52 protein-coding genes and 2 pseudogenes (1 of these 54 cut by a window edge) are annotated in these 55,969 nt (G+C 63.6%); 14 read left to right on the forward strand and 40 right to left on the reverse strand.

Annotated features, from left to right (window positions below):
- Positions 1–182, forward strand: a pseudogene (locus ABMA59_RS25385) (hypothetical protein); the annotation flags it as partial.
- 549 nt (positions 183–731) lie between these two features.
- Here the strand turns inward: ABMA59_RS25385 and ABMA59_RS25390 are convergent.
- The 6 genes from ABMA59_RS25390 to ABMA59_RS25415 are packed head-to-tail and all read right to left on the reverse strand — an operon-like array spanning position 732 to position 5,867.
- A complete protein-coding gene (locus tag ABMA59_RS25390) occupies positions 732–1,160 on the reverse strand; it encodes a hypothetical protein (RefSeq protein ID WP_349008175.1) in 429 nt (142 codons plus the stop codon).
- A 47-nt stretch (positions 1,161–1,207) separates the two neighbouring features.
- Positions 1,208–2,251, reverse strand: a complete 1,044-nt coding sequence (locus ABMA59_RS25395) for a branched-chain amino acid ABC transporter permease (RefSeq protein WP_349008176.1) — start codon at positions 2,249–2,251, stop codon at positions 1,208–1,210.
- Positions 2,248–3,123, reverse strand: coding sequence for a branched-chain amino acid ABC transporter permease (locus ABMA59_RS25400; protein WP_349008177.1), 876 nt, complete (start codon positions 3,121–3,123; stop codon positions 2,248–2,250). The genes ABMA59_RS25395 and ABMA59_RS25400 overlap by 4 nt, the downstream gene beginning before the upstream one ends.
- Before the next feature lie 33 nt (positions 3,124–3,156).
- On the reverse strand, positions 3,157–3,873 hold the full coding sequence (locus ABMA59_RS25405; RefSeq protein WP_349008178.1) for an ABC transporter ATP-binding protein: 717 nt from the start codon (positions 3,871–3,873) through the stop codon (positions 3,157–3,159).
- Positions 3,870–4,607, reverse strand: coding sequence for an ABC transporter ATP-binding protein (locus ABMA59_RS25410; protein WP_349008179.1), 738 nt, complete (start codon positions 4,605–4,607; stop codon positions 3,870–3,872). The genes ABMA59_RS25405 and ABMA59_RS25410 overlap by 4 nt, the downstream gene beginning before the upstream one ends.
- Positions 4,608–4,610: 3 nt before the next feature.
- Positions 4,611–5,867, reverse strand: coding sequence for an ABC transporter substrate-binding protein (locus ABMA59_RS25415; RefSeq protein WP_349008180.1), 1,257 nt, complete (start codon positions 5,865–5,867; stop codon positions 4,611–4,613).
- Between the two features lie 173 nt (positions 5,868–6,040).
- Between ABMA59_RS25415 and ABMA59_RS25420 the strand changes: the two genes are divergently transcribed.
- The gene (locus ABMA59_RS25420) at positions 6,041–6,868 is read left to right on the forward strand and encodes an alpha/beta fold hydrolase (protein ID WP_349008181.1); all 828 of its coding nucleotides are present in this window, start codon (positions 6,041–6,043) and stop codon (positions 6,866–6,868) included.
- Positions 6,869–7,098: 230 nt separating this feature from the next.
- Here ABMA59_RS25420 and ABMA59_RS25425 read toward each other — a convergent pair whose 3' ends face one another.
- The 5 genes from ABMA59_RS25425 to ABMA59_RS25445 form a co-directional block, all read right to left on the reverse strand.
- Complete coding sequence (locus ABMA59_RS25425; RefSeq protein WP_349008182.1) at positions 7,099–8,625, reverse strand: sugar ABC transporter ATP-binding protein; 1,527 nt, start codon at positions 8,623–8,625, stop codon at positions 7,099–7,101.
- Between the two features lies 1 nt (position 8,626).
- Positions 8,627–9,676, reverse strand: a complete 1,050-nt coding sequence (locus ABMA59_RS25430) for an SMP-30/gluconolactonase/LRE family protein (RefSeq protein WP_349008183.1) — start codon at positions 9,674–9,676, stop codon at positions 8,627–8,629.
- Positions 9,673–11,796 (reverse strand): ABC transporter permease, encoded by a 2,124-nt coding sequence (locus ABMA59_RS25435; protein WP_349008184.1) that lies wholly within the window; start codon positions 11,794–11,796, stop codon positions 9,673–9,675. Before ABMA59_RS25435 ends, ABMA59_RS25430 begins: the two co-directional genes overlap by 4 nt.
- A 74-nt stretch (positions 11,797–11,870) precedes the next feature.
- The gene (locus ABMA59_RS25440) at positions 11,871–12,890 is read right to left on the reverse strand and encodes a sugar ABC transporter substrate-binding protein (protein WP_349008185.1); all 1,020 of its coding nucleotides are present in this window, start codon (positions 12,888–12,890) and stop codon (positions 11,871–11,873) included.
- Positions 12,891–12,958: 68 nt separating this feature from the next.
- Positions 12,959–13,930, reverse strand: a complete 972-nt coding sequence (locus ABMA59_RS25445; protein WP_349008186.1) for an ABC transporter permease — start codon at positions 13,928–13,930, stop codon at positions 12,959–12,961.
- A gap of 242 nt (positions 13,931–14,172) precedes the next feature.
- Between ABMA59_RS25445 and ABMA59_RS25450 the strand changes: the two genes are divergently transcribed.
- Both ABMA59_RS25450 and ABMA59_RS25455 read left to right on the forward strand, forming a co-directional pair.
- Positions 14,173–14,625 (forward strand): MaoC family dehydratase, encoded by a 453-nt coding sequence (locus ABMA59_RS25450; RefSeq protein WP_349008187.1) that lies wholly within the window; start codon positions 14,173–14,175, stop codon positions 14,623–14,625.
- Positions 14,625–15,506 (forward strand): HpcH/HpaI aldolase/citrate lyase family protein, encoded by an 882-nt coding sequence (locus ABMA59_RS25455; protein ID WP_349008188.1) that lies wholly within the window; start codon positions 14,625–14,627, stop codon positions 15,504–15,506. The genes ABMA59_RS25450 and ABMA59_RS25455 overlap by 1 nt, the downstream gene beginning before the upstream one ends.
- Positions 15,507–15,525: 19 nt before the next feature.
- On the opposite strand, the gene ABMA59_RS25460 is transcribed toward ABMA59_RS25455, so the two are convergent.
- From ABMA59_RS25460 to ABMA59_RS25470, 3 genes are read right to left on the reverse strand one after another with little or no spacing between them, the layout of a single operon-like run.
- Positions 15,526–15,873 carry a hypothetical protein gene (locus tag ABMA59_RS25460; RefSeq protein ID WP_349008189.1) on the reverse strand — a complete coding sequence of 116 codons (348 nt, stop codon included), beginning with the start codon at positions 15,871–15,873 and terminating at the stop codon, positions 15,526–15,528.
- A gap of 18 nt (positions 15,874–15,891) precedes the next feature.
- The gene (locus ABMA59_RS25465) at positions 15,892–16,494 is read right to left on the reverse strand and encodes a flavin reductase family protein (protein ID WP_349008190.1); all 603 of its coding nucleotides are present in this window, start codon (positions 16,492–16,494) and stop codon (positions 15,892–15,894) included.
- Positions 16,495–16,497: 3 nt separating this feature from the next.
- Positions 16,498–17,082 (reverse strand): nitroreductase family protein, encoded by a 585-nt coding sequence (locus ABMA59_RS25470; protein ID WP_349008191.1) that lies wholly within the window; start codon positions 17,080–17,082, stop codon positions 16,498–16,500.
- A gap of 248 nt (positions 17,083–17,330) precedes the next feature.
- On the opposite strand from ABMA59_RS25470, the gene ABMA59_RS25475 reads away from it, so the two are divergent.
- The gene (locus ABMA59_RS25475; protein WP_349008192.1) at positions 17,331–18,299 is read left to right on the forward strand and encodes a hypothetical protein; all 969 of its coding nucleotides are present in this window, start codon (positions 17,331–17,333) and stop codon (positions 18,297–18,299) included.
- A gap of 191 nt (positions 18,300–18,490) precedes the next feature.
- On the opposite strand, the gene tatC is transcribed toward ABMA59_RS25475, so the two are convergent.
- From tatC to ABMA59_RS25525, 10 genes are all read right to left on the reverse strand, one after another.
- Complete coding sequence (gene tatC, locus ABMA59_RS25480; RefSeq protein WP_425475984.1) at positions 18,491–19,327, reverse strand: twin-arginine translocase subunit TatC; 837 nt, start codon at positions 19,325–19,327, stop codon at positions 18,491–18,493.
- Positions 19,324–20,085 (reverse strand): Sec-independent protein translocase protein TatB, encoded by a 762-nt coding sequence (tatB, locus tag ABMA59_RS25485; protein WP_349008193.1) that lies wholly within the window; start codon positions 20,083–20,085, stop codon positions 19,324–19,326. Before tatB ends, tatC begins: the two co-directional genes overlap by 4 nt.
- A gap of 32 nt (positions 20,086–20,117) precedes the next feature.
- Positions 20,118–20,351: a twin-arginine translocase TatA/TatE family subunit gene (locus tag ABMA59_RS25490; protein WP_349008194.1), complete on the reverse strand. Its 234-nt coding sequence runs from the start codon at positions 20,349–20,351 to the stop codon at positions 20,118–20,120.
- A gap of 35 nt (positions 20,352–20,386) precedes the next feature.
- Positions 20,387–21,493, reverse strand: a complete 1,107-nt coding sequence (locus ABMA59_RS25495) for an ABC transporter ATP-binding protein (protein ID WP_349008195.1) — start codon at positions 21,491–21,493, stop codon at positions 20,387–20,389.
- A 30-nt stretch (positions 21,494–21,523) separates the two neighbouring features.
- The gene (scpB, locus tag ABMA59_RS25500; protein ID WP_349008196.1) at positions 21,524–22,252 is read right to left on the reverse strand and encodes an SMC-Scp complex subunit ScpB; all 729 of its coding nucleotides are present in this window, start codon (positions 22,250–22,252) and stop codon (positions 21,524–21,526) included.
- Positions 22,249–23,049, reverse strand: a complete 801-nt coding sequence (locus ABMA59_RS25505) for a segregation and condensation protein A (protein WP_349008284.1) — start codon at positions 23,047–23,049, stop codon at positions 22,249–22,251. The genes scpB and ABMA59_RS25505 overlap by 4 nt, the downstream gene beginning before the upstream one ends.
- Positions 23,050–23,110: 61 nt before the next feature.
- Complete coding sequence (gene nagZ / locus ABMA59_RS25510; protein WP_349008197.1) at positions 23,111–24,130, reverse strand: beta-N-acetylhexosaminidase; 1,020 nt, start codon at positions 24,128–24,130, stop codon at positions 23,111–23,113.
- 103 nt (positions 24,131–24,233) lie between these two features.
- Positions 24,234–27,527, reverse strand: a complete 3,294-nt coding sequence (locus ABMA59_RS25515) for an SPOR domain-containing protein (RefSeq protein WP_349008198.1) — start codon at positions 27,525–27,527, stop codon at positions 24,234–24,236.
- Between the two features lie 106 nt (positions 27,528–27,633).
- Entirely contained in the window at positions 27,634–29,391 is a 1,758-nt protein-coding gene (argS, locus tag ABMA59_RS25520) for an arginine--tRNA ligase (RefSeq protein WP_349008199.1), read from the reverse strand.
- Positions 29,392–29,453: 62 nt separating this feature from the next.
- Positions 29,454–30,671, reverse strand: coding sequence for a deoxyguanosinetriphosphate triphosphohydrolase (locus tag ABMA59_RS25525; protein WP_349008200.1), 1,218 nt, complete (start codon positions 30,669–30,671; stop codon positions 29,454–29,456).
- Between the two features lie 71 nt (positions 30,672–30,742).
- On the opposite strand from ABMA59_RS25525, the gene erpA reads away from it, so the two are divergent.
- Positions 30,743–31,090 (forward strand): iron-sulfur cluster insertion protein ErpA, encoded by a 348-nt coding sequence (gene erpA, locus ABMA59_RS25530; protein ID WP_349008201.1) that lies wholly within the window; start codon positions 30,743–30,745, stop codon positions 31,088–31,090.
- A gap of 4 nt (positions 31,091–31,094) precedes the next feature.
- On the opposite strand, the gene ABMA59_RS25535 is transcribed toward erpA, so the two are convergent.
- Together ABMA59_RS25535 and ABMA59_RS25540 are read right to left on the reverse strand one after the other, a co-directional pair.
- Positions 31,095–31,394, reverse strand: a complete 300-nt coding sequence (locus ABMA59_RS25535; RefSeq protein ID WP_425475985.1) for an immunity 53 family protein — start codon at positions 31,392–31,394, stop codon at positions 31,095–31,097.
- 58 nt (positions 31,395–31,452) lie between these two features.
- A complete protein-coding gene (locus tag ABMA59_RS25540; protein ID WP_349008203.1) occupies positions 31,453–33,060 on the reverse strand; it encodes an adenylate/guanylate cyclase domain-containing protein in 1,608 nt (535 codons plus the stop codon).
- Between the two features lie 231 nt (positions 33,061–33,291).
- Here ABMA59_RS25540 and ABMA59_RS25545 point away from each other — a divergent pair, with 231 nt between their 5' ends.
- Positions 33,292–34,200: a DMT family transporter gene (locus ABMA59_RS25545; RefSeq protein WP_349008204.1), complete on the forward strand. Its 909-nt coding sequence runs from the start codon at positions 33,292–33,294 to the stop codon at positions 34,198–34,200.
- A gap of 83 nt (positions 34,201–34,283) precedes the next feature.
- On the opposite strand, the gene ABMA59_RS25550 is transcribed toward ABMA59_RS25545, so the two are convergent.
- Positions 34,284–35,771 (reverse strand): nucleobase:cation symporter-2 family protein, encoded by a 1,488-nt coding sequence (locus tag ABMA59_RS25550; protein WP_349008205.1) that lies wholly within the window; start codon positions 35,769–35,771, stop codon positions 34,284–34,286.
- Between the two features lie 142 nt (positions 35,772–35,913).
- Here ABMA59_RS25550 and xth point away from each other — a divergent pair, with 142 nt between their 5' ends.
- Positions 35,914–36,696, forward strand: a complete 783-nt coding sequence (gene xth / locus ABMA59_RS25555) for an exodeoxyribonuclease III (RefSeq protein ID WP_349008206.1) — start codon at positions 35,914–35,916, stop codon at positions 36,694–36,696.
- Positions 36,697–36,705: 9 nt separating this feature from the next.
- Here the strand turns inward: xth and ABMA59_RS25560 are convergent, their stop codons facing one another.
- The 4 genes from ABMA59_RS25560 to lon all read right to left on the reverse strand — a co-directional run bounded on the left by ABMA59_RS25560 (position 36,706) and on the right by lon (position 41,211).
- Positions 36,706–37,518, reverse strand: coding sequence for a tetratricopeptide repeat protein (locus tag ABMA59_RS25560; RefSeq protein WP_349008207.1), 813 nt, complete (start codon positions 37,516–37,518; stop codon positions 36,706–36,708).
- A complete protein-coding gene (locus ABMA59_RS25565) occupies positions 37,511–38,017 on the reverse strand; it encodes a hypothetical protein (RefSeq protein ID WP_349008208.1) in 507 nt (168 codons plus the stop codon). Before ABMA59_RS25565 ends, ABMA59_RS25560 begins: the two co-directional genes overlap by 8 nt.
- A 311-nt stretch (positions 38,018–38,328) precedes the next feature.
- On the reverse strand, positions 38,329–38,601 hold the full coding sequence (hupB, locus tag ABMA59_RS25570) for a DNA-binding protein HupB (protein ID WP_349008209.1): 273 nt from the start codon (positions 38,599–38,601) through the stop codon (positions 38,329–38,331).
- A 195-nt stretch (positions 38,602–38,796) separates the two neighbouring features.
- Complete coding sequence (lon, locus tag ABMA59_RS25575) at positions 38,797–41,211, reverse strand: endopeptidase La (protein WP_349008210.1); 2,415 nt, start codon at positions 41,209–41,211, stop codon at positions 38,797–38,799.
- A gap of 327 nt (positions 41,212–41,538) precedes the next feature.
- Here lon and ABMA59_RS25580 point away from each other — a divergent pair, with 327 nt between their 5' ends.
- Entirely contained in the window at positions 41,539–42,852 is a 1,314-nt protein-coding gene (locus ABMA59_RS25580; RefSeq protein WP_349008211.1) for a YncE family protein, read from the forward strand.
- A 7-nt stretch (positions 42,853–42,859) separates the two neighbouring features.
- Here ABMA59_RS25580 and ABMA59_RS25585 read toward each other — a convergent pair whose 3' ends face one another.
- From ABMA59_RS25585 to clpP, 3 genes are all read right to left on the reverse strand, one after another.
- On the reverse strand, positions 42,860–44,323 hold the full coding sequence (locus ABMA59_RS25585; RefSeq protein ID WP_349008212.1) for a calcium-binding protein: 1,464 nt from the start codon (positions 44,321–44,323) through the stop codon (positions 42,860–42,862).
- Between the two features lie 391 nt (positions 44,324–44,714).
- On the reverse strand, positions 44,715–45,986 hold the full coding sequence (gene clpX / locus ABMA59_RS25590) for an ATP-dependent Clp protease ATP-binding subunit ClpX (RefSeq protein WP_349008213.1): 1,272 nt from the start codon (positions 45,984–45,986) through the stop codon (positions 44,715–44,717).
- Between the two features lie 298 nt (positions 45,987–46,284).
- Positions 46,285–46,917 carry an ATP-dependent Clp endopeptidase proteolytic subunit ClpP gene (clpP, locus tag ABMA59_RS25595; RefSeq protein WP_349008214.1) on the reverse strand — a complete coding sequence of 211 codons (633 nt, stop codon included), beginning with the start codon at positions 46,915–46,917 and terminating at the stop codon, positions 46,285–46,287.
- A gap of 257 nt (positions 46,918–47,174) precedes the next feature.
- On the opposite strand from clpP, the gene ABMA59_RS25600 reads away from it, so the two are divergent.
- Positions 47,175–47,720: a hypothetical protein gene (locus ABMA59_RS25600; protein ID WP_349008215.1), complete on the forward strand. Its 546-nt coding sequence runs from the start codon at positions 47,175–47,177 to the stop codon at positions 47,718–47,720.
- Between the two features lie 19 nt (positions 47,721–47,739).
- On the opposite strand, the gene ABMA59_RS25605 is transcribed toward ABMA59_RS25600, so the two are convergent.
- The gene (locus tag ABMA59_RS25605) at positions 47,740–48,840 is read right to left on the reverse strand and encodes an NAD(P)/FAD-dependent oxidoreductase (RefSeq protein ID WP_349008216.1); all 1,101 of its coding nucleotides are present in this window, start codon (positions 48,838–48,840) and stop codon (positions 47,740–47,742) included.
- Between the two features lie 103 nt (positions 48,841–48,943).
- Here ABMA59_RS25605 and ABMA59_RS25610 point away from each other — a divergent pair, with 103 nt between their 5' ends.
- From ABMA59_RS25610 to ABMA59_RS25620, 3 genes and pseudogenes are all read left to right on the forward strand, one after another.
- Entirely contained in the window at positions 48,944–50,215 is a 1,272-nt protein-coding gene (locus tag ABMA59_RS25610; RefSeq protein WP_349008217.1) for a cytochrome P450, read from the forward strand.
- A 14-nt stretch (positions 50,216–50,229) separates the two neighbouring features.
- Positions 50,230–50,847, forward strand: a pseudogene (locus ABMA59_RS25615) (transporter substrate-binding domain-containing protein); the annotation flags it as partial.
- 90 nt (positions 50,848–50,937) lie between these two features.
- Positions 50,938–51,540 carry a class I SAM-dependent methyltransferase gene (locus tag ABMA59_RS25620; protein WP_349008285.1) on the forward strand — a complete coding sequence of 201 codons (603 nt, stop codon included), beginning with the start codon at positions 50,938–50,940 and terminating at the stop codon, positions 51,538–51,540.
- Between the two features lie 44 nt (positions 51,541–51,584).
- Here the strand turns inward: ABMA59_RS25620 and ABMA59_RS25625 are convergent, their stop codons facing one another.
- The 4 genes from ABMA59_RS25625 to ABMA59_RS25640 form a co-directional block, all read right to left on the reverse strand.
- Positions 51,585–51,932 carry a cupin domain-containing protein gene (locus ABMA59_RS25625; protein ID WP_349008218.1) on the reverse strand — a complete coding sequence of 116 codons (348 nt, stop codon included), beginning with the start codon at positions 51,930–51,932 and terminating at the stop codon, positions 51,585–51,587.
- Between the two features lie 168 nt (positions 51,933–52,100).
- Positions 52,101–53,384, reverse strand: a complete 1,284-nt coding sequence (locus ABMA59_RS25630; protein ID WP_349008219.1) for an O-acetylhomoserine aminocarboxypropyltransferase — start codon at positions 53,382–53,384, stop codon at positions 52,101–52,103.
- 150 nt (positions 53,385–53,534) lie between these two features.
- A complete protein-coding gene (locus tag ABMA59_RS25635; protein ID WP_349008220.1) occupies positions 53,535–54,056 on the reverse strand; it encodes a CoA-binding protein in 522 nt (173 codons plus the stop codon).
- Positions 54,053–54,493 (reverse strand): VOC family protein, encoded by a 441-nt coding sequence (locus ABMA59_RS25640; RefSeq protein ID WP_349008221.1) that lies wholly within the window; start codon positions 54,491–54,493, stop codon positions 54,053–54,055. The genes ABMA59_RS25635 and ABMA59_RS25640 overlap by 4 nt, the downstream gene beginning before the upstream one ends.
- Before the next feature lie 108 nt (positions 54,494–54,601).
- On the opposite strand from ABMA59_RS25640, the gene ABMA59_RS25645 reads away from it, so the two are divergent.
- Positions 54,602–55,369 (forward strand): hypothetical protein, encoded by a 768-nt coding sequence (locus ABMA59_RS25645; protein WP_349008222.1) that lies wholly within the window; start codon positions 54,602–54,604, stop codon positions 55,367–55,369.
- A gap of 6 nt (positions 55,370–55,375) precedes the next feature.
- Here the strand turns inward: ABMA59_RS25645 and ABMA59_RS25650 are convergent, their stop codons facing one another.
- Positions 55,376–55,969, reverse strand: the 3' portion of a protein-coding gene (locus ABMA59_RS25650) for an enoyl-CoA hydratase (protein WP_349008286.1). Its footprint extends 228 nt past the window's final position; the window shows 594 of its 822 coding nt (coding positions 229–822); the start codon falls outside the window, past its right edge — the gene reads right to left on this strand; it ends in the stop codon at positions 55,376–55,378.

A 55,969-nucleotide genomic window follows, 5' to 3' on the forward strand; every position in this document is an offset into this window, starting at 1 on the left:
TGTGGGAGGTCTATATCGACATGGAACCGGAGGACGGCTGCCTCTGGGTCTACGGGCCCGACGAACAGCAGATCCCCGCCTTCACAGACTTCGGACTCGAAAGTCTGATCGACTTCATCCGCGAGCACAAAGCCAATCGCGGCGACAGCCAAAACGGCAGCCCACAAGAGCCCGGGTCATAACCGGGCGCTTACCGACGATCCCACGTGCGGCCGCGATGATCAGCCGCCGCGCCGCCGCTTCGGCCGGACGCAGCAGCCGCAGGATGGCGAGATAGAGGTGGCGAGGAAGGGTAAGTGCCGGGGACGGTTTACTTTTTTCCGCTTGAGCCAGCCTTGAAACGGCTGCGCCCTTCTGCGGAAAGAAAGTAAACCGTCCCCCTGCGCCAAGCTCCCCAGCGCCCATCTCGGCCATGGCGAGCAGCATGGCAAGGATGCGCTTCAATGCCTCAAGGTTTCTCTCGATTGCCGCACGTCCGTCCATCGCCGCCCACCTCCGATACAGGCGTCGGCGATAATCTCACCGATTGGCAGCGATGTAAATAATCCTAGGCAAATAATCCTAGACATGATCGTGAAGACAGCTAGGCCGGCCAGTGCCTTGCAATTTCGAAATGGAGCAGGCTTTCGCTTCGTAACAGACGGACATCACGAGATAGCAGGCGAATCGTCGTCAAAGCCGGCCCAGCCTGCTTGGGTCAATGTCGGGTTTCGACCCCAAATCGGACCTCATCAAGAGGGTTTGGAAATCTTCTCCTCATAATCGGTCAGCAACGTCCAGAGCTTGAGACTCTCCGAATCGTCGGGCATGCCCTCTACCGCATTCCTAATTAGGTAATACTCAGCTTCCGAGCGAATAAAGCCGCGCTTGATAACACGTGTTATCTGTTTCATGAAGCGCGGCCGGATCTCCGTCAAAGTTGGAAGCTGTCGTTCCCAGCAGAATGCATCGAATTGCGCCACCTCTTCTCTGTCCCAGTCAGCACTCATTTCAAGACTGTCGCCGATTGCCATTTGTAGTCCTTTGCGAGCATTTGCCGGTGACTTGATCGCCATCGCGTCCAAGGCCGCAATGGCGGCGGAGTAGTCGGGCTTCGCGTGTTCTATGAACGCCACTAACCACGCTCTAAAGGTCTCATATTCTCCTACGGTGATGCCCATCTGCATCCGCTCCAATTAAAGGCCACTAACTTTGCGGACGGCCTGCCTCAGCCCCTCCCCGCCGAACCACGCCGCGAAAACACCGCCATCGCTGCATTCAGCATGCCGACGATACCGCCGGGATAGGCGAGCATCACGACGAGGATCAGCAAGGCGGTGATGATCGGCCGCCAGGCGCCGAAATCGGCCATTGCCTCGGAAAACACCGTCAGCACGAAGGAGGCGATGATGGCGCCGTAGATCGTGCTGGTGCCGCCGAGCAGCACCATCGACAGGATAATGGTGCCAAGGCTCATGCTGAAAACTTCTACCGAAGCGTTCCGTTGGTAGGCGGCGTAGAAGGCGCCGGCCACGCCGGTGAAGAAGGCGCTTGCCGCCAGCGTGATCAGCCGCTGCTTGACCAGCGAGATGCCGCGGCTCACCGCATAGTCCTCGTTGTCGCGCAGCGCCACGATGCTGATGCCGGTGCGCGAGCGCACGAAGGCGCGCAGGAAGACGGTGCTCGCCGCCAGCAGCGCCAGCGCGATGTAAAAATAGGCGAATTTGCCGTCGCGGACCATGTTGTGGTCGAACACGTAGAGCGACGGGATGCGCACGATGCCCTGCGTGCCGCCGGTGTAGTCGGACTGGCTCAGGATCACCTGCATCACCAGTTGTGCGAAACCGAAGGTGACGAGGATGATGTAGATGCCTTTCAGCCTTAGGATCGGGATGGTGACGGCGACCGCCGCGATGACGGCGATGACGCCGCTGGCGACCATCGCCAGCCAAGGGTCCATTGCGGCCAACTTCGTCAGCAGGCTGTAGGCGTAGACGCCGATGCCGAACAGCGCGATGTGGCCGAAATTGAAGACGCCGCCGTAACCCAGGCTGAGGTCCCAGTTCGACGCGACGATGGCGTAGATGAACACCATGATCAGCACGTGGCGGCTGTAGCTGTCGGTGAAGACGAAGGGCAGCAGCGCCAGAACAGCGAAACCGATGACGATGGCGACCGCCTCGCGCTGCCATGGCACGCGGCCGGGGCCGACCGGGATGGCGCTCGCCGCCGGGCGGGAGGGTTTTGCGTCGGCCAGGTTCGCGGCGGTCATGCGAACCCCCGGCCGCTTCGGGTGAACAAGCCTTCGGGCTTGACCATCAGGGTCAGGATCAACGCGGCGAACAGCAGCGCCGGCGTCCAGTAGAGGCCGAAATAATAGCTGCAGATCGCCTCGAAGAAGCCGATCACGTAGGCTGCGAAGATCGGGCCGGAAATGCTTGATATGCCGCCGAAAACGACGACGATGAGGGCTTTCAGCAGCGGGTCGGCGCCCATCACCGGCGTCATGAAGCGGTAGCCGCCGAGAAAGATGCCGGCGAGCGCGGCGAGCGCGGCGGCAATGCCGAAGGCCAGCGCATAGAGCGCGGTGACGTTGAGGCCGACCAGCCGGCTGGCGTCCTCGTTCTGCGCCACGGCGCGCAGCGCGAGGCCGAGCCGGGTGCGGTTGAGGAAGGCCCAGAGCGCGGCGAGAATGATCGGCGTGATCACGATGATGGCAATCTGGTGCAGCGACACGCCGATGCCGCCCAGCGTGATGTTGCCCTCCAGCAGCGGAGGAACCTGTTTTGAGCGCGGCCCCCAGATGACCAATGCGCCGTTCTCGATCAGCGAGCCGGCGGCAAGCGTGGTGATGACGACGACCAGTACCAGGTTGGCACGGCCGATCAGCGGCCTGACCACCGTCGCTTGCAGCAGCCAGCCGACGCCGGCCATCAGCGCGACCGCCAGCGGAAAGGCGACATAGGCGGGGAAACCCAGCGCCACGAACTGCCAGGCGAGATAGGCGCCGAGCATCATGAAGACGCCGTGGGAAAAATTGAAGACGCCGATGGTGGTCCACACCAGGGCCAGGCCGACCGCCATCATGGCGTAGAGCGAACCCTGGAACAGGCCGCCGAAAAGGATGTCCGCGGCGGTGTTCATCCGAGCATGTCCCAAATCCGATCCGGCATTGCGCTAGTGCCCGAAATACATGGCCATGATGTCGGAGTGAGCGAGGTTCTCGCCCGGCTTGATCTCCGTCTCCACCTGGCCATGATTGACGAAATAGAGGTGTTTTGTGAGCTCGAGCAGGAACTCGACGTCCTGTTCGACCACGATAAGCGGCACGCCGCTCTTCGAGATGTCGAGCACGGACTTGCAGAGCTCGTCCTTGATTTTTGGCGCGAGGCCGAGCGTCGGCTCGTCGAGGATGAGAAGTTTCGGGTGGCTCATCAGCGCGGTGCCGATGGAGACCATCTGGCGCTCGCCGCCGGAAAGCGTGCGCACCCGCTGGCGCCAGCGTTCCCTGAGTTTCGGGAACAGCTTCAGCACCTTTTCCCGGTTGGCGGCCTCGTGCGGCCGGGCGCGCGACGAATAAGCGCCGAGCGCCAGGCAGTCGGCAATGGTGAGGTCGGGGAACAGCGTGTTGCCCTGCGGCACGTGGATCAGCCCCTTGCCGACGATGGCGCGCGGCGTGAGACCCGTGATGTCCTCGCCGTCGAACTGCACGGCGCCGCCGCGCGGCTTGAGCAGACCGGAAACAGCACGCAACAGCGTCGTCTTGCCGTGGCCGTTGGGACCGAACAGGCCGACGTTGCCGAAGCGGCCGGCCTCCATCGAGATGCCGTCGAGCACGGTAACGCGGCCATAGCCGACGGTGAGCCGGGCGACGTTGAGCATGGGATCGCTCACGCGGCGGCCCTTCGCGTCCCGAGATAGGCTTCTACGACCCGCTCGTCGGCGATCACTTTTCGCGGCTCACCGAGTGCCAGCATGGTGCCCTGGTTGAGCACCAGCAGATGTTGGGAGAGGCTCATCAGGAAGGTCAGCACGTGCTCGATCAAGAGGATGGTGATGCCGCGCGCCGCGGTGCGGCGGATCAGCTCGATCGAGCTGTCGATCTCCGGCTTGGTGAGGCTGGAGGCAGGCTCGTCGAGCAGCAGCATTTTTGGTTTCATGGCGATCGCGGTGGCCAGCATCAGGCATTTGCGCTGGAAGACGGAAAGCTCTCCCGCCGGGCGGCCGAACTGAGCCACGCCGAGCCCGACGAACTCCAGCGCCTCGGCGGCGGCCTCGCGCGCGGCGGGCGCCGGCTGGCTTGCGGTGCCGAAACTGGAACCCATCAGCGCGTTCTCGAACACGGTCAGGCCGTCGAAACTGGTTTCGCGCTGGAAGGTGCGCGCCAGGCCGAGCCGCGCGATGCGGTGGCCGCGCAGGCGCTGGACCTCCACGCCGTCGAAGCGGATAGTGCCGCGATCCGGCCCGAACGGGATGCCGGTGATGACGTTGAACAGCGTGCTCTTGCCGCTGCCGTTCGGGCCGGCGATGCCGAAGATTTCGCCGGCCTCGACCTTGAAGGACACGCCCTCGACGGCCTTCAGCGAACCGAAGGCCTTCGAGACGTCGTCCAGTTCAAGCAGCGCCATGCCTCACTGCAACCAAGGCTGGATCTTGAACTCGCCGGTGGCGTATTGCGCCGGCGAGATCAGGTCGCGCTTGCCGTCCCAAATCTGGAAGAAGGTGATCGGGATGAACTCGTCGCCCTGGGTGGCCAGGTGGGTCGCCGGATCGAACTTCAGGCGGCCGGCGGCGATCTGCTTGTCGGTCTCGGCCAGCGCCTTCATCACCGCGGCATGGTCGGTTGCGCTGCCCGCCTTTTTCAGGGCGTCGAGATAGACGTAGACGCTCTCATAGAGCGCCGCGCCATAGGTTCCGCTCTCCAACCCGTATTTCGCCTTGTACTTGTCCGCGACCTCGGCGGCACGCGGGTTCTTCGGCGTGGTCAGCGGTCCGCCGAGCAGGTTGTAGATGACGCCGTCGGAGTTCTTCTTGGTCAGTTCGACGAATTCCGGCACGCTCGGCGCGTACTGCAGGAAGACGAGGCTCTTGGTCGGCTGCTCCATGAACTGGTTTAAGAAGGAGGCGGAGTTCCCGGGCAGGTAGTCGGTGTTGATGACGACGTCCGGCACGTTCTCGCGGACCTTCGCCAGGATGGCGCGCCAGTCGGTGACCTCGCCGAACGGCACGAGCTCGTCGACCGTGATGGTCCAGCCCTTCTCGGCAAAGGTCTTCTTCATGCCTTCCGAAATGGTCTTGGAATAGGCGTTGTCGGAGGAAACGATCGCAACCTTCTTGGTCGGGAGCTGGATCTTGCCATCCGCGGCCAGCTTCTCGACGAAGGTGGTGACGTCGGTGTTGTAGGCGTCATAGGACGGTGTCAGCGACCAGCAGCAGCCGTATTTCGACGGATCCGCGGCGACGATGTCCTTGGTCTGCTGGGAATTGGCCGAGAGGATGTAGGGCATTTCCGCCTCAGCCATGTTGTCGATCTCGAAATTGGTCAGGCTGGCGTAGCCGGTCGTGATCAGATGCACGTCCTGATCGCCGAGCAGACGCTCGACGGCACTTGTCACCGCGCCGGCCGACTGGTCCTTCACGTCGCCGACCACCAGCTCGAACGTATCGCCGTTGAAGCCGCCGGCCGCGTTGATCTCGTCGATGGCGAGCTGGGCGCCGCGCTGGAATTCCTGGCCGTCGGCGGCCGCCGGGCCGGTGAGCGGGGCAAGCAGGCCGATCTTGATCGTGTCGGCAAGGGCGCCGCCGGACGCGACCGCGGCAAGCGCTGCGATCGAGGCTCCCAAAACGAGTTGCCGGGCTCTGCGGCCAATGGTGGTGGCGATCATCATGACACGTTCCCCTGTTGCGTCGGCTAGGTTGAATGATTGACAATCTATGCACATGCGGTTCAATCTGAAAAGATATTTTCATGCCTCGTCACGCAGTTTTGCCTGTTCGGCGGACGTGCGCCGGCGGGTGATGGATTTGTGTGCAATTGCCTGAACGAGCGACGGAGGCCGGGGTGGCGACGAAGAAATTCGATGTGGAAACCAGTCACGGCAGGCTCGCGGTGCGCGAGACGGATAGTGCCGGCATGCCGGTGCTGATGATCCACGGCAATTCGTCGTCGTCGGAAGTATTCCGCAACCAGTTCGACGGCCAGATCGGCCGGGACTATCACCTCGTCGCCATCGACCTGCCGGGCCACGGCGCATCAGCCGATGCGATCGACCCCGACCGCACCTACAACATGCCGGGCTACGCCGACGCCTTCACCGAGGCGATGCTGAAGCTCGGACACGATCGCGCGGCGATTTTCGGCTGGTCGCTCGGCGGCCATATCGGGCTCGAAATGATCGGCCTCTACGAGGGCATGCTCGGCCTGATGATCACCGGCACGCCGCCGGTTTCGGCTGCCGACCTGGGCAATGGCTTCCGCCCGAGCCCGCATATGGGCCTTGCCGGGCAGGAGCATTTTTCGCCGGAGGATATCGACAATTATGCCCATAGCACCTGCGGCGAACCCTTCGACCAGATGCTCCACGACGCGGTGAAGCGCACCGACGGCCGCGCGCGAAAACTGATGCTGAGCAAGTTCGGCGAGGGTGTGGGCCGCGACCAGAGCCAGATCATCCTGGGCGAAACGCCGCCGATCGCCGTGCTCAACGGCATCGACGAGCCGTTCGTCAACGTCGAGTTCGTCGACACGATCCGCTTCTCGAATCTTTGGGAAGGAAAGAAACATCTGATCGAAAAGTCCGGCCATGCGCCGTTCTGGGATTCGCCGGACCGGTTCGATCCGATCCTGGACCGGTTCTTGAAGAGTTTGGAGAGGGAGTGGCGGGGGTAGAATTCGGAGGTTGCACTCCTTCGCACCCCCCTCTGTCCTGCCGGACATCTCCCCCTCAAGGGGGGAGATTGGGTGGCCGGTTTGGTTTCGCCAATCGTCAAAGGTGCAGGACAAGCGGTGAGGCCGACACTGCCAATCTCCCCCCTTGAGGGGGAGATGTCCGGCAGGACAGAGGGGGGTTCGACGAGGCGCCAGCAGTCAAATTCAAGGTTGCCCGGTGACCGTAACCCTCAATGCACCGCGGCGTACATGATCTTCTCCTCGGTCGCCTCGGTCGGTGAAAACTCCTCAACGATGCGGCCCTGGCGGCAGACCAGGATGCGGTCGGAGAGGTTCATGATCTCGGGCAGGTAGGACGAGATGACAACGACGGCGAGGCCGTCGTCGGCCAGGCGGTTGATGATCTGGTGGATCTCGACGATGGCGCCAACGTCGACGCCGCGAGTCGGCTCGTCGAAGATGACGAGGCGGGGCTTTTCCACCAGCCCCTTGCCGATCACCACCTTCTGCTGGTTGCCGCCGGAGAGTTCGACGACGCGGGCATTGTCGTTGATGGCACGGATGCTGAGCTTTTCGCTCCACTCGCGCGACAGCGCGTGCATCTCCTTCAGGCTGATCACCCAGGCGCGCTCGTGGCCCGCCGCAAGCAGACCGGAGAACAGGTTCTCGGCAATAGACATGGTCTCGAATATGCCTTCGCTCTTGCGATCCTCGGTGACGTAGACGACGCCGTCGCGTACCGCCTGCGCCGGCACGAGGTAGCGTACCGGCCGGTCGTCCAGCTCGATCACGCCACCCCGCAAAAAGTCGCGCTTGTGGATGCCGGCGACCACCTTGAAGGTCTCGGTGCGCCCCGAGCCGATCAGGCCGAAGACGCCGGTGATCTGGCCCTCGAAGATCGAGAAGGAATTGTTGCGCACCATGGCGCCCATGGAGATGTCCTGCACCGACAGAACCTTTTTGCCGGCCGGCCTGAGCTGGGCATCGTCGCGGTTTCGGTAGAGCTCGGCCGACAGTTTGCGCCCGACCATGGCGGCGATGATCTTCTCGCGGTCGAAGGTTCTCGTGTCGCCGGACGCCACGATCTCGCCGTCGCGCAGGATGGTGATGCGGTCGGAGAGAAGCAGCGCCTCCTCCAGCGCATGGCTGATGAAGACGATGGAGACTCCCCTCGCCTTCAGCCGCCGCACCAGCGCGAAGAAATGGCGTTTTTCCTCCGGCGTCAGGGTTGCGGTTGGCTCGTCGAATATGATGATCTCGGCGTTGTGGTGAACGGCGCGCGCGATCTCGACCATCTGCCGCTTGGCGGCGCCCAGTGTCTCGACCATGGCGGTGGGATCGACCGGGAAATTCAGCGACTGCAGGAACTGCTGGGCGGAAATGTAGATGCCGCGCAGGCGGTTCAGAAACGCTTCGGTGCCGAGATAGAGGTTTTGGGCGACCGTCATCGACGGCACCAGGCTGGTCTCCTGGAAGACCATGGCGATGCCCGCGTCCAGAGCCGCGTTGGGCGTGGCGTAGGCAATCTCCCTGCCATTGTGGATCATTTTTCCCGAACTCATCTCGACGACGCCGGCGATGATTTTTGTCAGCGTCGACTTGCCGGCGCCGTTCTCGCCGAGCAGCGCGTGGATCTCGCCACGTCGGAGTTCGAAGGTGGCGTTCTTGACGGCGGGCACGCCGCGATAGGCTTTGGTGACGTCTTCGAGCCGGACGATCACGTCCGAGGCTGGCATCGTCGTTGCGCGGGCATCCATGTCAGGAAACCTCCGCCAGATTGATCCTGAGCACCGCGTCGCCGCCGCGCGAGGCGATGTAGACATGTCCGCCAAGCTCGACCGCGCTGCATGTGCCGTGGCGGACGCCGTTGGCGCGGCTGTGCAGGCTGCTGACCGGGCGCAACCGCGCATCGAGCTTAACCACGAGGCCGTAGGAGAGGCTGGGTGACCACGGCTTGTGCACGCCCATCGTCTTGATACCGCCGCACTGGAGCGGCTCGAGAAAACTCCGGTTGGACGAGAACGACGGCGCGATCCAGAAGCGCGGCTCGACCTCGGCCATCATGTCCTGCCGATAGTGTTCCTCTTCAAGGATGAACTCGATCAGCCGGTTGCGGGGCGCGAAGATCGAAAGCCAGACGCCGCCATCGCCGGCGGGCGAAAGCCGCGCCGGGTAGCCCGGCAGGTGGTCGGCCACGACGTCCCGCTTGCCGGCGGCGTCGATGCGGATCAGGCGGTGACGCCAGCTCTCGCTGACGACGACGCCGTCGCCGGCCGGATGCAGGCCATAGGGAAAGGCGAGCCCAGAGGCGATCTCACGGAAGGCGGTCGAGCCCGGGTCGCGTTTCCACACGCTGCCGGTTTCGCCATGCGCCATCAGGTCGGCGCTCCACATCGACGGCGAGCGGGTGGCCGAGCCGTTGGCGAGCCACAGCGCGCCGTCGCCCTCAAACGCTAGCGCGGTGATGCAGCCGACCGCCGAGGGCAGATCCACCTCCTTGCCGGCGATCACCAGCTTGCCGGTTTCGAGCCCGGCGACAAGCTCGCCCGATGGGGATACGGCCAGCGCGGTGACCGGCGCGGAAAAAGTCTCGACGACACGCGGCGCGGCGCCGGCGGCGATTTCGTAGACGGCGTTGCCGCTGCTGGCGAGAAGCGCGTCACCGCGCACGGCCAGATTGTCGGCATCGGCGAGCGTGATGAAAATCTCGGCCTCGTCGAGGCGGGTATTGGGCCGGAACGCGCCGTCGAGCGGCGGGATGGTGACGGCCTTGCCGCGGAAAAGGTCGAGGATCGGATCGAAGATCATTTGCCGGCTCCCCAATAGGAGCGCGGCCCGGTCCACCCCTCGTCCGCGCCGGGGATGCGGTAGCGGCCGACGCGGTTGTTCAGGATGCCGCCGACATAAAGATATCCTTTGTGCTCGCGCATCGACGTGACCATCGGGTGCGAGACGCCGGTCAGGTCGCCGAGCGTCTCGACGATCCTGCCGGTCCCGCTGAACTTCACCACGCCGCCGGTGTTGATGTTAGGGAAGAGCCAGTCGTCCTGCGGCAGGCGGCGGGTCATGCGCTTGCGCATGCCGGGGTGGCGCAGCGACAGGTCGAAACTCGGCGTGCGCATGCCGAGCCAGGCCATCCAGTAATTGCCGTCTGAGGCGCGGTTGATGTTGTCGGGATAGCCCGGCATGTCCTTGATAACGCATTCGGCGGTGCCGGCCTTCGGCCCTTCCAGCCAGTAGCGGTGGACCCGGCAGGCCCAGCTTTCCGCAAAGAACAGCGATTTGCCGTCATGCGCCATGCACACGCCGTTGGCGTAGCGGTAGCCGTCGAGCAGGGTTTTGGTCGAGCCGTCTTTCGGGTCGTAGACAAGCAGGCGGCCGCTGGCGCGGTTCTCGATCGAGTCCAGCGCCCAATCATGGGCGTCGTAGCGCTTGGTCGAGTCGGTGAAATAGATGCGGCCGTCGGGAGCCACGTCGCAATCGTTGGGATCGCGCAGCCGCGCGTCGTCGACGATCGAGGTCCAGGAGCGCGCGGTCTCGGCGGAGAGCCGCTTGACCTCGCGCTCGGGCGAGACGGAATAGAGGCCCATCGCGCCGACGCAGGAGATGAGGTTTCCGCTTCTGTCGAAGGCGAGCCCCAGCGGAAAGCCGCCTATATGGGCGAAGACTTCCGAGCGTTTGTAATCTGGCGCGAAGAAGCGGACGATCTCGCCGTGGCGGGTGCCGCAATAGAGATTGTCGTCGCGGTCGAGGATGACGTCCTCGGGGCCTTCCAGCTCGCCGAGGCCGATGTATTCGGTCTCGGAGAGGCGGTTGTCGAGTTCGTAGGGCGTGCCGGAACCCGGCGCCGCCGACTGCGTCTCGCCCATCTTCAAATAGACCGGCGCGACATAGACCTCGTTCAACACCTTGTGGCGGTTCTTCAGCCAGCGGATGTCGATGATGACGGCGACAGCCAGCATCAGGCCGAGCACCATCTGGTTGGTGCCGGTGCCGTAACCCAGCCGGATCAGACCGTTGGTCATGACCAGCACGACGATGGCGCCCATCAGGCCTTTCACGATCGACCCGCGTCCGCCGCCGAGCGAGTTGCCGCCGACCACGGCAGCCGTCAGAGCCAGGATTTCGAGGTTGAGGCCTGTTCCCGGCCCTGCTCCGCTGAGCCGCGTGGCGATGAGGAAACCAGCGATCGAAGCGCAGAAGCCGGAGAAGACATACGTCAGGAATACCGTTCGCTTCACCCGGATACCGGCATTGTGGGCCGAGCGGCGCGAGCCGCCGACGGCCAGCACATGCCATCCGGGGCGCGATCGGGTGAGCGCAATATGGGTGACGATGGCAAACACGATGGCCGTCAGCACGGAGACGGAGAAGCCGAACACCGTGCCGTCGCCGATGAAATCCCAGACATCCGACATCGCCATGGACAATTGTATCTGGGCGGCGAAGTTGACGACCAGAATATCGAACAAAGCGCGGCCGATGATGAAGGTGACCAGCGTGGTGAGGAAGGCACGCAACCTGAGCACGCCGACGAGATAACCGTTGATGGCGCCGCAGGCGAGCCCGGTGGCGATCGCAGCGGCGAGTGCCATCCAGACGGGCTGCTCGAAGATGAAGAACACTGAAACGGCGGCGAAGCAGGAGAGCGCGAAGATCGAGCCGACGGAGAGGTCAATGCCGCCGCCGAGCATGACGACGACCAGGCCAGTGACGACGATCGAGAACTCGCCAAGCTGGCGGGTGGAATCCTGCAACGAGGCGATCTTGAAAAAGCCGGGAATGGCCGTGCCGAAACCGGCGACGGTGATCACCAGCGCCAGGAACGGGATCGCATTGTCGGTCCAGCGTTTGGTGAGTATCTCGCCGATCAGATGATCGGGCACGAGATTGTAGCGCCAGGACTGCAGGCGTTCGCGAAAGGTCATTTGTTGGCGCCGGAAAACGGGAGGGGCGCCGGCCGGAAGGTCCGGCCGGCTCTGATTATTCGGGCTGCGCGTTCCTACTGCGCGGCTGTCTGCAGCGCCTTCAGGTCCCAGCAGCTATCCGGCTTGAGGTCGGCCTTGGTCGTCGCCTTCTCCAGCGTGTAGATGTAAGTCTTCGAGGTGCCGGGCGCCTGGCCGCTCTGCAGCAGGAATTTGATGATCGCGTTGATGTCGCGCGACTGCTGGTGCAATTCGGTCATGACAACCGCGCCATAGGTGCCGTCTTCCAGCTTGTCGCAGTCGGCGGTTTTTTCGCCGCCGCCGGTCGTCACCAGAAACACCTTGTCCTGCATTTTTGCGTCGCGGATCGCAGCCGCCGCGCCGACGGCGTCGCCGTCCCAGAAGTCGATGATGCCGCAGATGTCGGGGTTTTGCTGCAGCATGGTGGTCGTCACGTTGCGCGAGGTGGTGGCGTCCCAGTTGGAGTCAGGCTTGGCGACGATCTGGAAGTCCGGGTTCTTGGCCATCACCTTCATGATGCCGGCATACTGGTAGAGGCTCGACGCATTGACCTGGTCGCCCTGCACAAGGCCAATCTTCTTCGACGAGTTCGGGCCGCAGCCCTTGATCACGGCTTCGGCTTCAAGCTGACCGAGACGGTCCCAGTCCGAGCCGACGAAGGCGTCGGCGGCGAAGTTGGCCGGATTGTCGATGAGGATGACGTAGGTTCCGGCGGCCTGCGCCTTCTTCAGCAGGCGGGCATAGGAGTTGAGGTCGGGCGAATGCACGATCAATACGTCCGGTCGGGTGTCGGAGGAGATCGCCTCGGTGATCGCCTGGGCACCGGCCTCGACGCTCCAGTTCGGATCGCGGGTCTCGAAGGTGCCGCCGAAGGCGTCGACTTCCTTCTTGATGTAGCTTGCCCAGCCCTGCGCCAGGTCGAAACCCATCGCCATCGGGACCAGCATGACGCGCTTGCCCTTCATCGCCTCGGCGTAGGCGGCCGGGCCGGGATCCTCCTGTGCCCTCGCCTGGACGGCAAGGAACGGCATCGACAAGGCGGCCGCGGCGGCCAGAAGTTTCAACATCAGTCTCATGGCAATCCCCTTTTTGCTGTTTCGGTTTTCGTTACGTCCGGCGAAAGGCCGTCAGGCCGTTCGCGTGTCTAAATGTCACCCTGCTGGGCCGTCTGCTCGTCACGCGGGTTGACGAGCCCGTCGATGATGATGGCGGCAAGAAGAATGGTGGATTTGATCAGGTTCTGGTAGATCAGCGGTATGTCGATGATGGTCATGGCATTGAGCATGATGCCGATCAGGGCCGCACCGAACAGCACGTTGCGCACGCCGCCCTTGCCGCCCGTCAGGCCGATGCCGCCGATCACCGCCACCAGCACGATGTCGTAGAGCAGCGTCGAATTGACGACGCGGGTGTTGATCGAATGCAGGCTGGCGGCCGTCAGCAGGCCGGCGACGAAGGCGATCAGCGCGGAAATCACGTAGCGCAGCACCAGCATCGGCCGCACGGGAATGCCGATGTTGCGCGCGGCGATCGGGTTGTCGCCGGCGTAATAGACGTAGCGGCCCCATTTGGTGAAGCGCAGGAACAGGAAGATCAGCACCGCCAGTGCTGCGAAAATGAAGACCTCGATCGGTATATCGAGGAAACGCAGCCCGCCGAAACGCGCCAGCCAGTGGTCCGGCGGCACCGGCACGGCGTCCTGCGAGATCAGTTGAGAGCGGACATAGCCGAAGACAAAGGAGCCGCTCGCCAGCGTCACGAAGATCGCCGGCACGTCGGCATAGGCGACGAGGAAGCCGTTGAGCAGGCCGATCGCGAGCACGCCGCAAAGCACGATGGCAATCGCCGTACCGTCGGCCATGCCGTCGTTGAGGAGTTGCAGATACCAGGCGACCGACATCGCCATGATGGCGACCGCGGCGAGATCGATGCCACGGCCTATGATGACGATGGCCATTCCGAGCGCCAGGATGCCGAGCACGGAGACGGAGCGCACGATCGAGACGAGGTTGTCGGGAGTCAGGAATCCAGGCAGCGAAAGGCCCGCCACGACGAAGATCACGGCGGCGGTGGCCAGGACGATGCCTTCCTGGCTGAGCTTTCTGGACTGGCGCACGGTCCCCGCTCCTTTGCCGCATCCCCTCCCAGGACACGGCCACGACCACCCTCCATCTGCGAAGTTATTAGCCGATCAGGCTTCTCGTCAATCGCGGCTGTGGGCCAGCGGGAACGAAGTGACGGTGCAGCGGATGCCGCGCATTCGATGGAAATTCGCCGGCGGCACATCCCCTAAATTCCCAACCGCCTTGCCGACCCAGCGGCGCCGGGCTAGCAGGGAAGATAAAATGGAGGAGACCCATGGCAGGATTGTATCTGGAGGAGTTCCGGCCGGGCCTGGTGATCCAGCACACGCTGCGGAAAAGCGTCACCGAGAGCGACAACATGCTGTTCTCGACCATGACCTTGAACCCTCAACCCCTGCATATCGACTTCGACTTCGCGGCGAAAAGCGAATGGGGCAAGCCGCTGGTCAATTCGCTGTTCACGCTCGGTCTGATGATCGGCATTTCCGTGCACGACACGACGCTCGGCACGCTGGTCGGCAATCTCGGCATGACTGAAATCGTGTTCCCGCATCCGCTCTTCCACGGCGACACGGTACGGGTGGAGACGGAGATCAAGTCGGTACGGGAATCAAAGTCCCGACCGGACCGGGGCATCGTCGAGATGGAACACCGGGCGTTCAACCAGGACGGCGTGCTGGTGGCGCGCTGCCTGCGCCAGACCATGATCTTGAAGAGGCCTGCCTGATGCGTTCGCTGCTGTTCGTGCCAGGCGATTCGGAGCGCAAGCTGGAAAAGGGTTTTACGTCGGCCGCCGACGTGATTCTGATCGACCTCGAGGATTCCGTTTCCCCGCAGAACAAGGCCGCAGCGCGCGGCATTGCAGCCACGGCGATCCGCGAACGGCGGGAGAACGCAAAGGCGGCGATCTATGTGCGCGTCAACGACCTCGCCTCCGGCCTGACCGACGACGATCTTGCCGCCGTGATGGCCGCGGCGCCCGACGGCATCATGCTGCCCAAGGCGGAAGGGCTCGCCGATGTCGAGCGGCTTTCGGTTAAGCTCCGGGTGCTGGAAGCGGAGAACGGACTGGCCGACGGCGCGACCCGCATCCTGCCGATCGTTTCGGAGACCGCCGCCGGCGTCTTTGCTGCCGCCAGCTTCGGGCGTGGAAGCCCGCGTTTGTCAGCCGTCACGTGGGGCGCGGAGGATCTTTCGGCAGCGATCGGCGCGCGCGCTACCCGCGACGACCAAGGCCGCTACACCGATGTCTTCCGCCTGGCCCGCTCGTTGACGCTGCTGGCGGCGTCAGCCGCCGACACCGCTGCAATCGACACGGTTTTTGTCGATTTCCGTAATGAGCCAGGCCTGCGCGCCGAATGCCTGGAGGCAGAACGCGACGGTTTTACGGGCAAGATGGCGATCCACCCCGACCAGGTCGCGGTGATCAACGAGGCGTTCACGCCCTCGCCCGAAGCGCTGGCCGAAGCCCGCATGGTGGTCGAGGCCTTTGCCGCCGCCGGCAATCTGGGCGTTGTCGGCATCGGCGGAAAGATGTTCGACCGCCCGCATCTGCGCCGCGCGGAGCGGGTGCTGGCAAGGGCGAGATCAACTAGACTTTCCGAATAGAAGTTGAATTTCTCCTACGTCAGGGAATCCGGTGGCCCTTCACAAAAATCCGGTGAGGATCGACAGAAATGTCGATCCAAATGTCGATTTCGACCTCGGTCGGGTCCACACCCTCCCCCCAGATAGGCAAATCCAGCCCAATCCCGCCTTCAAGTGATTCACCGGAGGTTGCCTGCAGGAAGATATCAAAGTTTTCAGGTGGATAGCCAAAAGCGACACCGTAGTCGTCAAGGTGACGAACAAACTCGTTCACATCGAACACAAACTCGACATTCGGCAGGCTCCTTAGCTTCCCAGCGTCCCTGTCGACCGAATAATGCAGAATTTGGCGGCATGCGGATATGTCACGGGCATCCAGTTTGGCCATGCTTGTCTCTATGCACAATCAGTCGTCCCATCTCGGCCGGCGCATCGAAAACGTCTCGTCAACCCGCGCATAGTCGAGATAACCGAGGCGGGCGACGTTGCCGGCCCTGGCGGTGTCGAACAGGCCGTCGGTCAGATACGCGTCGTCGATGAAGACGCCGACGACTTGGCCGACAACCACGGCCACATCCGATACCCCGTCCAGCGTCTTCGGATGGATGACTTCAGTCACCTTGCATTCGAGTGCCGCCGGTGCACCCGCAACGCGGGGCGGCTTGACCAGCCGAGACGGCGCGGCCGTCAGCCCGGCATAGTCGAACTCGTTGACGCCGCGCGGCGCGTTGACCGAGGTGCGGTTCATGTGCTCCGCAAAATCGCGGCCGACCAGATTGGCGACGAACTCGCCGGTCTCTTCGGCGAAGGTCGCGCTATCCTTGTTGCCCTCCGACGAGAACCACACCAGGTAAGGCCGCGACGAGAAAGCGTTGAAGAAGGAATAGGGTGCAAGATTGACTTGTCCCGCCTTGCTCAGCGTCGAGATCCAGCCGATCGGCCGCGGTGCGACGATCGCCTTGAACGGATCGTGCGGCAGGCCATGGCCATTCGAGGGCTCGTAGAACACCGCCTACTCCTTCCAGGGACCGGAGTAGTCCGAATAGAGTTTTGACACGTCAGGGCGCGGACGCTCTGGCGCCGGTCCCTGGTAGTTGCCGATATGGACGAAACCGATGACACGCTCATGCGGCGCGAGGCCGAGCAGGCGGCGGCCCTCCGGCACGTCCGAATACCAGTTGCTGATCCAGTTGGCGCCGTAGCCGAGCCCTCCCGCGGCGATCAGCAGGCTCATCGCCGCGGCACCTCCCGACAGGAACATCTCCCATTCCGGGATCTTCATGTTGGGTTTCGGGCTGGAAACCACGCCGATGACCAGCGGGGCCCGCGAAAACCGCTCGCGCTCCTTCTGCTTGCGGCCTTCCGGCTGCGGTCCCTCGACCTTTTCGACCAGTTCAACCAGCGCCTCGCCGATCTCCTCGCGCGCCTTGCCGCGATAGAGGATGAAACGCCACGGCTCCAGCCTGCCGTGGTCGGGAACGCGCGTCGCGATCTTCAGCATCAGCGCGATCTGGTCATCGGTCGGGCCAGGACCTTTCAGGTCGTGGATCGGAGCCGATCCTCGGGCAAGCAGGAAGTCGATGATCGGCGACGCCATATCTTTGTTTTCTCCAAAATTTTCTGGCTGAAGCACGTCAGGAAGGCGGCTCTGGCTGCGCCGGATGGCGCGGATCGGGTTTATCGCACTGCGGGTCTCGCCGACACAGAATGGCAGCCGGGTAAAACCAATGCGGATATTCAGATATGTGAGCGGCGGAAGCTCGGCAAGCCGCCGTTTGCGGGCCGGCGTCGTCGGATGAATACGCCCAGTCTTGAAATTGCCACCGCGTTGCGTTTCATGGCAAGATGATCGCGCGAAATATCCGCAGCCAGCTTGCCGTATTCTTCACTCTCGCCGTGCTGGCGGTAGCGCCCGGCATTGCAGGCGCGCAGGAACTCGGCGACCGCCTGCCGAAGATCGATCTGCCCGGCCTGTCGACCTATGCACCAGCGCAGGACACGTCACCGCTGGCAACCGCGAGCCTTGGCCGCATCACGCTGGCCGCGCAGTTGATCCAGGACGGTGGGGACATCACGCGCGGACTGGTCTGGCGCATCTTCGAGACAGAACCCGGCGCCGACGGCAAGCTGCGCCTCGTCGCCTCGGCTCAGGGCGGCACGCAATCCTTCGACCTGACGCCTGGGCAATATCTGGTTCATGCCTCCTACGGCCGCGCAGGCGCCACCAAGCGCATTTCGGTGGGCAACGACGCCAAGCGCGAGGCTTTTGTCCTCGATGCGGGAGGATTGAAGCTCGACGCGGAGAACTCGGGCGGGGTCCGCATCCCGTCCGACAAGCTGCGGTTCTCGATCTATGAAGCCGAGGAAAAGCCCGGCGGCGAGCGGGCGCTGATCCTTCCCGACGTCAGCCCGAACACGGTGATCCGGCTCAATGCCGGCGTCTATCATGTCGTTTCCACTTACGGGAACGTCAACGCGGTCATCCGCTCCGACATCAAGGTGGAGGCCGGCAAGCTGACCGAAGCGACGGTCGAACACCGCGCCGCCGAGATGACGATGAAACTGGTGCGCCAGGCCGGCGGCGAAGCAATCGCCGACACGTCGTGGTCGGTGCAGACCAATTCCGGCGATCCCGTGCGCGAAAGCGTCGGCGCCTACGCTTCCATGGTGCTGGCGGAAGGCGACTATACGATCGTCGCCAAGAATCGCGACCACATCTACCAGCGCGACTTCACCGTGGAAGCGGGCCACAACGCCGAGGTCGAGGTCATCGCCGACGAAAGCACGCCGACCGCGGTCGAAGGCGCGGATTGACGGCAACGCCCGGTGGGGAGAATCGGTCGAGGTTCGCCATCTGAGGTCTTGTTTCTTTTTCAGAACACCGCGGGTGTCCAGGCCGGATTGGTTGAGCGGCCCGTTGCAGATGGGCAGCCCGCGGTTCCCCGAGGTCGGGACAGACTCTCCTGAATTGCTGAGGCGGCGATGCCGCCCCGTTCAGGCGATGCCTATGTCGCCGCGGGCGTGCCCGATTCTTCCTTCTCGGCGGCGAGCTTTTCCTCTTCGCGCTTTTTCTCGACGAAGCGGGCGGCCCAGATGGAGACCTCGTAGAGGATGATGGTCGGCACGGCCAAACCGATCTGGCTCATCGGGTCGGGCGGCGTCAGCACCGCCGCGACGATGAAGGCAAGCACGATCGCCCATTTGCGCTTTTCCTTCAGCCCCTGCGAGGTCAGCAGGCCGACGCGCGCCATCAGCGTCGTCACCACCGGCAACTGGAACACCAGGCCGAAGGAGAAGATCAGCGTCATGATCAGGCTGAGATATTCCGAGACTTTCGGCAGCAGCGAGATCTGCACGTCATTGCCGGGCCCGACCTGCTGCATGGACAGGAAGAACCACATGACCATCGGCGTGAAGAAAAAATAGACCAGCGCACCGCCCATGATGAACAGGATCGGCGAGGCGATCAGGAACGGCAGGAAGGCGGAGCGCTCGTTCTTGTAGAGGCCGGGCGCCACGAATTTATAGATCTGCGCGGCAATCAGCGGAAAGGCGATGACCAGCCCGCCGAACATGGCGAGCTTAACCTGCGTGAAGAAGAACTCCTGCGGCGCGGTGTAGATCAGTTCGACCTGCTGATGCTGCAGGCCCGCCCAGTTGACGGCCCATTTGAACGGCTGGACCAGGATATTGAAAAGCTGCTTTGCGAAATAGAAGCAGACGAGGAACGCGACGAAGAAGCCGCCGATCGACCACATCAGCCGCGTGCGCAGCTCCATCAGATGCTCGATCAGCGGGGCCGACGAGGCCTCGATCTCGCTTTCGTCCCGGGCGTTGCTCACTTCGATTTTTCCGCGGATTTGCGGGCAGACGCCGCAGGTTTGGGCTTGGTAGCCTTCGCAGCGGCAGGCGCTGTGGCAGCGGCGGCGCTCTTCGCCCTGGCCGGGGTCTTCGGCTTGGTTTCGCTCGCCTTGGCCGCGGACCTAACGGTGCTTGCCTTCGGTTTCGACGCACGGGCGGATGCCGCCTTGGGCGCAGCCGGGCTTTGCGATCCATTGACCTTGGCCGGCTGCGGGTCCGACATCGGCGCGGCGGCGGCAGCCGGCTTCGCGGGTTCGGGCGGCGACATGGGTGTTGCTATTGCAGCCGGGGCAGCGGTCGCGGCAGGCGGCGCCACGACCGGCGCAGCCGTTGCCTCCGGTCCGGCAACGCCCGGCATGGCGGTCGCACCGTTCTTCAGCGGCTCGGCCTCATGAGCGGCGGGGGTCGCGGGTTCAGACGAGGTCGAGGGTTTCGGCCCCATCGCCGACTGAAGGCCGGCGCGCACGTCGGCTGCAGCCTGTTCGAACGGGTTGAGCTGCTTCTTGATCTCGTTGGCCGGGTTCATGCTGCGCAAGGCGTCAACCGACTTCTTGACGTCGTCGAGCTCAGCTTCCTTCAGCGCCTCGTTGAACTGCTTCTGGAAGTCGCCCGCCATCGAGCGCATTTTCGTGGTCATCTTGCCGAAGGTGCGCAGCATCTTCGGCAAATCCTTCGGCCCCACGACCACGATCATGACGACCGCGATCACGAGCATCTCGGTCCAGCCGATGTCAAACATGGCTTTTCAATCCAGACTGACCCAAGAAGGGCTCAGCTCTTGCTGGCTTTTTCCCGGGCGGCGGCGACGGTTTCGTCCGCGCGGTGCTCGACGGTCTTGGGGTCGGCTCCGTTCGCGGTCTCGGCGTCCTCGTCGGACATGCCCTTCTTGAAGCTCTTGATGCCCTTGGCCATGTCGCCCATCAGTTCGGGAATCTTGCCGCGCCCGAACAGCAGCAGCACGACCACCAGCACGATGAGCCAGTGCCATATCGAAAAGGAACCCATGTCAAACTCTCTCGAAGCGATTTCCTGAGACTGATCTATGCGCTTTCGCGCCGCGTTTCAAACAGAAGTACATCCGATTTGCGCAGGGAAAGCCAGATATCCCGTGCCCTGGCCGACAAAGCGCCGCAGCGGACCCGCGCCCGGACCGGCGATTCGGCGCCGGGAACCGCTAGTTCGAGCAGTTCGACGACGCCGAGATAGCGGCGCGAAATGATGCGCGCCTCTGTATTTCCTTGGTTTTCGCTGACATCGAAGCCCGTGGTGCGCACCGCGACGGTCGCCTCGGCGCCGTCGGCAAGACCGGTTGCCTCGATAATGCCCAGCGAAGTGTCGACCGCGCCGCCGCGCACGCGGCCCGAAAAAACGTTCAGCTCCGAAAAGAAGCCGGCAACAAAAAGGTCGGCCGGCTTGAGGTAGAGGTCCTCGGCCCTGCCGGCCTGCACCAGCCGTCCGTCCTTCAGCAGGGCGATGCGGTCGCCCATGCGCATCGCCTCCTCCGCGTCGTGGGTCACCACGATCGCGGTGGCCCGGCTCTCGCGCAGGATGGCGAGCGTCTCGGCGCGCACGGAATCCTTCAGGCGCGAATCGAGACCGGAGAACGGCTCGTCCATCAGCAGCACGGCGGGACGAGGCGCCAGAGCGCGCGCCAATGCCACGCGCTGCTGCTCACCGCCGGACAGGACGTGAGGATAGGAGGCGGCGTAGGCCTCCAGCCCGACGCGCGACAAAGCGATCATCGCCGCATCACGGGCCTCGTCGCGCGACAGCGCGGTCAGACCGAAGCGCACATTGTCCAGGATGGTCATGTGCGGGAACAGCGCGAAATCCTGGAAGACCAGGCCGATCGAGCGCTTTTCCGGCGGCAGGAATATGCTGGGTCCGGCGATTTCGCGGCCATTGAGCAGCACGCGGCCGGTGGTCTGCGGCTCGATGCCGGCGGCGATGCGTAGCAGCGTCGTCTTGCCGGAGCCGGATGGGCCGAGCAGGCAGAGCACTTCTCCGGGCTCGGCCGCCAGCGACACGTCGCGCAGTGTTTCCGAGCCCGGCGCGAAGGAATGGGAGATGTTCTCGAAGACAAGGCGCGCGGCGAACGTGACGCCCGCCGTCCTGCGATTGACCTTGCCCACTTCTTCGATCGTCAATGCGACTGACCCTTTCCCGACGGGGAACGGTCAATCATCCGTGGCGCGGGGTGTCAACAGGCCGAGTTCCTCGAGGTCGATGTCGGTCAGCGGGTCCTCGTCCTCGGTCAGTTCCTCCGGATCGGCCGGCGGCAACGGCATCGAGAAGTTGGCGGGCATGCGGGCGGCGAGCAGCCCGGCGCCCTTCAATTCTTCGATACCGGGCAGATCGCGGATCTCCTCCAGCCCGAAATGATCGAGGAACCCGTCGGTCGTGCCGTAGGTGACGGGGCGGCCGGGCGTGCGGCGGCGGCCGCGCATGCGCACCCATTCGGTCTCCAGAAGCGTGTCCAGCGTGCCCTTGGAGGTCTCGACGCCGCGGATGTCCTCGATCTCGGCGCGCGTCACCGGCTGGTGGTAGGCGATGATGGCCAGCACTTCGAGCGCAGCGCGCGAAAGCTTCTTCTGCTGGACCTGGTCGCGGGTCATCATGAAGGCGAGGTCAGGCGCAGTGCGGAACGCCCAGGCCGGGCCGACCTTCATGAGATTGACGCCGCGCTTGGAATAGACCTGTTGCAGTTCGGCCATGATCAGCGGCACGGCGATGCCATCCGGCAGGCGCTGAGCAAGCTGCGCCTCGCTGACCGGCCCGGCGCTGGCGAAGACGATGGCCTCCGCCATGCGCATCGCTTCCGACAGGTGCAACCGCTCGGCCGGGTTCAACGCCTCATGCCCCTCGCCTGAAAACGGGATGATCTTTGCGTTGGCGCTCTCGCTCATGGTTCCGTTTCCGCGACGATCGCTATGGGCTGCCGGCCGCGCAGATAGAGCGGCGCAAACGCCGCTTCCTGGCGCACCTCGATCTGCCCCTCTCGCACCATTTCGAGCGTAGCGGCGAAGGAACTGGCGATCGCGGTCGCCCGCTCCTCCGGCGTCGTCAGATAATCGACGAGATAACGGTCGAGCGCAGTCCAGTCCTTGTAGCTGCCGATCAGCCGGGCGAGGATGGCACGCGCCTCCTGGAGCGACCAGACGCCGCGCTTGGCGATGTGCACATTGGTGACAGCCTGCCGCTGGCGCTGGATGGCGTAGGCGGTGAGCAAGTCATAGAGGCTCGCAGTGTACTGATTGCGCTTTTCGACGATGACCAGTTCCGGTTGGCCGCGCGCGAAGACGTCGCGGCCAAGGCGGTTGCGGTTGACCAGCCGCGCAGCGGCGTCGCGCATTGCCTCAAGCCGCTTTAGGCGGAACTGAAGCACCGCCGCCAGTTCCTCGCCGCTCTCGCCATCGTCGCTCGCCTGCTTGGGAATAAGCAGCTTCGACTTCAGGAAGGCGAGCCATGCCGCCATGACGAGATAATCGGCGGCGAGTTCGAGCCGGATGGCGCGTGCCTGGTCGATGAAGGCCAGATATTGCTCGGCGAGCGCCAGGACCGAGATGCGCGACAGGTCGACCTTCTGGTTGCGCGCGAGATGCAGCAGCAGATCGAGCGGCCCCTCGAAACCGGCAACGTCGACCAGCAGCGCGGGATCGCCGGTTGCGCGGTCATCCGCCGGCTCCGTCCACAGACGGTCCATCGGAATGGGTTTCGCGCCCTTCTGCTCTCCGCTCGCGGCCAACGCCGTCCTTTCTGGTGCCCTATGCCACCGCCTCGAAATAGCGCGCGAACTCGGCGCGCACTTCCGTTTCCGCGGCCTGATCGCGATCCTCGATGTAGCTCAATGCCCGTTCCGCCCGCGCCAGCGACTTGCCAGCAAGCGGTTTCGTGCGCGAGGCGATGCCGGACATTTCCTGCATGACACCGTTGCAGTGAAGAACGATGTCGACGCCCGCTGCAAGGATCGCGGCGGCTTTGTCTGGGAAATCCCCAGAAAGCGCCTTCATCGAGGTGTCGTCACTGACCAGCAGGCCGTCGAAACCGATCTCGCCGCGGATGATCCGGCCTACGACCTTCTCCGACGTGGTCGCCGGAGCGCTCGGGTCGATCGCGGAATAGACGACGTGCGCGGTCATGCCGATCGGCAGGTGGTTCAGCGCCTTGAACGGCGCGAAATCGTGCCGGCGCAGTTCCTCAAGCGGAGTATCGACGGTCGGCAACTCGAAATGCGTGTCGGAGAAGGCGCGGCCGTGGCCTGGCATATGCTTCATGACCGGCAGCACGCCGCCGGAGAGCAGGCCTTCGGCCGCCGCGCCACCGAGGGCGGCCACCGTATCCGGATCCTTGCCATAGGCGCGCGATCCGATGACGTCGCTGGCGCCCTCGATCGGCACGTCGAGCACCGGGAGGCAGTCGGCGGTGATGCCGAAACGCAGCAGATCGAAGGCATGCAAACGCGCCAGCAACCAGGCGGCGCGCAGGCCGGCCTCGCGATCCTCGCGATAGAGCGCGCCGACCGAGGCGCCCGCCGGGTAATTGGGCGCGATCGGCGGACGCAGGCGCTGGACCCGGCCGCCCTCCTGGTCGATGAAAACCGGGGCTTCCGGCCGATCGACTGTGTCGCGCATCGAGGCCACGAGGTCGGAGATCTGCCGTGGCTCGCCGATGTTGCGGGCGAAGAGGATGAACCCCCAGGGACGCTCGTCGCGGTAAAACCGGATCTCGCTCTCAGTGAGGGATTTCCCGGCGCAGCCGAGGATCATGGCTTTCGATTCGGTCATATGAGATTTCTACCTCGGATCGTCGGCGGTATGAACGAAAAAACCGGTGCGAGGCGCTCGCACCGGTTTGTCATGTCTGTTTGGCCTGTTGGGCGCCGCAGGCTTACTTCGAGACGAAGCAGCTTCCGCCGGCCGCCTTGTAGCTCTCGCAGAGCTTGATCGCGTCGTTACGGCTGCCGGCCGGGACGCGGACACGCCAGAAGGTGCCCTTGCCGGCAATCTCGGCCTTGGCGATCGTGGCCTGTTTGCCGCCGAGGACTTTGCCGTAGCGGCGTGAGAGATCCTGATAGGTGGACTGCGCCGCGGCTTCGGTCGGCTGCGAGGCAATCTGCACCGACCAGGAGCCGGCGGAGGCGGCGGGGCTGAGTGCCGCGACCTGCTGCGGCTTGACCTCGCCGACGATGTCGACGGGCTGATCGGAGGGGCGCGTCGGCGCAATCGGGGCCTGGTTTGGCGTCGCGCCGGAAGCACGCGGCGCCGGGGCGGCCGGCTCGGACGCAGCGGCGGAAGCGGGCTTCGCCGCCGCATCGGCGGCAGCGGCAGGAGCCGGAGAAGCCGTATCGGCACCCTGGGCAGCCGGCATTGCCGTGGAAGCAACCGGATCGACGATGCCTTCCGAAGCCGAGGTGACCTGATCGGCGGCGGGCGCGGTCTCTTCGCGGGCGACCAGCGTTCCGTCTGCCTTGACGATCATGGTACGCACCTTGCGCGGCGCCACGGCGGCAACCTCGACGCTGTTGTCCACCCCCGGGTCCTGGACGGCCTGCTCGATGCGATCCTCGCCCTTCGGCGCCGGCGCGTCGGTGGTCGGTGTCGCTGCGTCCGCGACGACCGGCCCAGCGGTCGACGTGTTGTCGATCGCGGCGGGCTGTCCGTCCGAACCATCCGAGGCTTCTTCCATGGCCGACATCGGCGATTCGACCGGTTCGTCCTCGGTCGTCGCCATGTCGACCGGTTCTTCGGCGCTGGAGAGAAGTTTCTCCTGCGTCGGCGCAGTCGGCGCGTCGGCGCCCGCCACCGAATCATAGACCTTGTTGTCCTGGTTCGGGACGGTCGTGCCACCCGGATTCTCCGGCTTGACCTTGACCGGCGAAGGGTCGGCCTTGACCAGCGCGAGTTCGCCTGAGCCCGTGCCGTCACCGAAGGAGAGGCCGAATGCCACCACGCCGCCCAGCAGAGCGACGCCGCCGACGATTGCGGCGACCAGAAGGCCGCGACGCGGGCGCGGACGCTCGGCAATCGGCGTGTAGGCGGGACCGGCGATCTCCTCGTCGAGGTCGGGATCGTATGCGAATTCCGTGTCGGTCAGTTCGGGCTGGTGTCCGACCCGCGAACCCTGCCCTACCGCCGTCCTCGACGCATCCGAATAGGCCGGATCATAATCGCCGGCCGAGGCCGGCCGAGCAGCGGCGGCAGCCGCGACGGCGGCTCCCGCTGCGATGGCGGCGCCTGCCGCCACGGCCGGACGATCGTCGAAATAGTCGCTGTGATAGCTGGCGGCGCTGTAGGCGCTGGGCTGAGCCTGCGCGACTTGGGCCGGCTCGGCGCCGCGGACATTCATGTCCTGCAGCAGATGCGAGAATTCGGCGTCGATGTCGTCATAGCGCGGAGCGAGCGTCGGCTCGTCCTCATAGGCCAAGTCGGGCAGGTCGAGATCGTCGGCCAGCGCCACGGCCTGCTCGGGCACGTCCACCGTCTCGATGTCGGGCATCTCCGCCTGCGCAACGCCTGGCGCCGAAGGCCGATAGCCGGAGAAAGCCGCCTGCGGGGCATAGGGATTGGCTTCGGCGGGTTTTGCCCCCGCATCCTGCCACGAACGGCCGGACTTCAGGTCCGCCGAAAGGGCGGCCAGCGCCGCATATGGATCGTGTCCATCCCGAGGCATGGAATTCTCCGATTCCTCTATCCGCTGGGCAGCCGGCGCGCCGTGAGGCGCATCGAAATCCGCCCGCGCGACCGAACTGGTTATCGCCGCTTCGAAGGCTTGATCGTCGAACAGACTGTCGAGATCGTCTTCCGTGGCCTGCATCACGGACTTGACAGAACTCGGTTGCCAATCTTGCCCATGCTGATTCGCAAGGTCAATCGATCTCGGATCAAAAGCTGGATCGTTGGCGGGCTCCTCCGCCTCGTCATAGACGGGCAACGCCTGGACCGAAGAACGAGCGTAGTGGTCGCCGGCCGGAGCCGATTCCTGCTGATTGTCGAGGGAATCATGCGAAGACGCGACGACTTCCTCCTCTGGCTCATAGGCTGGAAGAGGCGCGACCGGCTGCTCGTAGCGGGCCTGAGCGGGAGCCGGAGCCGGCTGGGTCTGGTTGCCGAGCAAGGCGTTCAGTTCCTGCTCAAGGCTTGCTTCGAGCGCGTAGGCTGACTCGATTTCCCGAGGCGTTTTCGCGACGGCGGCGTGCGGCGCCTCGTCCTGAACGTCTTCGAAGGCTACCGGATCCAAATCCTGCGCGCTTGCATGGGCAGGCTCCGGCTCGGCGTCGTGGGTCGCCGCCGAGGGCGCATCCATTTCCGGATCGAAAGAGAGCGCTTCCAGCTCATGCGAGACAGAGACCGGCTCATCGTAGCCGGCGGCAGTCTGCTGCTGCGCGGCTGCAGCAATGTCGAAATGCTGGTCGCGGTTCCATTCGGCTGACGAAACATCCGCCGCCATTTCGGGCACGGTATCGGTTTCCGTTTCGGCCGCATATTCGGTCGCCGCCTCTGGCTGCTCAAGAGCCTGCGCCGAGTGAGTTTCTTCCGCAACTTCCACGTCCCAGGCTGCCGCTTCGGTGCCCCAAGCCTGTGCGGCTTCGGGAACCTCGACTTCGGCGTCGGCCAGCGCCGCAGGTTCAGCCGGAACGTCGATTTCGGTCTCGGCGAGCGACAGTTCGACCTCGTCGGCCTGCTCGGCCGCGGCTTCAATCGGACCAGCCTCAGTCTCGGCTTCGACCGGACGGAACCAAGGCTGCTCGGCGGCGGGCGCCTGATGGGCCGCGCCTGCCAGCTGAGCCGCGTGCGCCGCCTCGGCCTCGGCGATTCTGGCGTGCATCTCAGCGACCTCGTCGTATTCCGGCTGCTCGGCGGCGATGTCGGGCAGATTGGCGGAAGCCGTGGGCGCCTCGTCGGCATAGACTTGCGGCGCCTGTTCGACGGCACCGGCGATTGCCGCCGGTTCTTCGGCGGCAAAGTCGCCCATGAGTTCGCGCTCGAGATCGAGGCTGAGATCCGTTTCGCTAAAGGCATCGTTGGCGGGCTCGACAGCAACCGGACGCGCCTGCTTGGCGACGGCGGCCGGCTTCACCGGCTGGCGCGGGTCGAAACCCATGATACGGGTCAGTTCCGCGAAAGGATCGTCATCCGAGATTGCTGGCTGGGCGGCGATCTTCAGGTTTGCTTTGTCTGCCATTATAGTTCCCGAACTTCGACACAACTCGACGCGAACGGCGCCACGCAATGCCGCGCCATACCAGCGTAATGTGGGCAAACGGTGGCCGGTATACGGCCCCTTTTTGCTAGCGCATCTCGCTTGGCGCTTCGGCTCCGATCAGTCCAAGTCCGGACGTGATGACATCCAAGACCGCCTGGACCAATCCGAGCCTGGCATGCGTCAATTGTCGGTCGGTAACCTTAACAAACCGTAAGTCTATATTTTCGTTGCCGCGGTTCCACTGTGCGTGGAACGCGCTGGCCAGATCGTAGAGGTAAAATGCCAGCCGATGCGGCTCCAACGACTGTGCAGCCGACTCGATCAGCCGCGGATATTCGGCGAGCTTACGGACCAGCGCGATCTCGCTCTCGTCGGACAGCATCGCCACGTCCTTCGCCAGAGCGGCCCGACTCGCGTCGACCTCGCCGAGTTGCTCCGCCGCCTGCCGGAACACGGAGTGGCAGCGGGCCGAGGCATATTGCACGTAGAAGACTGGATTGTCCTTCGACTGCTCCGTCACCTTGGCGAAGTCGAAATCCAGCGGCGCGTCGTTCTTGCGGTAGAGCATCATGAAGCGGATCGGGTCGCGGCCGACCTCTTCCACCACCTCGCGCAAGGTGACGAAATCGCCCGAACGCTTCGACATGCGCACCGGCTCTCCGTTGCGGTAAAGCTTCACCAACTGACAAAGCAGCACGGTGAGTTTGAGGCTGTTGCCGCCGACGGCGCGCGCCAGCGCCTCCATGCGCTTGACGTAGCCGCCATGGTCGGCGCCGAGCACGAAGATGGTGTGGTCGAAGCCGCGCCGCACCTTGTCCTTGAGATAGGCCACGTCGGCGGCGAAATAGGTGAACTGGCCGTCCGACTTCACCAGCGGGCGGTCGATGTCGTCGCCGACAGCCGTCGAGCGGAACAGCGTCTGCTCGCGGTCCTCCCAGTCGTCCGGCTTCTCGCCCTTGGGCGGCGGCAGCTTGCCCTTGTAGATGTGGCCGGCCATGGTCAGTTCGGCGATCGCCTTGCGGATCGCCTTGGCGTTGTCGGCATGCAGCGAGCGCTCGGAGAAGAACACCTCGTGGTGGACGTTGAGCAGCGCCAGATCCTCGCGGATGATCGCCATCATCGCGTCGATCGCCCTGTCCTTGACGATTGCCATCGCCTCGTCGTCCGGCATCTTCAGCAGCTTGTCGCAATAGTCGGCGGCTAGCTGCTTTCCGAGCGGGATGAGATAGTCGCCGGGATAAAGGCCGGAGGGGATTTCGCCAATGTTCTCGCCCAGAGCCTCGCGGTAGCGCAGCAGCACCGAACGCGCCAGAACGTCGATCTGCGCGCCGGCATCGTTGATCAGATATTCCTTGGTGACGTCGTGGCCGGTGAAGGCCAGAAGATTTGCGAGCGTGTCGCCGACGACCGCGCCACGGCAATGGCCGACATGCATCGGCCCGGTCGGATTGGCCGAGACATATTCGACGTTCACCTTGCTGCCCACGCCCATGGTCGAGCGCCCGAAATCGGCGCCGAGTTCGATCAGGCGGGCGAGATAGTTCTGCCAGTAGCCGTGACGCAGCCGCAGATTGACGAAACCGGGACCGGCGACGGAGGCTTCGGCGACATCCGGGTCGGAGCGCAGTCCGGTGGCGATGGTTTCGGCCAAAGCGCGCGGGTTCTGCCCGGCAGCTTTCGCCAGCACCATCGCGGCGTTCGTCGCCAGGTCGCCATGGCTGGCATCGCGCGGCGGCTCGACGGCGATGCGCGACAAGTCGAGCGCAGTTCCGTCATTGCCTTTCAATTCAAGGCCTTGAACAACCCTCTTGATCCGATCATTGAAGTCGGCGAAAACGTTCATCACTTTAGTCCTGGAAAAAGCGGGCACGCAGCAGGCTCCTGCCTGCCGGAAACGCGCCTGCCCTATCGCAAATCCGGCTGCCGGTCAAACAAGCGCGAATATTCCTTGACCGCGTAGGTGTCGGTCATTCCGGCCAGGAAATCCGCGACGTGGCGGGCTTTCACGCGCGGCTCGGCGCGGTCGAGCCCCTCGCGCCAGCCGTCCGGCATGGCGCGCGGATCGGCATAGTAGGCATCGAAGAGTTTTCGCACGATGCGGTCGGCCTCGACGCGCACGCGCACCACTTCCGCATGGCGGTACAAGTTCTTGAACAGAAAGGCTTTCAGTTCCTTGTCGTCCGCCGCCATTTCCGGTGAGAAGGAGACGATGGCGCGGCCCGCGCGGCGCACCGCGTCGGCGCTGTCCGGTTTTATCTCGGCAAGGTTGCGCTTGGAGGTGACGATGACGTCCTCGACCATCTGGGTGATCTGCCGGCGCATCAGCTCATGCCCGGTGCGCACTGCGTCGAGGGCGGGATAGAGGTTTCCTACCTCGCCAAGAATCCGCCCTGGCAGCGACACCTCGCGCAGCATGGCGAGCGTCAGCAGGCCGGCGCGGAGGCCGTCATCGATGTCGTGGCTGTTGTAAGCGATGTCGTCGGCAATCGCTGCGCATTGTGCCTCCAGGCTGGCGTAGCGGTCGAGTTCGAGGTCGTGCAGTTCGTTGTAGTCGAGGATGGTGCGCGGCACCGGGCCTTTCAGCCCCTGCCCGTCCGGGCCGACCAGCGGGCCGTTGTGCTTGACCAGGCCTTCCAGAGTCTCCCAGGTGAGGTTCAGCCCGTCGAACTCGGCGTAGCGGCGCTCAAGCCTTGTCACGATGCGCATCGACTGGGCGTTGTGGTCGAAGCCGCCCCACTCCGCCATCTTGTCGTTGAGAGCATCCTCGCCGGTGTGGCCGAAGGGCGTGTGGCCGAAATCGTGGACCAGCGCCAGAGCCTCGGCCAGATCCTCGTCGCAGCGCAGGGCGCGCGCCAGCGCCCGTGCGATCTGCGCCACCTCGATCGTATGGGTCAGCCGCGTGCGAAAATGGTCGCCTTCGTGCGCGACGAAGACCTGGGTCTTGTGTTTCAGCCGGCGGAAGGCGGTGGAATGGATGATGCGGTCGCGGTCGCGCTGGAACGGCGTGCGGGTGGGACTTTCCACCTCGTCGAACAGCCTACCCCGGCTCTGCTCGGGATCGCAGGCATAGGGCGCGCGCGGCCGGTAGCCGAAGCCGATGTCGCCCAGTTCGCCCTGAACCATATTTTGCCGCCGGTTGACTTGCCCCCGCCCGCTTCATACCTATTGCGCAAGCGCGAACGCAAGGTGACGCCATGAATGCCGACGCCAAGTCTACCATGAAGGTCGAGATGACGGATGCCGCTGCAAAGCGCATCGCGGCAATCGTCGCCAAGGAACCCGGCAAGACCGCATTGCGCGTCACCGTCGAAGGCGGTGGTTGCTCGGGCTTCTCCTACAAGTTCGACCTGACCGACGCCCGCAACGACGACGACGTAGCGGTCGAGAAGAACGGCGCGACGGTGCTGATCGACGATCTGTCGCTGGTTTACATGGGCGGTTCGGTCATCGACTTCGTCGACGACCTGATGGGCCAGTCTTTCCAGATCAAGAACCCGAACGCCGTCGCCTCCTGCGGCTGCGGGACAAGTTTTTCGATCTGACGGCCTACACGCCGGCGAATTCCAGAAATTCCTGGATCATTTTCTCCAGTTGCGCAGGCCCGCCCGCCCCTTCGAACTTGTTATCGGCCGTGCGGACGACGTACCAATCGATGTCATCGTCGTAATTGTACGTCTTTTCGGCCAGCGTCCTGCCGTCGAGGTTGGTGCCTCGGAGATCGACCTTTAGCCTCCAGCCAGGATTGTCCAAAGTTCCTATGGCCACGCCGTAGCCGTGCTCCCAGTCGCCGTCACATTGACTCGCGTACCATTGCTGCAACTGGCTGAGCACCGATTGCTTCTCCACCATTCGCTCCTGGTTCGTGGGAAACTTCAGAATCGATGATCTGATCCGGTATCTGCCCTTACGCTCGTTCCGGCGAGGCTGGGACGATCTGGTCCTTGATCTTGTCGTCAAGCGCCGCAAGTGCCGCCTGGAGTTTTCCGCGCAGGCGGCTGGCGCGGGCGGCATCCATCCCCGAAATATCCAGCATCAGCGACAGGCCCTCGTCGTGCTCGTTGATCACCGTCGTCTTCTCGTCGCCGATGCAGGTATGCTCGACCAGATACGGCACGATGGACCGGCTGATGCCTTTCATGCTGATCTGCTCGATCGGCCGCGCGTCGACCATGTCCTTTACATGCGCCAGCGTTTCATAGCTCATCACGATGCCGCCGGCCGGCGCGACGCTCTGGAACCGAGCCGCAAGGTTGGCCTCGGCGCCGATGATCGTATAGTCCATGCGGTCCTCGCTGCCGAAATTGCCGACATTGCAGAAGCCGGTATTGATGCCCATGCGCACTCGGAAGGGCTGCTCGATACCCTGATTGCGCCACTTCACCTGCAGTTGCCGTAGCCGCTCCTGCATGGCCACGGCCATCCGCAGGCAGGCACGCGCATCCTCGCGCGCCCCGAGGGTGGTGGGATCGCCGAAGAATGCCAGGATCGCGTCGCCGATAAATTTGTCGATCGTCGCGCCATGCGCCTGGGCGATCCGCGACATCTCGGTCAGATATTCGTTCAGCAGCGCAGTCAGTTCCTCCGGCTGCATTCGCTCGGTCGTGGCGGTGAAGTCGACGATGTCGGAGAAGAAGATCGTCAGCTTCTTGCGCTCGGCGGTCACCTTCACGTCACGCTCGCCGCTGAACACGCTCTTGTAGATTTCCGGCGACAAATATTTGGCGATCTTGAGCGACACAGTCGCCAGGAAATTGTTGGCGTCCTTTAGTTCGTTGTTGATCGTGGCAAGCTGCCGGGACTGCCGCCATTGCAGGACGATGAAGGCGATGCCGGTCGCCACCGCCACGCCGAAATAGACGAAGATGTAGCGGAAGCCGAGCGAACCGAGCGTCAGGGGCTGCGTCACCGAGACCGACTGGATGCCGCGAACGTCGCCCACCTTCCAGTCGTGCTTGGGGCTTGCCGGATGGGTGTTGTGGCAGGCCACGCAGGGTTCCGTCATGAGTATGGGCGCCGAGACGCGAACGGTCGGGCTCCAGCCGCCCTCGACGGTTTCCAGCGTCTGGATCGACGGATCCTTACGGAAATCCGCCAGCGCCTGTTTCTGGAACGGGTCGAGCACGTGCGGCTGACGGCCGGCAAACGGATAATCGGAAACGAAGTCGTAGCGCACCGTATTGTCGCGCAAACTCGTCAGCTTGCCGATCTCAAGCGAAAAGGTCGCCGGGATCGGTATGGCTCCCGGAACGTGCCGGAAATTGTCGGTCAGCGTGACCTTTGTGTCGCCCGCCTGCTGGATGCGGCCCACGACCTCGGTGGCGTAGAAGCCGCGAATGTCGTTGATGATCTTGCTGATGTCGTTAGCCTGGCGCCGCGACAGTTCCTCCGTCAGGGCGCGCAGGTCGAACAGCACTGCGACCGGCAATGCCACCAGCAGCAGGATGACGGCCACGACGGCGGGCCAGACCCGCCGATAGGTCCCGGGCTCAATCGAGCTTTCCGTTTCACTCATGATCCACCCCCGATACGGCTGCGCCCACAACCAGGCCACGCCCGCATCCGAACGCCGGAAGGTAGCGATTCATGACTGCCCCGGCTACGACAATGTGAGGCTCACCCAAAGATCGTGGCGGCTTTGTGGAAGGACATGTTGGATTCACCACAGTTCGACCGTGGCCGAAACATCGGTCGACGGCCATGACTTATAAGGGGCTGCGAATTGCCAATAGCTCAGTGACACAGAATGCCTTCCACAAAACCCAACATGACCGTCGAACTCTCGCTCCTGATACTGCTCGCCAGCCTTTGGGGCGCATCCTACAGTTTCATCAAGATCGGCGTGGAGACGATCCCGCCGATCACGCTGATCGCCGCCCGCACTTTGATCGCCGGCTTGATCCTGCTCGCCGTGCTCCGCCTGCGCGGCCTGCGCCTGCCGACGGATGCCAAGACCTGGGCACGCTTCCTGGTGCAGGCAGTCCTCAACAGCGCCGTCCCTTTCACGCTCATCGCCTGGGCAGAGCAAACCGTCGACGCAGGGCTTGCCGCGATCCTCAACTCGATGACGCCGATCTTCGCCTTCCTGCTGACGGCGCTGATCGTCCGCCACGAGCAGGTTACGACAAGAAAGCTGTTTGGCGTGGTAGCCGGCCTGGCTGGCATCTGCCTGATCATCGGCATGCAGGCGCTGAACGGTCTCGGCGATGCGCTGTGGGCGCAACTGGCCGTGGTCGCCGCAACTGTCTGCTATGCGGGCGCGGCGATCTTCGGCAAGAATTTCAGGGGACTGGACCCGATGATGCCGGCGGCCGGCTCGCTGATTTGCGGGGCAATCATCCTGATCCCCCTCAGCCTCGTCGTCGACCGGCCATGGACGCTCGCCCCGTCGACCGCTTCGATGCTCGCGCTGCTCGGCCTGTCAATATTCTCGACGGCGCTGGCCTTCGTCATCTACTTCCGGCTGATCCACACGCTGGGCTCGGTCGGCGCGACGGCGCAGGCTTACCTGCGCGTGCCGATCGGCGTCGCCATCGGCGTGATCTTCCTCGGCGAGACCGTCACGTCGACCGCCGGCATCGGGCTTGTCTGCGTGATTGCCGGTGTCATTGCCATGACGCTGCCCGGCCGCAAGCGGGATATTGCGGCTGCCTGATCGGCCAACCAGTGCCTTTCCCGAAAAACATCGGGAGCGCCGGTCGAGGCGCTCCCGCATTCCATTCGGTTTTATGCGGGACCTCAAGCCTCCGCAGCCATCGCAGCCTCACGCACATCCTCTTCGGCGGGAGCCGACGCGCCGTTGAAATAGACGTTGAGCAGCACGGCCGAGAGCGAGGCGAGCAGGATGCCCGATTCGATCAGCGGGTGGATGGCGTGCGGCAGCCACATCTTGAAGTCCGGCGCCACCAGCGGGATCATGCCGAACCCGATCGAGACCGCGACGACGAACAGATTGTTGCGGTTGGTCTTGAAGTCGACGTTCGACAGGATGCGGATGCCGGTCGCCGCCACCATGCCGAACATGACCAGCCCTGCCCCGCCGAGCACGAAGACCGGCAGAGCCTCGACCAGCGCGCCCATCTTCGGCACCAGCCCGAGCACGATCAGGATAACGCCGCCGGCCACGCAGACGAAGCGGCTCTTGACCCCGGTGACACCGACCAGGCCGACATTCTGCGAGAAGCTGGTATAGGGGAACGTATTGAACAGTCCGCCGATGACGGTCCCCAGCCCGTCGGTGCGCAGGCCGGCCGACAGCATCGGCTGCGTGATCTTCCTGCCCGTCATGTCGCCGAGCGCCAGAAACATGCCGGTCGATTCGATCATCACCACAATCATGACCAGCACCATCGTGACGATCAGGATCGGATCGAAGATCGGCACGCCAAAGCGCAGCGGCGTCACCAGTTCGAACCAGCCGGCGCTGGCCACCTTGTCGAAATGCATCATGCCGAGCGCGGCGGTGATCACCGCGCCGACGACGATGCCTGCCAGCACGGCGATGTTGGCGATGAAACCCTTTCCGAAGCGGGCGATCAGCAGGATCGAGACCAGCACGATCGCCGAGATCGCAATGTTCGACAGCGGCGCATAGGCGACATTGGGAGCGGTGGCGGCAAGCCCCAGTCCGGGCGGCAGCGCCGGCACAACGGCGTTGGGCGCTGCCGCGAGGTCGGCGACCGCCTTCAGCCATTCGGCATGCTCGGGCGCCACGAGCTTCGGCGCGGTCGGCCCCACCGGATTGCCAAAGATCCAGTTGATGCCGATGCGCATCAGCGAGGCGCCGATGACGACGATGATCGTGCCAGTCACCACCGGCGGAAAGAAACGCAGCATGCGGCTGACCAACGGCGCGATCAGGATGCCGACTACGCCGGCGCCGATGATGGCGCCAAAAATCATGCGGGCGCCGTCCGGTCCCGGATTGGCGTTGGCCATCGCCACCATCGGCCCGACCGAGGCGAAGGTTACGCCCATCATGACAGGCAGCTTGATGCCGAACCATTGGGTGGCGCCGAGCGACTGGATCAGCGTGACCAGGCCGCAGACGAACAGGTCGGCCGAGATCAGGAATGCCACCTGCTCCGGGTCGAGCTTCAGCGCACGGCCGACGATCAGCGGCACGGCGATGGCGCCGGCATACATGACCAGCACATGCTGGATGCCCAGCGTCAGCAGCCTGGGTGGCGGCAGCATTTCGTCAACAGGATGGGTGGCGGATGACATGGCTCTTGTTCCCCGTTATCAAAGTCCGGGCAGCATCCGATGGTGCCGCACGGCACGCTCCCCGCTTCGGGGGATTTGTAAGCATTGCCGCATTGCGCGGATTCGACCATCAAGAAGTGTTTGAAGATGTCGTGAGGGATTCATGAAAATCGCCACCTGGAACATCAACGGCGTGCGTGCCCGGATCGGCAACCTGACCTCCTGGCTGCGCGACAGCGCCCCCGACATCGTCTGCCTGCAAGAGATCAAGACGGTCGACGACCAGTTTCCGCGCGCCGAGATCGAGTCGCTCGGCTACCACGTCGAGACGCACGGCCAGAAAGGTTTCAACGGCGTGGCATTGCTGTCGAAGCTGAAGTTCGACGAGGTCAATCGCGGCCTGCCCGGCGACGATGCCGACGAACAGGCGCGTTTCATCGAGGGCGTCTTCTCGACCGAGAAGGGCGTGTTGCGCGTGGTCTCGCTCTATCTGCCCAATGGCAATCCGATCGGAACCGAGAAATTTTCGTACAAGCTCGGCTGGATGGAGCGGCTGGAGCGATGGGCCTCTGACCGGCTGGCGCTGGAGGAGCCGCTGGTGCTGGCCGGCGACTACAATGTGATTCCCGAAGCCGGCGATGCGAAAACCCCGGAGGCCTGGGTGAACGACGCGCTGTTCCAGCCGGAAAGCCGCCAGGCGCTGCGGCGGCTGGTCAATCTCGGCTTCACAGACGCCACCCGCGCCGTCACCGATTCCAACGATGTCTACACATTCTGGGATTACCAGGCCGGCGCCTGGCAGAAGAACAACGGCATCCGTATCGATTTCCAACTGCTGTCGCCGGAAGCGGCAAACCTGCTCGGTTCAGCGTCCGTCGAAAAACATGTGCGGTCGTGGGAAAAGCCGTCGGACCATGTGCCGGTGGCGATTGAACTCGCGGCGTGAGCCGGCGGCTTACTGCGAGCCCTTGGTCAGATAGTCCTCCGCCAGCGCGATCGCCGTGCGGCGGTCGGCTTCGGGAGCAAGCGCAAAGGCCTCCTCCTGCATGCCGCGGATCCAACTCTTGTCGGTCGCCGGGGCCCGCTCGAGTGCCGCCGTCATCATCGCCAGCCCGCGTACCACCTTGCCGCTCTGGAACAGCAGGTTGCCAAGCGTTGCCTGAGCACCGGCATGGCCCTTCTCGGCCGCGAGCTGCAGCCAGCGGCCGGCCTGTTTGATGCTCTTCTTCACGCCATCGCCGTTGAGGAACATCTTGCCCATTTCGAACTGGGCATTCGGATTGCGATAGTTCGCCGCCGCGCGCATGTAATATTGCTGGGCCGCCGCCGGATTGGCCTCGATTGGGCTACCCGGAATGCCGCTCTGCCAGTAGCTGCCCAGCGCCACCAGCGCATCGGACATATAGCTTTCCTCAGGGCTGCCCGGTTCGACATCCTGTTCCGCAATCTCGCTGAAGAACTTGAAAGCCTCGTAGTCGTCACGGTCGACCCCGTCGCCCTCCGCATACATGCGCGCCAGCTTCCAAGTGGCGCCGAGCTGGCCTTTTTCCGCCGCGTAGCGATAGGCCTCGACGGCTTGGTCCTTATGGCCATTCTTGTATGCGCTGAAGCCGAACTGAAACACAGCCCAGGGATTGGACTGCGCCTTCACCTCGCCCTTGTCGTCGAAAATGCGTTCGTCGAAGGCCCGCGCCGGAGCGGCGGCAAACACCGTCGCGGCCAGAAGCGCCGTCATCACACCCGATCTCAAAACAGACGAACTATGCATAGCAGTCTTTTTCTGAACTCCCGGTGGCCAAGCCTGCAAAAACCAAAGCGTCCGCCACCGGCATATTGTTCCAGCGGGCTGAAACCAACCGACGCCGGCCGCCCGCCGTTCCCGTCTCTCTTGGCCGCGCCCTCATCCGACGCGAAAGGGACCGCAGGACAGCCTTGCCGGCCCGGACGATGAAACGCCCGAACGCCGCCGACTGCACATCGCGGTCCCCTGAAATTTCGTGCCCGTTGCCTGGGACACATCCGCCGAAGCGAAACCTGGCCGGGTCCACATCCCCGCCACGTCGATCGACCATTGGAAGATGCCGATCCAATTCGACCAAAGTGGGGCGACCGGCCTTCGCGACACGAGTCTCGACCGCAATTGCCGCATCGTCATCGCCGGATAGGCAGGATCTGGGGTCAGTAACTTTCAGAATCGACTGATTCTGCCGCGCCGCGCTCGAAGCGCCATCGCCCAGACAGGACTTGAAAGGTACAAAACCGCGCATTCTTTTCCTGACCGCTTAACCGGCGGCTTCGGGTCGTCACAGGCCCCGCCTTGGACACCATTCCCGGTGCTCCGGGTTTATGGCGGGATGTGGGCAACTCCGCCCGGCCCGTTTGTACCGCAATCCTTCTTGAGAAACTGTTGCTGAATCGTCACAAATCGCGCCGATGACGTTGCTTGACAGGGCTCGACCAGCCTGACGATTCCCGGCTATCCCCCGTCCGCACAAACAAAAACCCCGCCGAAAAACGGCGGGGTCATCAGTTTGATGGAACCGGGACTGGCCCGGCTCCGTCGCAATCATTCAAAGGATTAGTTGACGGCATCCTTCAGACCCTTGCCGGCCGTAAACTTCGGCACGGTGCGGGCCGGGATCTTAACTTCCGCGCCGGTCTGCGGGTTGCGGCCGGTGGACTCGGCACGCTTGGAAACGCTGAAATTGCCGAAGCCGACGAGACGCACGTCGCCACCCTTCTTCAACTCCCCGGTGATCACCGAGAACACTGCCTCGACCGCGGATTGAGCGTCGGTCTTGGAAAGCTTAGCCGAATCCGCAACCGCGGAAACCAGTTCGTTCTTGTTCATCAATCTTCCTTCCATGAGAAATCCGGGACCAGGGACGCAACCGCCGGATAACGGACCTTATCGGAGTTTCTTGTACCAACTCTCCCTGCCGGGCCACCGCCAACGCGGCAGAAACCCCGGAGTTCCGCCGTTTGTCACATGAAAAAGCCGGGCGCAAGGCCCGGCTCGTCAATAGTCGCGCATTCCACCCAAGAATTAGTGGGCGAGCGCCTTGCCAGCGTCGTCACCGGCCTCCGGCTTGGCCGGAATGGCTTCCGACGGCTCCGTCCACTCAATCGGCTCGGGCATGCGAACCAGCGCGTGGCGCAGCACCTCGCCGACCCTGGAGACCGGCACGATCTCCATACCGCTCTTCACGTTGTCGGGGATCTCGGCCAAATCCTTGGCGTTCTCCTCGGGGATCAGCACCTTCTTGATGCCGCCGCGCAGCGCCGCCAAGAGCTTCTCCTTCAATCCGCCGATCGGCAGCACACGGCCGCGCAGCGTGATCTCGCCGGTCATGGCGATGTCCGCCCGCACCGGGATTCCGGTGAGCACGGAGACGATCGCCGTCGCCATGGCGACACCCGCCGACGGACCGTCCTTGGGCGTGGCGCCTTCCGGAACGTGGACGTGGATGTCGCGCTTGTCGAACAGCGGCGGCTCGATGCCGAAATCCAGAGCCCGCGAGCGGACGTAGGACGCCGCAGCCGAGATCGATTCCTTCATCACGTCCTTCAAATTGCCGGTGACCGTCATCTTGCCCTTGCCGGGCATCATGACGCCTTCGATCGTCAGCAATTCGCCGCCGACCTCCGTCCAGGCAAGTCCCGTGACAACGCCGACCTGATCGTCCGATTCCGCCATGCCGAAGCGGAAACGCGGCACGCCGAGATAGTCCTCGAGGTTCTTCGCCGTGATCTTCACCGACTTCTTCTTGGTCTTGATGATCTCGGTGACCGCCTTTCGCCCGAGCTTCATCAGCTCGCGCTCGAGGCTGCGCACGCCGGCCTCCCGCGTATAGGTCTGGATTATGCCGCGGATCGCCTCATCGGCAACCGAGAACTCCTTGGGCTGCAGCGCGTGGTCGCGCACCACCTTCGGCATCAGGTGCCGCTTGGCGATCTCGACCTTCTCGTCCTCCGTGTAGCCGGCGATACGGATGATCTCCATGCGGTCCATCAGGGGCGCAGGGATGTTCAGCGTATTGGCCGTCGTCACGAACATCACGCTCGAAAGGTCGTATTCGACCTCCAGATAGTGATCCATGAACGTCGCGTTCTGCTCCGGGTCCAGCACCTCCAGCAACGCCGAAGACGGATCGCCGCGGAAATCCTGGCCCATCTTGTCGATCTCGTCGAGCAGGAAGAGCGGGTTGGACTTCTTGGCCTTCTTCATCGACTGGATGACCTTGCCGGGCATCGAGCCGATATAGGTCCGCCGGTGGCCGCGTATCTCGGCCTCGTCGCGCACGCCGCCCAGCGCCATGCGCACGAACTCGCGGCCGGTCGCCTTGGCGATCGACTTGCCGAGCGAGGTCTTGCCGACGCCGGGAGGGCCGACGAGGCACAGGATCGGCCCCTTCAGCTTCTTCTGGCGGCTCTGCACAGCCAGATATTCGACGATGCGGTCCTTGACCTTGTCGAGGCCAAAGTGATCGGCGTCGAGAACTTCCTGAGCGAAATTCAGGTCCTGCTTGACCTTAGAATTGCGCGACCATGGGATCGACAGCAGCCAGTCGAGGTAGTTGCGCACCACCGTCGATTCGGCCGACATCGGAGACATCGAGCGCAGCTTCTTCAGTTCGGCTTCCGCCTTCTCGCGGGCCTCCTTGGAGAGCTTGGTCTTCTTGATGCGCGCCTCGATCTCGGCGGCCTCGTCGCGGCCATCCTCGCCCTCGCCGAGTTCCTTCTGGATCGCCTTCATCTGCTCGTTGAGGTAATATTCGCGCTGCGTCTTCTCCATCTGGCGCTTGACGCGCGAGCGGATGCGCTTCTCGACCTGGAGCACGGAAATCTCGGCTTCCATGAAGCCCATCGCCTTCTCCAGCCGCTCCTTGACGGAGAGCGTGGCGAGCATTTCCTGCTTTTCGGGAATCTTGATCGCCAGATGCGAGGCAACCGTGTCGGCGAGTTTTGAGAAGTCGTCGATCTGGCTGGCGGCGCCAACCACTTCGGGCGAAATCTTCTTGTTCAGCTTCACATAGTTCTCGAAGTCGGAGATCACCGAGCGCGACAAAGCCTCGATCTCGATCTCTTCCTCGGCCGGCTCCTCGAGCAAGACGGCGCGCGCTTCATGGAAATCGCCGCGCTCGGTGAAGCTCGCGATCTTGGCGCGCGAAGTGCCTTCGACCAGCACCTTGACGGTGCCGTCGGGCAGCTTGAGCAGTTGCAGGACATTGGCCAGCGTGCCGATGTCGTAGATCGCATCGGCCTCCGGATCGTCGTCGGCGGCGTTCATCTGGGTGGCGAGAAGAATCTGTTTCTCGGCCCCCATCACCTCTTCCAGCGCCTTGATCGATTTTTCACGCCCGACGAAGAGCGGCACGATCATGTGCGGGAACACCACGATGTCACGCAGCGGGAGCACCGCGTAGACGCCATTGCCGGGTGTGCGGGGTAGTTTGGCCATCTTAAAACCTTTCTTCCGCGGCCGCCTTCAGCCAACCGCGAATCTTATTCTAGCGGGCACAAGCCTTTCCGCCTATTGCCGAATGGTGCGGGTTCTTAGCACGGAAGGATGCCCCTGGCTTCACCGTGTTAGTTGGCGTTGCGCCGACAAAAGATCAAGGGCGTGTACGCAGCCATCATGGCCAGTTCCAGCCTACAAGCTTTCGACTTGATCGCAACCGCGTCTTCCGCGACACTCCGGCACGTCGAGGGTGGCAGTCCAGAGTTCGAAAAGCATGTTCCTTTTCCGTGTTGAGCGTCGCGTTCCTCGCGCCGAAGCGGCCGTCCTGTGAAAATCGATCGCCGTGGACTGCTGACGGGCGGCGCCCTGCTCGGCCTCGCCGCCGCGACGCCGGCGGCGTCGGCTGCCCCTTCCGAAGCGCGAAAGCCGGGCGCCGTCCCGCGCAAGCTCAAAAACGTCGCCGTCTATGTGCCGGGTTATTACCCCGACCACGCCTTCGCCAATGGCAAGCCGGTATCGAGCAACCGGCGCTTCAACCGCAACCTTCCCGATACGGACGGCCTGCAGAAGATGCTCACGCGCATAGGCTTCGACGGTTCCATCAGGCAGACGCTGCTGCCGGTCGCCGCCCACGACGTCGAAGTTGCGCCCGACCGATCGATCGGCGTGCTGTGTTCGATGGATGGGCGCAATCATATCGCCTTCGATCCGGACACGCTGGAGATGGCGGCCCTTGCGCCATCGTTCAAAGACGGTTGGAACGGCGGCGGCCACGCCGTCTTCCTCGACGGAGGCCGAACCGTCGTCATGTCCGAGCGCGCGCCGACAGCCGTCTATCACGGCAAGCCCGAGGCCCATTATGGCCGCCTGACCATCCGCGACCCCAATACCCTCAAGATCGCCGACAGTCATTCGACCTTCGGCATCGATCCGCACGACATTAGGCTGACCTCCGACGGCAAATACATCGTCGCGGCCAACTACGGCTCCACGGTTTCGGCCAAGACCGGCGCTCATACGGTGCCGCGCACGGTAGTAGAGGCATCGATCACGGTGGTCGAGCTTTCCAGCGGGAAGCTGGTCGACAAGCGCAAGACAGGGCGCGGCAAGGTCGAGTTGCGCCACCTCGCCGCCGGAAACCTCGACCGCATCTTCGCCATCCAGGCGCTCTACGGCAGCGACCGCGAGGACGCGCGCAACCATGCTGACGACAATGTCGCCTACGAAGCAGACGTCACCACGGAAGCCGGCCAGAACTATATGCCGGCGGCAACGCTCAAATACGACGCCTCCCGCAAGACGATCGGCAAGATGGGCGACCGTGCCGCCAACAGGCTGATGCGCCACGGGCTGTCCATCCGCTACGACGAGCGCCACGACCAGGTGCTGGCGAGCTATCCCAGCACCCACCAACTCATGGTCTTCGACGGCGCCACCGGCGGCATCGTGGAACGCCTCGACACGCGCACCATCGGCATGCGTTATCCCTGCGGCATCACGCTGCTGCCTGACGGCGCGCATTACGCCGTGACCGGCCACTGGGAGAACCTCTTCGTTTTCGAGCGAGGCTCGCACCGTCTCGTGCGCGAACTCTGCCGCTATCCGATGTTCTTCGGCCACAGCCACATCACGTCGGCGTAGCCAAAAATCAGATCACGACGAAATCGGCGTTCGTCAGATCCGCATTGTTGGTGATCGTCGCGAACTTGATGGCCGCGAAAGCCGTGCCGGAGCCGTCGGCATCGTAGTAAAGATTGCCAGTGCTCTGCTTGTAGATGATCCGGTCGTTCGCATCGATCGCCGCGAGGTCCATGTTCTTGAAGGCCGATGCCGACAGCGGGCCGAGCGTCGTCAGCGCGGTGAAGAACTGATTGTCGAGGTGTATGGTGTCGGCAGCGACATTGTAGTCGGTGATGGCGTCGACGTTCGTGGCGGCGTTCAGCTTCGAGTTGAAGATGAAGACGTCCTGCCCGGCACCGCCGCTCACCACATCCTTGCCGCCATATCCCTTGATGAAGTCGTCGCCCCCTCCCCCGGCTATGATATTCACGCCGTTGTCGCCGAAGAGCTGATCGGCAAAACCGCTGCCGGTCAGGTTCTCCACGCCGAAATAGCTGTCGCCCGCTGCCTCGCCCCTGTTGATGGACGGATTGGCAAGGCTTGCAACCACGCCCGCGGCTGCCTCGGCATAGGAGGCGGTGTCGTTGCCGTCCGACCCTTCCAGCGTGTCCGCGCCGAGGCCACCGATCAGGATGTCGTCACCGCTGCTGCCTGCCAAACGGTCGTTGCCGGCGAGGCCTTTCAGCGTGTCGGCACCGAGATTGCCGTCCAGCGTATTGGCTCCCGCGTTACCGTGGAGGGTGTCGTTCAGGGTCGAGCCGCGCAAGTTCTCGATTGAATTGTAGGTGTCGCCCGCGGCATTGCCGGTGTTGAGCGTCGGGTCGGTCAGGCTGACCGTGACACTCGTTCCCGAATCCGAATAATCCGCCACGTCGACGCCGGAACCGCCGCTGAGATAGTCGGCGCCGGAACCGCCGCCGCGCAGGAAATCGTCGCCCGCGCCGCCAAACAGCTTGTTATTGCCGCCCGCGCCAAAGAGTTCGTCGTTGCCGTCATTGCCGAAAATGGTGTCGGCAAGGTTCTTGCCGTGGAAGAAGTCGCCGCCTGCGCTGCCATTGTAGGTCCAGGGCAACACGAAGAAGTTGTTCTCGATCGGCACCGAATTGCCAGTCTGGAAGGCGGTGATGAATGAATCGCGGAAGGTCACACCGTCTATCGCAAGGCCGGTAATCTCGAACAGCGGCGAAGAGGTGACGACATTCCCCTGGGCAGCGCCGTCGAGAATGACGCTCACCGAGGTGATCGTGCCTCCGCTCGGCAGGCCGTCGGCGCCATAGGTGATATTGGTGCCTTTGACGACGATTCCGCCGGGACGGATGTCGAACGCCCCCGGCGAACCCGCGGCGTCGGCGCGGCCCCAGACAAACCCGTCCGCCGTCTTGAACAGGATATCGCTGCCCGCTTCCTTCTGTGCGGCCTGGGTAAGTTGAAAGCTCAACATACCGCCAAGCCCGAGCACATCGGAGTCGGCGATCTGGTTGACGGTCGGCATGGTTTTCCTCCGGGTTCGAATGGACCAGACCACGCCCTGGCGGCCCGATACGTAGCCTTCGCGACCGACGCTCCGGCACTTCAGTTGGAGAGTCGTTCATTGTATGTTGCAAACTTGCACGTCTATTGTATCGAGACGATGGCGGCGCGTCAGGCTGGTGTCACCGAAGTGGATGTCCCTCCGACATCCGAGCGCCGCATCGGCGGCGCCGGCTCAACAGCCCATTCAGCCTTCGATATCGGCGGGGTCCGGGTCAGTTGCTGGGAAACGGGTGCCAGATCGGCTTTTCAGGGGCCCGGCCGGCTTGCGCACGCCAAATCCCCAAAACGCAGGCACGCAAAACAAAACGGCGCCCGAAGGCGCCGTTGGAAACTCAAAAGGCTCCAGCCGGTCAGGCGGTGGCGCCCTTCTTTTCCTTCTGCTCGGAATAGATGTAGAGCGGCCGGGCGCTGCCGGTCACCACTTCTTCCGAAATCACCACTTCCTGAACGCCTTCAAGCGCCGGGAGTTCGAACATGGTGTCGAGCAGGATGGCTTCCATGATCGAGCGCAGGCCGCGCGCGCCGGTCTTGCGCTCGATGGCGCGCTTGGCAATGGCCGACAGCGCGTTCTCATGGAACGTCAGTTCGACGTTCTCCATCTCGAACAACCGCTGGTACTGCTTGACCAGGGCGTTCTTCGGCTCGGTCAGGATCTGGATCAGTGCCGGCTCGTCCAAATCTTCCAGCGTCGCCAGCACCGGCAAACGGCCGACGAATTCCGGGATCAGGCCGAATTTCAGCAGATCTTCCGGCTCGACCAGGCGGAACACGGCGCCGGTGCGCCGCTCTTCCGGCGCGGCCACCGTCGCGCTGAAACCGATCGACGTTTTCCGGCCACGATCCGAGATGATCTTGTCCAATCCCGCGAAAGCGCCACCGCAGATGAACAATATGTTGGCGGTGTCGACCTGCAGGAATTCCTGCTGCGGATGTTTTCTGCCGCCCTGCGGCGGCACGGAGGCGACCGTGCCCTCCATGATCTTCAGCAGCGCCTGCTGCACGCCCTCGCCCGACACGTCGCGGGTGATTGACGGGTTGTCGGACTTGCGCGAAATCTTGTCGATCTCGTCGATGTAGACGATGCCGCGCTGCGCCCGCTCGACATTATAGTCGGCCGACTGCAGCAGCTTGAGGATGATGTTCTCGACGTCCTCGCCGACATAACCGGCTTCGGTCAGCGTCGTCGCGTCGGCCATGGTGAAGGGCACGTCGATGATGCGGGCCAGCGTCTGGGCAAGCAGCGTCTTGCCGCAGCCGGTCGGGCCGATCAGCAGTATGTTCGACTTCGCCAGTTCGACGTCGTTGTTCTTGGTGGCATGGGCCAGCCGCTTATAGTGGTTGTGGACGGCGACCGACAGCACGCGCTTGGCGTAGGGCTGGCCGATCACATAATCGTCGAGAACCTTCAGAATCTCCTGCGGTGTCGGCACGCCCTCGCGCGACTTCACCATCGAAGTCTTGTTCTCTTCACGGATGATATCCATGCAGAGTTCGACGCATTCGTCGCAGATGAAAACCGTCGGGCCGGCGATCAGCTTGCGCACTTCGTGCTGGCTTTTGCCGCAGAACGAGCAGTACAGCGTGTTCTTGGAGTCGCCGCCGCCGGAACTGACCTTGCTCATAATATCCAAGTCCTTTTAGTGCCGCCTCGCCGGCGAAGCGGCCAAGCGTCGGCATCGAGTATTAGCCGCGGAAACGCCCGAACGCCAGCAGTTTGGCGCATACGGGGCTTCCGCACGAAACTCATTCCTGAAGGCGCGGCCGCAGTCCCGTTGGTCACATGCAAAGCTAAGCCGTCGAAAATCAACATAGGCTTAACGTAGGTCGCACGTCCCGTCGAGGGAACAGCAAAATGTGTCCGAATTGCCGCAGCTCGCGTCAAAAAAGTGTCATTGGGCGCAAGCGTCGGATTTGTCGACATTATCCCTGCTGAAGTGCCTCTGCCGCTTCGCGGCTGGAAATGACCTTGTCGATCAGTCCGAAATCCCTGGCCTCGTCGGCGGTCATGAAGTGATCGCGGTCGAGCGTCTTCTCGATTTCCTCATAGGGCTTGCCGGTGTGCTTGACGTAGACCTCGTTGAGACGGCGCTTGAGCTTGATGATGTCCTGCGCATGGCGCTCGATGTCCGAGGCCTGGCCCTGGAAGCCACCGGAGGGCTGGTGCACCATGATGCGGGCATTCGGCGTGGCGAAGCGCATGTCCTTGTGGCCGGCGGTCAGCAGAAGCGACCCCATGGAGGCCGCCTGGCCGATGCACAGCGTCGAGACAGCTGGCTTGATGAACTGCATGGTGTCGTAGATCGCCATGCCCGACGTCACCACGCCGCCCGGCGAGTTGATGTAGAGATTGATCTCCTTCTTCGGGTTCTCGGCTTCGAGGAACAGGAGTTGCGCGCAGACCAGCGTCGCCATGCCGTCCTCGACCGGACCGGTGATGAAGATGATGCGTTCCTTGAGCAGCCGCGAGAAGATATCGTAGGCGCGCTCGCCGCGGTTGGTCTGCTCGACCACCATCGGGACGAGGTTCATGTAGGTTTCGACGGGGTTCTTCATCGGGCGTCCGTTGTTTGGGTGAATCGCCTTCCCAGGCGGAATCGTGCGGTGTTGCGTTGTTCCGTAAATAGGATGCCGCCTCCGCCTTGCGCAAGGCCGACCGTTGAACGCGGCGAAGTAACCTTGCGCGTTAACGAAACCTTAAAATTCCACTTTCCCGCGACGCTGCCTTCTCTAATGTAACAATCGGTTGCGGCATGGGGTGTCAGGTAATGGCTTTGAGGCCGGTTTTCTGTTTGGCGGTTGCAAGTTCGACCATGCTCGCCACCGTCTCGGACTCTTTCGCCGGCGGCAAGGCCGTCGAGTGCTACGAACCGTACCGCACTGCGCCGGTCTACGACACCGTCTACGAAAACGTGCAGGTCAATCCGGCGAGCCAGTATGTCGAGGCGATCCCGCCGATCTACGGAACCCGCAAGCGTTCCGTGCTGATGCGGCCCGAACAGGTAACCTACGAAGTCGTGCCCGCAGTCGTGCAGACACGCTACCGCACGGTCAAGATCGCCGGCGGCGGCTATTCATGGGAGTGGCGTTGGATCAACGGCCGCAAGGTGCTGTGCAAGGTCAAAAACAAGGCGCGCTACCAGCAGGTCGCCGAGACCGTGGTCGTGCAGCCGGAATACCAGCGGCGGATCGTCATTCCCGCAGTCTACAGCTACGAGATCGAGCAAGTCATCATCCAGCCGGGTGGAAGCCGCGTCGTCAATATGCCCGCGACCTATCAGACCGTGGCACGCCAGGTCTTGGTCAGCGAAGGCACGACCGGCTGGAAACGCGTGAAAATCCGCAGGCATTGCGGCTGATCGCCGGAAGAGACTGCGCCTAGATCTCAGCCCCCAGCCAGCGCTTCAGACTTGCGATATCGCCATCGCCGACCGCGGCGGCGACACGCCGCCCGACAGCCGCGCCGAACTTGTAGCCATGGCCCGAGCAGGCCGAGACGATCAGAACCTTGCCCTTTTCGGTCGCGAAAAACCGCTCGTCGTCGGTGAAGGTATAGGCGCAGGTCACGACCTCGGTCACGCGATATTCCGAAATGCGCGCGATCGGCGGCGAGAACAGGTTGCGGATCGCCTCGCCCTCGCCTTCGACCGGATCACGGTTCCAATCGGCATCGCTGGTCTCGACCTTGTGCAGGCCGGAACCGAATTTCATGCCGGTCCCGCGCGTCAGCGGGATCATGTAGCCGTCGGTTTTTCCGCCCACGTCGAGGATGACCGGCGCCGCCTCCCATGCGGCACGCAGGTCAGCCGGCGGCGCGACATAAGCCAACGCCGTGCGATAGGTCTTCAGCGTGCCGGAAAGTTCCGGAAACAGTTTCAGCACCCAGGCACCCGCCGTCACCACCACACGATCGCCGAAAATCTCGCTGCCGTCCTCCAGCCCGACGGAACCGCGCTCGTCCTCGACCGAGACGACCTTGCTGTTCTCGTAGACGTTGGCGCCGTTTTCGCGCAGCCATTTCAGCAAGCCGCCAGCGATTTTTCGGCAATGCAGCGCGCCGCCTTCCGTGGAAAAGAATGCGTAGCGGAATGTTCCCGGCTCCAGGAACGGCCATTTCTCCACCGCCTGTTCCGGCTGGAAAAGCTCGAACGGATACCCGCCGGCTTCCAGCGCCTCGCGATGCATCTCCGCCTCATCGCCTTCCTCGCGCGAAACGCACATGAAGCCGCGCGGGTCGAGATGGTTTTCGCCAAGGTCCGCCCACATCTCGTCCCAGGCCTCATAGGCTTCGGTGATCAGCCGCCCATAACCCGCCGCATTGCCATAGGCGCGGCGGATGATGCGGTGATGGTCGCCGGAGGCGGCGAGCGGATTGGGGATCGGCCCCTGCTCGACCAGCGTGACATTGTGGCCGGCCTTCACCAGCGACCAGGCGGTGCACAGGCCGGCAATGCCGGCGCCGACGACGATGACGTTCATGCTTTTCTCCATGCCGGCCGGAGATAGCGCTTGCTTGGCTGGCACTGCAAGTCATCCGACGCGGCGCTTCCGGACGGTCCAGCGCCGGAGTACACAGCCGTTCATGGAACCCGCCAAGCCTGCCTATCTCGCCTTCGATCCTTCCACCGGTCATATGCGCCTCGATCCGCACGAGCCGGCATTCGTGCAAAACCCCTATCCGGCCTATCGCTGGATGCACGACAATGCGCGCTGCGTGTTCTGGGAGGATTTCGGCCTCTGGTGCCTTGCCGGTTTCGACGAGGCCAACCGGCTGTTCCGCGACAAGCGTTTTGGGCGCGAGCGGCCCGGCGGCTACCGCGCCGCAATGGCCGCCACAGGGGACCGAAGCCATCTTGCCGATTTCGATGCGGTCGAGGCCGGGTCGCTGCTCGAACTGGAGCCGCCCGCCCATACGAGGCTGCGCACGCTGGTCAACCGCGCCTTTGTGTCCCGCCAGGTCGAAAGGTTGCGACCGAAGATCGAGGCTTTGGCCAGTCGGTTGATCGACGGCTTCGAGAGTGCGGGCAAGGCCGAGCTGATCCGCGACTTCGCCACGCCGCTTCCCGCCGCCGTGATCGCCGAGATGATGGGCCTGCCGGCTGAAAGCGGACTGCAGCTCGTCGCCTGGTCGAACGACATGGTGCGCATGTATATGCACAAGCCCGGCCGGGCCGACGCCGAGCGGGCCAACGCCTCTGCCCGCGCCTTCGCCGATTTCATCCGCGGCCACGCCGCCGAAAAGCGCAGGCAGCCCGGCGACGACCTGCTCAGCCTGCTCACCGCCGCGCATGAGAACGGCCAAAAACTGACGGAAGACGAACTGGTTTCCTCGGCCATCCTGCTGCTCAATGCCGGCCACGAGGCAACCGTGCATCAGGCCGGCAACGCCGTCCGCACGATCCTTGCGCAAGGCGGCGATCCGCGCCGGTTTATCGAAACGATCGAGGCGGCGGCAGCCACCGTCGAGGAATGCCTGCGCTTAGATCCGCCGCTGCACATGTTCACGCGCCATATCTACCAGGAGGCGGAGATCGCCGAAGGCGTCGTGCTGAAGCCGGGCGACCAGGTCGGCCTGCTGCTCGGCGCGGCCAACCGCGACCCGCTCGCCTTTTCGGAACCGGACGATTTCCGTCCCGGCCGGCCGGACCAGAAAAACGTCTCCTTCGGCGCCGGCATTCATTTCTGCATCGGCGCACCGCTGGCCCGCCTGGAATTGCAGGTAGCGCTGAAAACCCTGTTCGACCGCTTGCCGTCACTGCGGCTGGCCGAGACGCCCACCTACAGCGACATCTATCATTTCCATGGGCTGGAAAGGCTCGCGGTCCAGTTCGACGGTCCCAGCGGGGCGGTTTGAGGCGGAGCTTTGAAATGATCTTCGCCTTCCTCGAGGAACCGCCTTTCTGCTTCACGGAATCCTCCGGCATTGTCTCCGGCTGCGATGTGGAACTTGCACGCGCGGTTTGCGGGCAGTTGGGGCTTGCCTTCCAGCCGGTCGAGACCGAATTCGCCGACCTGCTGCCTGGGCTGGCCGACGGGCGCTGGACAATGACCACCGGCCTGTTCGTCTCGGAGGAGCGCAAGAACCTGGTCGATTTCAGCCGGCCCATCTGGTCGCTGCAGGACGGACTGCTGGTCGCCAGGGACAATCCACGCGGCCTCGCGGGCTATCGCTCGATTGCGGCGGACAGCTGTGCACTGCTCGGTGTCATTACCGACCAGGTCCAGGGTCGCACCGCGTTTGAAAACGGCATCCCTCCAGACCGGATACGGCTGTTTGCGACCCAATCCGACGCCGCAGAAGCAGTGGCCGCCGGCGAGGTGCACGCCTATGCCAGCGTCGCCATGGTGCATCGCGGCTATCTGGCGCGAATGCCCGAAACGCCTCTGGCGGTGGTCGACGTCCCTTTGTCCGAGAAGCAGCCGGCGTTCGGCGCCTTCGCGCTCCGCAGAACAGATACGGCGCTGCGGGAGGCAATCGACGCCTGCCTCGGTGACATTCTCGGCGGCCCGTGGCATCGCGACCTGATGGCGCGCCATAGGTTTTCCGAAAGCGATATCGATCGCGTGCTTCCAGCAATGGGGAAAGCCAGGGACGATGACACCATCGCCTTCTATGCGCGGGAGGCACAAGCCTACACGACGCGCGGCACGGAGGCCGAGCACCGGCACCTCCGGAGATTCATGGCGACGCTGCCGGCGCGAGGCTCGGTGCTGGAACTCGGCTGCGGCGCGGGACGAGACAGCGAGGTGATGCTTGCCGCCGGCTTTGACGTCACGCCCACCGATGGCACCCCGGAGATGGCACTGGCGGCTGAGAAACGGCTGGGCCAGCCGGTCAAGGTGCTGCTCTTCGACGAGATCGCCGAGTTGGAAGCGTTCCATGGCGTCTGGGCCAATGCCTGCCTGTTGCATGTGCCGCGGGCCGAACTTGCCGGCATCATCGACCGCATCCATGCTGCGATGAAGCCCGGTGGAACCTTCTATGCAAGCTTCAAGACCGGCGCCGCCGAGGGCCGTGACAGGTTCGGCCGCTATTACAACTACCCCGAGGCCGATTTCCTGCGCGCGGCGCTCGGGCCCGACCGCTGGGCCTCCATCGACATGGCGGTGGAAACCGGCAGCAGCTACTACAATCTTCCGGCCGACTGGCTGCACCTGCTGGCGATCAAACGAGCTTAGGCGAGACATATTGGTCGTCGGCTATCCGAAGGCGACCGGCAGGCTTAGAGCCGGATCACATATTCCTTGCGCGTGGTCTCGACGACCTCCCACGTGCCCTTGAAGCCCGGCTGCAGGACAAAACTGTCGCCGGCGGTCACGGTGCGCGACGCACCGCCATCCTCGGCGATGATCGAGACGCCGGACAGGATGTGGCAGAATTCCCACTCGTCATATTGGATGTGCCATTTTCCCGGCGTGGCTTCCCAAATCCCCGCATAGAGACCGTTCGCCTGCTCGTCGACGTTCCAGGAGCGGAATTTTGGCTTGCCGGAGATGACACGGTCCGGCGCGGGTTCGCCGTCCTCCGGCTGGATCAGGTTGGACGAGACGGACAGAAATTTCGACGGCATGAACGACCTCGCTGGCGATCGGCGCACACTATCGGCGCTGAAACGTGCGGCCGCAACCGCTCGTCCGGCAATCGCTGCCATGTCCGACAACACGGAACCGGACGATGCCCAATTGTCGCAGCATGAAACGGCCGGCGCGGATAAAAATTCGCGCCGGCCGCCGAGGGATCAGGCCTTCGTCAGCGCCTGGTCGAGATCCGCGATGATGTCGGCGACGTCCTCGATGCCGACCGACAGGCGAACCGTGTCCGGCCCCGCGCCGGCGGCCACCTTCTGTTCGTCGGAAAGCTGGCGGTGGGTGGTCGAGGCCGGGTGGATCACCAGCGATTTCGTGTCGCCGACATTGGCCAGGTGCGAGAACAGTTCCAGCCCTTCGACGAATTTAACACCGGCCTCGTAACCGCCCTTCAAGCCGAAGGTAAACACCGCGCCGGCGCCGTTGGGCGAATATTTTTTTGCCAGCGCCGCGTTCGGGTCGTTCGGCAGGCCGGGATAGGAGACCCACGCCACCTTGGCATGTTTCGAAAGGTGCTCGGCGACCTTCTGCGCATTGTCGCAATGTCGCTGCATCCTCAGCGGCAAAGTCTCCAGTCCGGTCAGGATCAGGAAGGCGTTGAAGGGCGAGATGGCCGGGCCGAAGTCGCGCAGCCCGAGCACGCGCGCCGCAATGGCGAAGGCGAAATTGCCGAAGGTCTCATGCAGAACGATGCCGCCATATTCGGGCCGCGGCTCCGACAGCATCGGATAGTTGCCCGACTTCGACCAGTCGAAGGTGCCGCCGTCGACCAGCACGCCGCCGATCGAATTGCCGTGGCCGCCGATGAATTTCGTCAGCGAGTGCACGACGATATCGGCGCCGTGCTCGATCGGCCGCACGAGGTAGGGCGTCGCCAGCGTGTTGTCGACGATCAGCGGGATGCCGTGCTTGCGCGCGATGTTGCCGATCGCCTCAAGGTCGACGAACTCGCCATTCGGGTTGGCAAGGCTCTCAACGAAGATGACGCGGGTCTTGTCGTCGATCTGAGTTTCAAAACTCGGCACGTCGCGCGGGTCGGCCCAGCGCACCTCCCAGCCGAAATTCTTGAAGGCGTGGCCGAACTGGTTGATCGAGCCGCCATAGAGCCGGCGCGCCGCGACGAAATTGTCGCCCGGCCGCATGATGGTGTGGAACACCAGCATCTGTGCCGCATGGCCGGAGGCCACGGCCAGTGCTGCCGTACCGCCCTCGAGGGCGGCGACGCGCTCCTCCAGCACCGCCTGCGTCGGATTCATGATGCGGGTATAGATGTTGCCGAACGCCTTAAGCCCGAACAGCGAGGCGGCGTGATCGGCGTCGTCGAACACGAACGAGGTTGTCTGGTAGATCGGCGTGGCGCGCGCGCCGGTCGCCGGATCGGGTTTTGCGCCGGCATGGACGGCGAGCGTGTCGAACCCGGGTGTGCGCTGGGACATGTTTCCTCCAGAAGATGTTGTCTTGAAAAACCGAACTATCTTTGTCGACCCGTCGGGGCGAATGCAAAGAAGAAAATTCCGCCGACGTCAATGGATAGCCGTTAAGCCAGCCAATTTCTCACGTCTGGCGGCAAACTTCTTGCGGCTTACCTATTTCTGGCGAACGCCGAAACTCTGGAAACCCTGGCGCATGACCGGCTTCTTCGAGGACAGCACCCGGCTGTTGACGCCGTTCCAGCCGATCTCGCCGGAGAGCCTTCCATATTCGATTTTGGGGCAGCGGTTCATGACGACTTTTATGCCCGCCGCTTCGGCCTTCGCCGCCGCCTGGTCATGGCGCACCGTCAACTGCATCCAGATCACCTTCGGCAGCGGCTTCAACGCCAGCACCTCGTCGACGATCGGCGGCACGGCGGCGGAAGCGCGAAAGATGTCGACCATATCGATCGGCTCCGGCACATCAGCCAGCTTCGCATAGGTCATGCGGCCGAGGATTTCCTTGCCGGCCTGGCCCGGATTGATGGGGAAGACGGTAAATCCCTTGTCGATCAGATACTTGGTGACGAAGAAACTCGGCCGCACGTCATTGGCCGAGGCGCCGACGATGGCGACCGATTTCACCGTGTTCAAGATTTCGGCGATGTAGTCGTTGGAATAGGAATCGTGGTTCATAACGGCAATGAGATATTGCCTTCCGCGTCGATCGGGAAGTCGGGATTGTGCGCGACTTCCCAGACGTTGCCCTCCGTGTCGGAAAAATAACCGTACCAGCCGCCCCAGAACGCCTTTTGCGCCGGTTTCAGCACAGTGCCTCCAGCAGCCTTGGCCATGTCCAGCACTTCGCCCACCTCCTCGTCGGAACGGGTGTTGTAGGCGAGCGCGGAGGCCGGGCGGGCGCTGCCGACATTCGATGGCGGCAGGCCGTCCATGCCAGCGTCGGTGGCAAGGTCCTTTCGCGTCCAAAGCGCCAGAATCAGTCCACCCATCTGGAAGAAGGCGACGCCGTCGGTGATCCTCTCGTTCCGCTTCAGGCCCATCGCCTCGTAGAAACGCACAGCACGGGCGAGGTCGTCTGCGCCCAGCGTGACGATCGAAATGCGTGGTTCCATGACCTTCTCCTCCCGGCCGATGCGCCGAAATGCCAATGCTGTCGCCGGTTGCAATTATCCGCCGAATGCGGTCACATCGCGCCGGCACCGCATTTTGGGAGAAACTACATGCGCAGGAAACTGTTGCAACATGCGCTGCCGTTTGCGTTTTTGATGCTTCTTGCCGGCGGTCAGGCAAATGCCGGCCTGGCCGAAGGCGCGCAGGCAACGATGGGCAAGGTGTTGTCCGACTTCAGCGCGCTCGAAAAGGCCGATGCGGCGCAGAACACGCCGCCGCGCCTTGCCGATCCCGCGGCAAAACCGGTCTTCGATGCACTGTTCGACCGCGAAAAAATCCTCGGCGAACATCCCTACAAGGCGGCAGAGATCGAGCCGCTGCTGTCGGTGTTCGGCGGCTATTTCGGGCTGACCAAGGTCTATATCGGTTTCAAGGACCCGGCGGGCGCGGTTGCCGACAACGAGTTCAACTTCCAGGATGAGCTGTCTCGACTGGCCGTCGAGATGGTCGTCAGCGGCGGCGCCATCGCCGAGGCGCTGACCGACTATGTCGCCAACCCGCCGGGCGGCGCGGTGCCGGAAGACCGCAAGGCCGCACTTGCCAAACTTCGTCTGGGGGTCAGCCAGATGGTGTCGGGCGTCATCACGCTCCTGCAGAACCCGCGCTACAGTAAGGCGAACAAGGTGCTGCTGGCCGACGCCCTTGCCGAGGCGGGACCCTTCATCTCCCCCATCCTGCTCGAGGTCGACCGCGACAGCCTCTCGCAGGCGGCCATGCAGAGCATGCTCAACACGCCGCCCGAAGCGGAATCATCCATCAACGAATTCATGAACGCCATGAACAGCCGGGACTGTTCCGGGCTGTGCGCGCTGAAATAGAAGGCCCTACTCCCCCGTCCATTTCGGGTCGCGTTTGCCGATGAAGGCGCCTATGCCTTCCTCGGCGTCGCGCGCCATCATGTTTTCCACCATCACCCGCACCGTATGGTCATAGGCTTCCGCCAGTCCCATCTCGGCCTGCGCGTAAAACGCCTCCTTGCCGATCTTCAGCGTAAGCGGGGATTTGGAAACAATGGTTTGCGCGTATTTGTTCACGACCTGGGCCAGATATTCGCTCGGCACCACGCGGTTCACCAGGCCGAACTCGCGGGCGGTGGCGGCGTCGACGGTCTCGCCGGTGAGCAGCATCTCCATCGCGTGTTTTCGCGACACGTTGCGCGACAGCGCCACCATGGGCGTCGAGCAGAACAGACCGATATTGACGCCGGGCGTGGCGAATTTCGACTGGTCGCTGGCGATCGCCAGGTCGCAGGAGGCGACGAGTTGGCAGCCGGCCGCGGTTGCGATGCCGTCGACCTGGGCGATCACCGGCTTCGGGCAGCGCACGATCGCCTGCATGAGGGTCGCGCAAGCGGTCATGGTCTTTTCGAAAAACGCCCTGCCCCGGTCGGCATCGGCCCGGTGCGCCGTGAGTTCCTT

Origin of the sequence: Mesorhizobium yinganensis, assembly GCF_040081985.1 — a bacterium.
GTDB classification, from domain to species: Bacteria; Pseudomonadota; Alphaproteobacteria; order Rhizobiales; family Rhizobiaceae; genus Kumtagia; species Kumtagia yinganensis.

Excerpts from the sequence above, each read along its gene's own strand:
- ABMA59_RS25390 (WP_349008175.1), bottom strand. The coding sequence starts at position 1,160 with ATGGGCATCACCGTAGGAGAATATGAGACCTTTAGAGCGTGGTTAGTG.
- ABMA59_RS25395 (WP_349008176.1), bottom strand. The coding sequence starts at position 2,251 with ATGACCGCCGCGAACCTGGCCGACGCAAAACCCTCCCGCCCGGCGGCG.
- ABMA59_RS25400 (WP_349008177.1), bottom strand. The coding sequence starts at position 3,123 with ATGAACACCGCCGCGGACATCCTTTTCGGCGGCCTGTTCCAGGGTTCG.
- ABMA59_RS25410 (WP_349008179.1), bottom strand. The coding sequence starts at position 4,607 with ATGGCGCTGCTTGAACTGGACGACGTCTCGAAGGCCTTCGGTTCGCTG.
- ABMA59_RS25415 (WP_349008180.1), bottom strand. The coding sequence starts at position 5,867 with ATGATGATCGCCACCACCATTGGCCGCAGAGCCCGGCAACTCGTTTTG.
- ABMA59_RS25425 (WP_349008182.1), bottom strand. The coding sequence starts at position 8,625 with ATGGATGCCCGCGCAACGACGATGCCAGCCTCGGACGTGATCGTCCGG.
- ABMA59_RS25430 (WP_349008183.1), bottom strand. The coding sequence starts at position 9,676 with ATGATCTTCGATCCGATCCTCGACCTTTTCCGCGGCAAGGCCGTCACC.
- ABMA59_RS25435 (WP_349008184.1), bottom strand. The coding sequence starts at position 11,796 with ATGACCTTTCGCGAACGCCTGCAGTCCTGGCGCTACAATCTCGTGCCC.
- ABMA59_RS25440 (WP_349008185.1), bottom strand. The coding sequence starts at position 12,890 with ATGAGACTGATGTTGAAACTTCTGGCCGCCGCGGCCGCCTTGTCGATG.
- ABMA59_RS25450 (WP_349008187.1), top strand. The coding sequence starts at position 14,173 with ATGGCAGGATTGTATCTGGAGGAGTTCCGGCCGGGCCTGGTGATCCAG.
- ABMA59_RS25455 (WP_349008188.1), top strand. The coding sequence starts at position 14,625 with ATGCGTTCGCTGCTGTTCGTGCCAGGCGATTCGGAGCGCAAGCTGGAA.
- ABMA59_RS25460 (WP_349008189.1), bottom strand. The coding sequence starts at position 15,873 with ATGGCCAAACTGGATGCCCGTGACATATCCGCATGCCGCCAAATTCTG.
- ABMA59_RS25470 (WP_349008191.1), bottom strand. The coding sequence starts at position 17,082 with ATGGCGTCGCCGATCATCGACTTCCTGCTTGCCCGAGGATCGGCTCCG.
- ABMA59_RS25475 (WP_349008192.1), top strand. The coding sequence starts at position 17,331 with ATGATCGCGCGAAATATCCGCAGCCAGCTTGCCGTATTCTTCACTCTC.
- tatB (WP_349008193.1), bottom strand. The coding sequence starts at position 20,085 with ATGTTTGACATCGGCTGGACCGAGATGCTCGTGATCGCGGTCGTCATG.
- ABMA59_RS25490 (WP_349008194.1), bottom strand. The coding sequence starts at position 20,351 with ATGGGTTCCTTTTCGATATGGCACTGGCTCATCGTGCTGGTGGTCGTG.
- scpB (WP_349008196.1), bottom strand. The coding sequence starts at position 22,252 with ATGAGCGAGAGCGCCAACGCAAAGATCATCCCGTTTTCAGGCGAGGGG.
- ABMA59_RS25505 (WP_349008284.1), bottom strand. The coding sequence starts at position 23,049 with ATGGACCGTCTGTGGACGGAGCCGGCGGATGACCGCGCAACCGGCGAT.
- nagZ (WP_349008197.1), bottom strand. The coding sequence starts at position 24,130 with ATGACCGAATCGAAAGCCATGATCCTCGGCTGCGCCGGGAAATCCCTC.
- ABMA59_RS25515 (WP_349008198.1), bottom strand. The coding sequence starts at position 27,527 with ATGGCAGACAAAGCAAACCTGAAGATCGCCGCCCAGCCAGCAATCTCG.
- argS (WP_349008199.1), bottom strand. The coding sequence starts at position 29,391 with ATGAACGTTTTCGCCGACTTCAATGATCGGATCAAGAGGGTTGTTCAA.
- ABMA59_RS25525 (WP_349008200.1), bottom strand. The coding sequence starts at position 30,671 with ATGGTTCAGGGCGAACTGGGCGACATCGGCTTCGGCTACCGGCCGCGC.
- erpA (WP_349008201.1), top strand. The coding sequence starts at position 30,743 with ATGAATGCCGACGCCAAGTCTACCATGAAGGTCGAGATGACGGATGCC.
- ABMA59_RS25540 (WP_349008203.1), bottom strand. The coding sequence starts at position 33,060 with ATGAGTGAAACGGAAAGCTCGATTGAGCCCGGGACCTATCGGCGGGTC.
- ABMA59_RS25545 (WP_349008204.1), top strand. The coding sequence starts at position 33,292 with ATGCCTTCCACAAAACCCAACATGACCGTCGAACTCTCGCTCCTGATA.
- ABMA59_RS25550 (WP_349008205.1), bottom strand. The coding sequence starts at position 35,771 with ATGTCATCCGCCACCCATCCTGTTGACGAAATGCTGCCGCCACCCAGG.
- xth (WP_349008206.1), top strand. The coding sequence starts at position 35,914 with ATGAAAATCGCCACCTGGAACATCAACGGCGTGCGTGCCCGGATCGGC.
- ABMA59_RS25560 (WP_349008207.1), bottom strand. The coding sequence starts at position 37,518 with ATGCATAGTTCGTCTGTTTTGAGATCGGGTGTGATGACGGCGCTTCTG.
- ABMA59_RS25565 (WP_349008208.1), bottom strand. The coding sequence starts at position 38,017 with ATGCGCGGTTTTGTACCTTTCAAGTCCTGTCTGGGCGATGGCGCTTCG.
- hupB (WP_349008209.1), bottom strand. The coding sequence starts at position 38,601 with ATGAACAAGAACGAACTGGTTTCCGCGGTTGCGGATTCGGCTAAGCTT.
- lon (WP_349008210.1), bottom strand. The coding sequence starts at position 41,211 with ATGGCCAAACTACCCCGCACACCCGGCAATGGCGTCTACGCGGTGCTC.
- ABMA59_RS25585 (WP_349008212.1), bottom strand. The coding sequence starts at position 44,323 with ATGCCGACCGTCAACCAGATCGCCGACTCCGATGTGCTCGGGCTTGGC.
- clpX (WP_349008213.1), bottom strand. The coding sequence starts at position 45,986 with ATGAGCAAGGTCAGTTCCGGCGGCGGCGACTCCAAGAACACGCTGTAC.
- clpP (WP_349008214.1), bottom strand. The coding sequence starts at position 46,917 with ATGAAGAACCCCGTCGAAACCTACATGAACCTCGTCCCGATGGTGGTC.
- ABMA59_RS25600 (WP_349008215.1), top strand. The coding sequence starts at position 47,175 with ATGCTCGCCACCGTCTCGGACTCTTTCGCCGGCGGCAAGGCCGTCGAG.
- ABMA59_RS25605 (WP_349008216.1), bottom strand. The coding sequence starts at position 48,840 with ATGAACGTCATCGTCGTCGGCGCCGGCATTGCCGGCCTGTGCACCGCC.
- ABMA59_RS25610 (WP_349008217.1), top strand. The coding sequence starts at position 48,944 with ATGGAACCCGCCAAGCCTGCCTATCTCGCCTTCGATCCTTCCACCGGT.
- ABMA59_RS25620 (WP_349008285.1), top strand. The coding sequence starts at position 50,938 with ATGGGGAAAGCCAGGGACGATGACACCATCGCCTTCTATGCGCGGGAG.
- ABMA59_RS25625 (WP_349008218.1), bottom strand. The coding sequence starts at position 51,932 with ATGCCGTCGAAATTTCTGTCCGTCTCGTCCAACCTGATCCAGCCGGAG.
- ABMA59_RS25630 (WP_349008219.1), bottom strand. The coding sequence starts at position 53,384 with ATGTCCCAGCGCACACCCGGGTTCGACACGCTCGCCGTCCATGCCGGC.
- ABMA59_RS25635 (WP_349008220.1), bottom strand. The coding sequence starts at position 54,056 with ATGAACCACGATTCCTATTCCAACGACTACATCGCCGAAATCTTGAAC.
- ABMA59_RS25640 (WP_349008221.1), bottom strand. The coding sequence starts at position 54,493 with ATGGAACCACGCATTTCGATCGTCACGCTGGGCGCAGACGACCTCGCC.
- ABMA59_RS25645 (WP_349008222.1), top strand. The coding sequence starts at position 54,602 with ATGCGCAGGAAACTGTTGCAACATGCGCTGCCGTTTGCGTTTTTGATG.